Below are 53,095 nucleotides of genomic sequence, written 5' to 3'. Positions count from 1 at the left end.
GGAATCGGGGGCGCAATAGGGTGCGGGTGTGACGACGAAGTGGGAGTACGCGACCGTCCCGTTGCTGGTGCACGCCACCAAGCAGATCCTCGACCAGTGGGGTGCTGACGGGTGGGAGCTGGTCCAGGTCGTCCCCGCACCGGGTGGCGGCGACCAGCTGGTCGCCTACCTCAAGCGTCCCGTTTCATGAGGCAGCAGCCATGAGCGAGGTCGAGGCACGGCTGGCCGGCGACGGGCTCGCGCTGCCCGAGGTCGCGAAGCCGGTCGCGGCGTACGTCCCTGCCGTGCTGGCCGGCGGTCTCGTCTGGACGTCGGGACAGCTGCCGACCGTCGCCGGCGAGCTCGTTGCCCGGGGAAAGGTCGGCGCCGAGGTCTCGGCCGAGGACGCCGCCGCCCTGGCTCGGGTGTGCGCCCTCAACGCTCTCGCCGCGATCAAGGCTGAGATCGGCGATCTCGACCGCGTCGAGCGGGTGGTGAAGGTCGTCGGCTACGTCGCGAGTGACCCGTCGTTCACCGCCCAGCCGGCGGTCGTCAACGGCGCCAGCGAGCTACTCGGGACCGCGTTCGGCCCGGTCGGCCGTCACGCGCGGAGTGCGGTCGGAGTTGCTGTGCTGCCGTTGGACGCGCCGGTCGAGGTGGAGGTCGTCGTGCAGGTGAAAGCCACGTGACGAACCCGAACGATTTGTTCGCCGGTCTCGTCGACCGGCTGCGTCAGCTCGACGCGGGTGAGATCGAGCCGGTCGAGCCGCGTCACGCGGCGACGGTCGTGATGGTTCGTGACGGCAATGGCGGACCCGAGGTCTATTTGCTGCGCCGCAGCGCCTCGATGGCGTTCGCAGCCGGCGCGTTCGTCTTCCCGGGCGGGTCGATGGATCCGCGTGACATCGACTTCGGCGACGACGCGTGGGTGGGCCGCTCGCCCGCGGAGTGGGCATCGGACCTGTCCAGCGACGAGCAGACCGCCCGCGCGCTCGTGTGTGCCGCGGTACGCGAGACATTCGAGGAGTCCGGCGTGCTCCTCGCCGGGCCCGACTCCGACACGGTGGTCGCCGACACCAGCGGCGACGAGTGGGAGAGCGACCGGCTCGCGCTGATAGACCGTTCGCTGTCGTTCGCGGAGATGATGCAGCGCAGGGGCCTGGTCCTCCGGGCAGACCTGCTGCGGCCGTGGGCGCACTGGCTGACCCCGGAGATCGAGACCCGCCGGTTCGACACCCGGTTCTTCGTGGCGGCGCTCCCGGAAGGGCAACGGACCCGCGACGTCGGCGGCGAGGCGGACCGGGTCGCCTGGATGCGTCCCGCCGATGCGGTCGCGGCGAGTGAGGCCGGCGAGATGATGCTGATGCCGCCGACGATCTCGGCGTTGCGCGACCTCGCCACGCTCGGGTCGGTCGAGCAGATCCTCGACACCGCCGCCGCTCGTACGGTCAGTCGGATCCTGCCGAAGCTGGTCTTCGGCGAGAACGACCAGCTGCGGTTCCTGCTTCCGCACGAGCCGGACTACCCCAAGGCCTGAGCATGTCCACCCTCGAAGCCGTGACGTCGAGCGCCTCGAGACTGCTGGCGCCCAACCCTGGTCCGATGACGCTCGACGGCACCAACACCTGGGTGCTCCGCGCGCCCGACGGCGACGGCGGGGCGGTCGTGATCGACCCCGGCCCCGTCGAAAACGGTCACGTCGAGGAGATCGCGAAGCTCGGTGCCATCGAGGCCATCGTGCTGACCCACGGGCACTTCGACCACGGCGAGTGCGCGCCGCAGCTGCACGAGATCACCGGGGCGCCGGTCATCGCCCGCGACGCGGCGCTGTGCATCGGTGCCGACCCCATCCCCGATCATCCCGGTCGTACCGCACTCGCCGGCCTGGACTGGCTGACCGTGCTGACCCCGGGCCACTCGAGCGACTCGGTGAGCTTCGTGCTCGAGTCCGACCGCGCGCTGCTGACCGGAGACACCGTGCTCGGCCGCGGCACCGCGGTCATCGCCCACCCGGACGGGCACCTCGGTGACTACCTCACCTCGCTGCAACGCCTGCGCGACATCGTCGGCGGCGACATCGAGGTGATCCTGCCGGGGCACGGCCCGGTGCTGCACGAGCCGATCGCCGTCCTCGACTACTACCTGGCGCACCGCATCGAGCGGCTCGACCAGGTGAGAGCCGCGTTGGCGGCCGGGGACGAGACCGAGGACCAGGTCGTACGCCGGGTGTACGCCGACGTGGACGAGTCGCTGTGGCCGTTCGCCACGCTGTCGGTGCGGGCCCAGCTCGACTACCTCCGCGACAGCGGCTGACCGTCTCCACCGATGAACGCGCCCCTCACCTGCCCGGTCTGCGGCACGCCTACGGTGTCCGCGGCCCGCTTCTGCTACTCCTGCGGCGCACTGCTCGACACCTCGGAGCTTGCGGCCGAGACCACGGCAGAACGCCGCATCGTCACCGTCCTGTTCGGCGACCTGTCGGACTTCACGGCGTGGGCGGAAGAGGTCGACCCGGAACGGGTCGGCGTGGTCATCGACCACGTGCTCGGCGTCCTCGGCAAATCCGTCACCGACCACGGCGGCGCGATCGACAAGCTCACCGGTGACGGCATCATGGCCGTCTTCGGCGCGCCGACCGCACACGAGGACGACACCGAGCGCGCGGTGCGCGCGGCCGCGCACATGCAGGCCGCGGTCCGTCGCGTGATGGAGGAGGAGTCCGGTGGCGGCCGCCGGATGGGGCTTCGCGTCGGACTGAACACCGGTGAGGTCCTCGCCGGCATCCAGGCGTCGTTGTCCTACACGGTCGTCGGCGACACGGTGAACACGGCGTCGCGGCTGTCCGACGCGGCGAGCGTAGGGGCCGTGTACGCCGGGCGCTCGACGGCACTCGCGACCATGTCGATCGCGTCGTGGCGGGCCCTGCAACCGCTGCGCCTGAAAGGCAAGCGGGAGCCGGTACCGGCGTACGAGCTGGTCGGGCTCCGTCCGCCGGGCGCCGCGCGGATCGGACTCGGCGAAGAGGCGCCGTTCATCGGCCGCGACGCGGAGTTCGGACGTTTGGTCGGTCGCGCGCTCGACGTCGTGGAGCGGGAGAAGCCGGCGTCGGTGGTGCTGACCGGCGAGGCCGGCGTTGGGAAGACGAGGCTGGCGGCCGAGCTCGCCCAGTTTGCCGGCGAGCTTCCCGCGGTCCGGGTGCTGTGGGGCCGCTGCGCACCATACGGCGAGCGTCGGGAGCTGTCCCCGCTCGCCGATTGGATGCGCACCGCGTTCGGCATCGTCGAAGACGACGACACCGAGACCGCGGTCGGCCGAGTTCGGCGTACCGTCGCCCGCATCGGCGGCCTCGCGGAAGGGCGGCCGATCAGCAGCCAGGCGGTCGACCGCCTCCTGGCGCTGCTCGGGCTGGTGGAGTGGGGTCCGATCGGCCCGCGTGACACCGCGACCCCGGGCAGCGTAGAGGTCTCCCGCGATCCGATGGTCGAAGCGGTCGGCAGCGTGCTTCGCGCACTCGCCGCGGAAGGCCCGCTGGTGCTCGTCATGGACGACGCCCACTGGGCCGTCGGCGATCTGCTGCGGTCGTTGGCGGACCTCGCATCCGAAATCACAGGTGCGGTGATGTTCGTGACCGTCGGGCGGCCCGACCTGTTGAGCAGCCCTTGGTGGGAGCGGCTGCCGGACCCGGAGCTGTTGCCGGTGTCGCCGCTCGACGATGCGGCGAGCGAGCGGCTGCTGCGCGCCTACCTCGACGGCGCCGAGCTCGACCCCGGGTCCCGCGACCTGCTGCTGGGCCGCGCCCAGGGCAACCCGTTCTTCCTGGCCGAGCTGCTTCACCTGCTGGTCGACCGCGGTCTGCTCCGTCGCGAAGGCGACGGCTGGCATTTGGTCGGCGAGCTCCCGCGCCAGGTGTTGCCCGCCGGGGTTCAGGCGGTGCTCGCGGCACGCATCGACGGGCTCTCGCCGGCGGCGCGAACGTTGGTACGCGAGGCGTCCGTGGTCGGCAACCGGTTCACCTACGGGATGCTTCGTGCGCTCAGCCCGGTGGACAGCGAGGAGGCCGATCCGGTCGCGAGCGGGCTCGACGAGTTGGTGTCGCGCGGCATCGTGCGGCCGGTCTCCGACGGTTCGGAAGCCGCGCCGCAGTTCGTCTTCACCCACGCACTCGCCCGCGACGTGGCGTACGCCGGGATCCCCAAAGGCGAACGCGCCCGGCGGCATGCCGCGGTCGCGCGTTGGGCGATCGACGGCCTCCAGTGGTCAGCCGCCGACACCGACACGTTCGTGGCAGCGCAGGCGGAGCAAGCGGTGGCCTTGGCCGCCGAGATGAACCTGCCCGCGGTGGACGCCGCCTGGTCGGCGCGCGAGGTGGGCTTCGGCGCGCTGGATCGACTCGGTGAGTCGGCACTGGCGCGCGACGACAACATGCGCGCGGAGTCCCTGCTCACTCGCGCGGTCGACCTGGCCGGGGACGGCGTGCCGCAGCCCGCGATCGCACGGGCACTGGTGCGTCGCGCCGCAGCGAAAGCTGCACTACACCGGCTCGACGACGCCGAGCGCGACCTCGACCTCGCGCTCGCCTCGACCGACCAGCGGCTGCGAGCCACCGCGCTCGTCGTGCACGGCGACATCCTGCGACGCCGCGGCGAGGACGACCGCGCCACCCGTGCCCTGGTGACCGCACTGGCCGCCGCGAGTGAGTCCGGCCACGACCGAGTGACCGGCGAGGCGCTGCGCCAACTCGGCATGATGGACTTCCTGGCTGCTCGACTGACCTCCGCCGAGGAGCGGTTCGGACAGGCGCTCGCGCTCGCCGAGCGGGTGGGCGACCGCCGCGGCGCCGGCTGGGCTCTGCAACACCTCGCCTGGAGCGCCACGACTCGCGGCGACTACGGACTCGCCGAGCAGCAGCTGCGCGCCGCGGGAGCGGTGTTCGCCAGTCTCGACGACGACGGTGGTCTGTCGTGGTGTGCCGGGACCGAGGCCTTCATCCGGTTGCTGCAAGGGCGGCTGGCCGAGGCGCGCGAGCTCGCGCAGAGCCTGCTCCCGCTGGGTGAGGCGATCGGCGACACGTGGGGAGTTGCGGCCTGCCTCACGATCGACGGCCTGGCGGCCGCCGAGCTCGGGCTGATCACCACGGCGCTCGACGAGGCGGCCGCGGCGTACGACATCTTCGCCGAGCTGGGCGACACATGGGGCCAGTGCATGGCCTCCATCGCCTCAGCGGCGGCGTTGCGCGGGGCGGGACGCCAGCGCAAGGCGATCCGGCGGCTCGAGCAGGCGGTCGAGCTCGCGAGCCGGGCGCGCAACCCGCTGCCCGCGACGCTCGCGACGGTGAGCATCGGCTACTGCCGCCTCGACCTCGGTGACGCCAACGCGGCCGAGAGCGCCGCCCGGTCTGCCCTGGAGCGCGCCGAAGGCCTCGACCTCCAGCCGGGCGCGCTGGTCAGTCTTCGGGTGCTGCTGGCGCAGGCCCTCCGGGCACGAGGCCAGACCCAGGAGGCGGTGGGCTTGCTCCGCGAGGCGCAGGTCGTCGTCGATGCCTCGCTCGCCTTCCCGCGGCGACAGGCGCTGGCTCACCTCGCCGGTTGTCTGCTGGAGCTCGGTGAGACCGCTGAGGCGCTCGACGTGGCTCAGCAGGCGATGGCGCAGCCCGCGCAGGACGTGCGATCGAGGATCGTCGCGTTGCGGGTGCTCGGCGCGTGCCTTTCTGCGGCGGGCGACGTGCCGGCGGCGAGGTACGCCGTGCGGCAGGCGGCTGCGCTGTCAGGCGCGACCGAGATGCGTGGCGAGCTTGCCGCCTCGCAGCGTGCGCTGTCCGCCCTGCCTCGCTGAGTGACCCGACGTCGTTGCGACCGCGGCCGGGTCGACCCCGAGCTCGCGCAACCGCCGGAAGTGCCCCACGACCAGCGCGCCGAGCGAAGGGAACTCCACGAGCGAAAGCTGATGCTGCTCGGCGGTCGACACGACCAGCTCGCGGTGGAGCGAGTCGAACGCTGACCGAGGCGCGTGCGCGCGCAGGTGATGAACGTGGTGGTGGGTCAGGCCGCCGGTGAGCCGGCGCATCCAGGGCGAGGTCGTGGAGAACGCCGCGGTCGTTGCGAAGATCCGCTCGACGAACGCAGCGTCCGGCGTGTCAGCCAGGCCGACGTTGACGTGCCCGCCGATCAAGACGAGCGCGGCGAACAGCGACGCCAGGCCCAGCACCGCGGCCCCGATCGTCAGCGACCGTGCCGCGCCGGCGAGTGCGACGTACGGCAGCAACAGCGCGACGGTGAGCGCCTTCTCCGCGACGTAGGACGACGCTCGTGACCGCAGCGTGCCGGTCACGGTGTCCCCGGCTCGCCCGCTGAGCAGGTACCGGACCTGGCTGCGCAGATCACCCACCCAGGCAAGTGCGTACAGCGCGGGCGCGTACAGGTGCTGGAGGCGGTGCCACGGCCGCAGCGCGGACAGCGGGTGCACCCGCAACAGCGGGTGCGGCGTGGTCGACTCGTCGACGGGGTACACGTTGGCCTGGCTGTGGTGGACCCGGTGCTTGACCCGGTACTGACCGATCCACAGGCCCATCGGCACCGCGGTCTGCGCCGCGACGACGTTCACCCACGGGCGGCGGGAGAACTCGCTGTGGCCCGCATCGTGCACGACCGACAGCAGTGCGGAGGCGAGGGTCGCGGCGAGTACGACGACCTGGGCGACCACGAGGCCTGGACCGAGTCGCAGCACGGCCAGGCCCAGCAGCTGCAGGTGGACGGCGGCGGCGTACCCGGCCCATCCGCGCCAGGCCTCCCGCCGGGCGGTGGGCTTGCGAGCAGGCTGGCGACGGCTGGCACGGCGGCGAATCGAGACGGTGAGCTCCATGCCGTCGACTATTCGCGGCAGCCGACCGGTCAGCCTGAGTACGACTACTCAATCGTCGGGAGTCATCGGCGCCGCGGCCCCGATGGGACGCTGAGCGCTACCTGGCGCGACGGGCGAGGCGCTCGGGTTCCAGCAGCAACACGCTGCGGCCTTCGATGCGCAGCCAGCCGCGATGGGCGAACTCCGACAACGCCTTGTTCACCGTCTCGCGGCTCGCGCCGACGAGCTGCGCGAGCTCTTCTTGGGTGAGGTCGTGGCGCACCCGAGTGCCGTCGGCTTCCACCACGCCGAACTTGTCCGCCAAGTCGAGCAGGGCCTTCGCGACGCGACCGGGGACATCGGTGAAGACCAGATCGGCCATCGCCTCGTTCGTGCGTCGCAGCCGTTGCGCGAGCGCCTGCAACAGCTCGACGGCGACGCCGGGACGTTCGAGCAGCAGCGGTCTGAGGTCGTCGTGGTCGAGTGAGGCCAGCGTCGCGTCGGTGACGGCGGAGACACTCGCGGTGCGTGGGCCCGGATCGAACAGCGACAGCTCGCCGAACATCTCGGCGGTGCCGAGCACGGCGATCAGGTTCTCCCGACCGTCCATGGACGCCCGGGTGATCTTGACCTTCCCGTCGAGCACGATGAACAGCCGATCGCCGTCATCGCCCTCGCTGAAGACGATGTGTCCTTTGCCCACGCTGCGGGTGGTGAGCATCTTCTCCAGCGCGGCCGCGGAGTCGGCATCGAGCGCCGCGAACAGCGGCACCGAGCCGAGTACGCCTTCCACCGGACCTCCTCCGCGCCTGCGCCGTCGTGCCTGCGCAGGAGTCTGCCTCACATCTGCGACCGCGTGCCACACCGTTGCGCCCTGGGCGCAAGCCGGCTGATCGCTGTCTCAGATGGAGATGCGGTTCGCGCCCGGAGCGACCGGCAGGGCCGACAGGCACAGGTCGGGCTGTTCCCGGTAGCGGGCGATCAGCTCGCTCGTGGCCGCCGCCAGCTGACGGTGCAGGGCGGCGCGGTAGGCGGAGAGCTGCTGCTCGGCGCTGGTCAGGTCTTCGATCAGCGTCACGTTGCGGGCGTCGTTGATCGGGTCGGGCTCGCGCGACCACAGCTCGGCGAGGTCGGGCAACGGCGGCATGTCGTCGACCGGCATGACCGAGACCAGGGCGGTGCGGCGGGTGCTGGGAGCGCGCTCGGCGAACACGCCGCGGAGGTCGTCGACGGTGGCGGAGCCGCTGTCTCGAGCGGTCGTGACGATGTCGAGCCGAGCCTGGATGATGCGACGCCAGTACGACACCCGACTCTCCTCATGGGTCAGGGTCGCGCGGTACTCGCGCAGCCCGCCCAGGTCGAGATGGGCGAACTGCGGGTCCCGTTCGGGCGGCGTTTTTCGGTCCGCCGTGGGCCGATTCGGCATTTCCTCACTCTCCGCAGCTTCCTTTGGCGCATCGGCGTGATCTTGCTGGCCCTTAATAGGAGTGCGACCCACGTCACTCCTCTGGCCTATGAAAAGCGAGGTCAGGCCCGCGCCGTAGAGTCGCGGGGTGCCGACAGAGGAGTCCCGTACCGCATTGGTACGCCGGGCCCGCCGCATGGACAAAGTACTCAAAGCGACCTATCCGGACGCCCACTGCGAGCTCGATTTCGCCTCGCCGCTCCAGCTTCTCGTCGCGACGGTGCTCTCGGCGCAGTGCACCGACAAGATGGTCAACTCCGTCACTCCGGCGGTGTTCCGGCGCTACCCGACGGCGAAGGACTACGCCGCCGCAGAGCGCGCCGAGCTGGAGACGATGATCAAGTCCACCGGCTTCTTCCGGGCCAAGACCGACAGTCTGATCAAGCTGGGGCAAGCGCTCGACGAGCAGTACGCCGGAGAGGTGCCGGCCAAGCTGGACGAGCTGGTCAAGCTGCCCGGGGTGGGCCGCAAAACCGCCAACGTGGTCCTCGGCAACGCCTTCGGGATCCCGGGGATCACGGTCGACACCCACTTCGGCCGGCTGTCCCGCCGGTTCGGCTGGACGACCGAGGAGGACCCGGTCAAGGTCGAGCACGAGGTGGGGGCGTTGTTCGTCAAGGCGGACTGGACCGGGCTGTCGCACCGCATGATCTGGCACGGTCGGCGGGCCTGCCACGCCCGGAAGCCGGCGTGCGGCGCCTGCCCGCTGGCGAAGCTGTGCCCGTCGTACGGTCTCGGGCCCACCGACCCGGTGCTGGCCGAGCGCTTGCTCAAGTCACCGTCGCAGACGAACCCGACTGCGTGAGGGTTCGCGGCAGTCTGCTGCTGGTCGCCGCACTGGTCGCGGCGACCGGGTGCGCGTCGGCGTCGGGGGGTGGCGACGGCACCGGTCACTCATCCCCGCCGAGCCCGAAGCTGGCAAGTCTTGTCAGAGCCGCAAGGCTTGCGCCCTGCCCGGCGTCGTCCTCGGCCGACCTGCCCGACGGCTTGCCGAACCTCACGCTGGACTGTCTCGGGAACGGACCGTCGGTGCATCTTGCCGGGCTGCGCGGCCCGGCCGTCGTCAACGTGTGGGGCTCCTGGTGCGGTCCCTGCGGCAAGGAGGCCGGGTACCTCTCGACGGTGTACGACGAGGACCGCGGCCGGGTGACCTTCCTCGGCATCGACACCGAGGACAGCGTCAGCGACGGGCTGGCGTTCGGCACGGCGGTCCGCCCACCCGTCCGCTACCCGTCGGTCAGCGATCCGGACCGGAAGTTCCTCATCGATCTCGCCAAGGCGCCCGGCCCGCCGGAGACGGCTTTTGTCGGGACGTCCGGCAGAGTCGTGCACGTGCACCTGGGGGCTTACGACAGCGCGGCCGAGCTCCGTGCGGACATCTCGACCTACCTCGGCGTCACGTGAGCGCGCCCGACTGGCTGGTGCGGCTGGCCGATGCAGCCACCGCGGCCGACGCCGACGCGTTCACGCCGGTGCCGTTGCGCGCCGACACCGGTCCGGGTGTCCGGCGCTCGGCGGTCCTGGTGCTCTTCGGCGAGGGGGACCACGGGCCTGACGTTTTGCTCCAGCAGCGCAGCGAGGATCTGCGCCACCACGCCGGCCAACCGGCGTTTCCCGGCGGCGGGATCGATCCGGACGACGCCGGCCCGGCCGCCGCCGCGCTGCGCGAGGCCGTCGAGGAGGTCGGGCTGGACCCGTCCGGAGTCGACGTGCTGACGCTGCTCCCGCAGTTGTGGATCCCACCCAGCCGCAACCTCGTCACGCCCGTCCTCGCCTGGTGGCGCGAGCCGTCCCGCGTCGAGCCGGTCGACCCGCTCGAGGTCGCCGCAGTCTCGCGGGTCGCCATCGCCGACCTCGCCGACCCGGCCAACCGGGTCACGGTCAAACACCCGCTGGGCTATGAGTCGCCCGCGTTCCGGGTCGCCGGAATGCTCGTGTGGGGGTTCACCGGCGGGGTGCTCGACCAGCTGATTCGGCTGGGCGGGTGGGAGCGGCCCTGGGATCGCAGCGTCTCGGTCCCGATCCCGCTGTCGGTCCGGGTCCCCTGATGGACACCCTCGACTGGGTACTGCTGGTCATCTGCGTCGGTTTCGCCTTCAGCGGCTACCGGCAGGGGTTCATCGTCGGGTTCTTGTCCTTCGTCGGGTTCCTCGGCGGGGGCGCGCTCGGCGCGAAGTACGCCAGTTCACTGCACAGCAACATCAGGGTCGGGTTGGGTCCGGCGATGTTCGGTCTGCTCGCCGTCGTGGTGTGCGCGATGCTCGGGCAGCTCGTCGCGACGCTGATCGGTGTCGCGATCCGCAAGGAGTTCACTTGGCGCCCGCTGCGCACCCTCGACTCGGTGGCCGGCGGCGCAGTCAGTGTCATCTCCGTCCTGCTCGTGGCCTGGCTGGTCGGCGCGTCGCTCGCGCAGAGCGCGGCGGGCGGGGTGGCCAAGGAGATCAGGCACTCGAGCATCCTGCGCGGCGTGGACCGGGTGATGCCCGACGGCGCCACCACCTGGTTCTCGTCCTTCCGGCGGCTGCTCGACCGCGACGGGCTGCCGGAGGTGTTCGGCGGGATCTCCACGCCCCACACCGTGAAGGTCAAGCCGCCACCGCCCGGGCTGGCGCGCAGCGCCGCCGTACGCCGTGACGAACCGGACGTCGTCAAGATCACCGGCATCGCCCAGTCGTGCTCGCGTCAGCTCGAGGGCAGCGGCTTCGTCTACGCGCCGGATCGGGTCATGACCAACGCGCACGTCGTCGCGGGAGTCCAGAACCCGTCGGTGCAGACGATCGATGGCCGCACGCTGCCGGCCCGGGTCGTGGTGTACGACCCGCGCACCGACATCGCGGTCCTGCTCGTACCGAACCTCGACCTCACCGCGCTGCCGTTCGCCGGGGCGCTGTCGACCGGCGATCCCGCCGTGGTCGCCGGCTACCCGGAAAACGGCGGCCTCACGCTCGGTCCGGCCCGCGTGCGCGACGTGCAGAACGCCCGCGGCCCGGACATCTACCAAAACCGTCAGGTCACTCGCCAGATCTACGCGCTCTACGCAAAGGTGCGACCGGGCAACTCCGGCGGGCCGCTGATCACCACCTCGGGAGAGGTGGCCGGCGTCGTCTTCGCCGCGGCGATCGACGATCCCACGACGGGTTACGCGCTCACCGCGGCGCAGGTCGAGGCCGACGCCAGTGCCGGTCGAAGCGCTGACGCGGACGTGTCGACGCAAAGCTGCGACTGATTCGCCAGACTCGGCGCGCCGAGTTCGACTACGTTCCGGTCGTGGACGCGAGCAACGAGTACGCCGGCGCGCCGGGGCGCAGGGTGGCCGTCACCCCTTACAACCAGCGCATGGCCGGCCGGGTGGCGCGCCGCGCGCATTTGAGCGAGCAGGCCGTCGCGGTCGCCTTCACGTTCAACAACCTGTCGACGATGCTGACCGTCGGCCTGGTCGAGGACCTCGCCAACCTGGTGCCCAGCCTCGGCGGGGCCGTGGAGGCCGCCCTTTCGTTGCTCAGCTTCTACTTCCACCGGATCGTGCTCGTCACCGACCAGCACGTCTACGTCTATCGCGATCTGCCGTTCCACCGGCCAGGCAAGCTGCTGGCGAGCTACGACCGCGGACCCGGCGTGGTACGGATCGGCAGCGCCAACCAGGGCTGGTTCTCGCGGCTGATCCGCCGTGGCCAGCTCACCTTCAACGACGGAACGGTCGTCTACCACGGGATCTTCTGGATCCGCCGCGCGCAGTACGTCACTCAGGAAGCGAACATCGCGCCGGGTCAGTAGCTCTCAGCCTTCGCCGATGAAGCCGAGCAGCTCTTCGGTCACCAGTTGCGGGTCCTCCTGGTGGGGGAAATGGCCGAGGCCCGGCAGCTCCCGCCAGACGTAACCACCGGTGACCCAGCGCTTCGACCGTTGCGCGGTCGCCGGCAGCACGCACGGGTCGAGCTCGCCGTGCAGCTGAAGCGTCGGTGCGGTGATCGTTCTCGTCATCGCCTGCCGGTAGCGGCGCCCGTCGGTGCGTCCCAGGGAGCGTGCCGACCAGCGGTAATACTCGAGCGCCCGATTCGGCACGTACGGGATCTGCATCGCCTCTCGGCAGCGTCGTTCGGTCTCCTCGTCGGGAAAGCCCGGTCCACCCCAGCTGCGCAGCAGGCTCGCCACGTTGGCCGCGTCGTCGTCGACGAGCCACCGCTCCGGGTGCCACGGCAGCTGGAACCGGGCGATGTAGCCGCTCGCCCGGCGCTGCGCGTTGGTGGCGCGCAGGGCGTCGTACATGCACAGCGGATGCGCAATCGAGCACACGACGAGCTTGCGCACGACCGGCGGGTGCAGCGCAGCGGTGGACCAGGCGAGGTGGCCGCCCCAGTCGTGACCGACGAAGACCGCGCTGCGCTCACCGAGTGCTCGCACCAGACCGGCGAGGTCGGCGGACAGGGTGGGAGCGTCGTACCCGCGTGGCGGCTTGTCGCTCGCGCCGTATCCACGCAGGTCGGGAGCGACGACGCGGTATCCGGCTTCGCTGAGCGCGACGAGTTGGTGGCGCCAGCTCCACCAGAACTCCGGAAAGCCGTGCAGCAGCAACACCAGTGGCCCGGATCCGGCCTCGGCTACGTGCAGCCTGATCCCGTTCGCGTTGATGTTGCGATGGGTCCAGGGACCGGGCAGCAGCACCGCGGACTCTTCGACGAGCCGCCGCTCACGTGCCATCGCGCCAGCGTGTCACCCCCGGCGGTGGCGAAGCGAGGCCAGCCCTTCCTTGACGGTGGAAACCGTCTGCTCGGGACCGTTGATCTTCGTGAATGCGCGTACGCCGACGAACCCGAGTACGCCGCCGACGACCACGAACACGCCGGTCACGCAGAGGAAGCCGGCCCACACCGGGATGTCGGCGGCGGCCGCGATCCCGAAACCGCCCGCGAAGCACACCATCAGCAGGCCGAGCAGCGCGAACGCGGCCGCGCCGGCAGCCAGACCGGCGCCGACGGCGGCCTTCTTCGCCTCCTCGGCGAGCTCGGCCTTGGCGAGATCGATCTCGTGGTGCACGAGCAACGACAGATCTCGGGTCGCGGTCGCCACCAGCTCGCCGAGGGTCTGTGCGCCTACCGGGTCGCCCTGTCCGCCGTACTCACGCGTCGATGCCACGGTGATCTCCTCCCCGAGGACGCTGCGGCGCAACCGTAAGCCCTGGCCGCAGATCTCAGCGGTCTCAGCCTGCGCTGCGCTGGTGGGAGATCGCCCGCCAGCCCGCCGCCGCGGCGACGACCGCACCCGCCGCGATGCCCACTGCGACCGGTCGTGGCGGGGCAGCGAGCTTGCCGAACCGCTCCCGCAGCGGCACCGGGTGACGGAAGTCGAGGATCTCCCAGCCGCGCTCGCTGGCCGCGCGGCGCAGGCTGCGGTCGGGGTTGACCGCGTGCGGGTGGCCGACCGCCTCGAGCATCGGCAGGTCGGTGGCCGAGTCGGTGTAGGCGTGGCAGTCGGCGAGATCCCATCCGTACCGCTCGGCCAGCTCGCGCATGGCCTCGACCTTGTACGGACCGAACGCGTAGACGGCGACCTCGCCGGTGTACCGGCCGTCCTCGACGACCATCCGGCTCGACACGACGTGGTCGGCGCCGAGCAGCTCGCCGATCGGGCCCACCACTTCTTCGCCGCTGCTGGACACGATCACGACCGCCTGACCCGCGGCGTGGTGGGACTCGATCAGCGCCGCCGCCTCGTCGTAGACGAGTGGGTTGATCAGGTTGAGCAGGTCGGCGTCGATGACCTCGCGCACCTTGTCCGCTTCCCAGCCGACCACGGCCCGGGCCAGGTCGTCGCGCATCCGGTCCATCTTCTCGGCGTCGACTTCGCCAAGGTGGTAGATCAGCCGCGCGTAGGCCCCCTTGAGGACCGCGCGACGGCCGATCATGCCCGCGGCGTAGAACGACTTGCCCATCGCGAGCGTGCTGGACGTCGCGATGATCGTCTTGTCCAGGTCGAAGAACGCCGCGGAATCGGACACGAGGTCACGATAGACACTTCCGCCCCAGATTCGAGGGCTATCCACGACCCCGCAGGGAAGTTCACCAAGGCGTCACAGGGAGCTTTGCAAATCCGAGGTTTGCGGTGGCGCCGACGGGGGCAGACCTCGCTCAGCACGCATTGACCTGGCTCGATGACACAGAGCTGGTCCGGCTCGAACCCCCCCGGAGCCGGGCCTTGAGACGGCCCCCGCTACCCCCCCGGCGGGGGCCGTCCTGTGTTCGCCCCCCGGCCGACTTCACCCCCAGATCCACTTCCCCCTGCTGCGTCGTCCACAGGGGCCAAGACGGCCCGACTCCGGGTACGTCAGGTAATCCAGGCTGGCGCCCATGGCGGGAGCGCTGCTGGTGACCGCCCGCGACGGTCTGGCCGCCAATGTCGGCCGGCTCGCCGCGCTTGCCGGTTCCCGATGTGAGCTCCAGCGCGACAGCTCCGCGGTTCGAGGGGCGTGGCGGCAGGCGGCGGTGGTTCTCGCGGGCGCCGACGTGGTCGTCGCGCTCGCGGCGGCCGGACTGCCCCGGCGCGATCGGGTGGTGGTCGTCGCCGACGGCGAACCGGACGGCCGTGCGTGGCAAGCCGCGCTCGCCCTCGGCGCTCATCGCCTCATCCGACTGCCCGCCGACGAAGCCGAGCTCGTGGAAGAGCTGCGCGGCTGCGATCGGCCGCTGGGCACGAGCGGTCGGGTCATCGGCGTGTTCGGCGGCTGCGGCGGAGCCGGCACGTCGACGTTCTCGGCGGCGCTCGCGATGACCGCCGCCGCCAGGTCGAGCGCCGTGCTGATCGACGGCGATCCGCTCGGCGGCGGCCTCGACGTCCTGCTCGGGGCGGAAGCGAGCGCCGGGCTGCGGTGGGGCGACGTGATCACCACGCGCGGGCGCCTCGACCCTGACTCGTTCGCCGGCGCGCTGTGCCGGGTCGGGTCGACTGCGGTGCTCGCCTGGGGCAGATCTGATCTGGCGACCTCGCCGCCCATCGACCCCGCCGCGATCGACGCGGTGACCGAGGCGGCGAAACGCTCGTTCGCCACGGTCGTGGTCGACTTGCCTCGCTGCGGGGGAGTCGTCGCCGAACGCCTGCTGGACGCCGTCGACGAGACCGTTCTGATCGTGCCGGCCGAGGTGAGGCCGGTCGCGGCGGCCTGCTGTCTGCTGGCCGCGCTGGGCGACCGGGCGCTCAGTCCGCGGCTCGTCGTCCGGGACGCCGGCGGTGCAAACCTGCCGGCAGGCGACGTCGGGGCAAGCCTCGGCCTGGAGGTCGTCGCTGCGCTGCGTACGGATCCGGCCGTCCGTCAGGCCGCCGTTCGTGGCGAGCCGCCGCTGCGCGGTGGTCGCGGTTCGCTGGCCAGCGCCTGCGCCGCCGTGCTGTCTGCCGTCGGTGCTGCTGCGGTGGCGGCGTGACGTCCTTCGGCGATCCGGACCTGGCCGGTCGGGTCCGGCGCCGGCTCGCTCACGGATTCGACGGCTACGACCCGGTCGCCCTCGCGGCTGCGGTCCGCGACGAGGCACCGACGGCCGGCCTGTCCACACTGCTCGACGTCTCCGGGGTGCTTGCCGCGGAGCTCGGCGGCGCCGGGCAGCTCGCGCCGCTGCTCGCCGAGCCGGGGGTGACGGACGTCTTGGTGAACGGTGCGGGACCGGTGTGGGTCGATCGCGGCGAGGGGCTGGTCCAGTCAGGGCTGCGGATCGCCGACGAAGCGGCGGTACGCCGCCTCGCGATCCGGTTGGTCGCCGCGGCTGGGCGCCGACTCGACGATGCTGCGCCGTACGCCGACGCGCGACTCGCCGACGGCACGCGGGTCCATGCCGTCGTGCCGCCACTTGCCCCTGAAGGGACGTGCATCTCGCTGCGGGTGCCCCCGCGTCGGGTCTTCACGATGGAAGCGCTGGTTGCTGCCGGCTCGGTGCCGAGCGCCGGCGCGGACCTCCTGCGGCGGGTCGTCGCGTCGAGGTTGGCGTTCCTGGTGACCGGCGGCACCGGATGCGGGAAGACGACGGTGCTGTCGAGCCTGTTGTCGCTGGTCGGAGAACACGAGCGGATCGTGCTCGTCGAAGACGCCGCCGAGCTGCGACCCGACCGGCCGCACGTCGTACGCCTCGAGTCCAGGCCGGCGAACTCCGAAGGCGTCGGGGCGGTCACCCTCGACGTCTTGGTTCGCCAGGCGCTGCGCATGCGTCCGGACCGACTCGTCGTGGGCGAGGTCCGTGGCGGAGAGGTGCTCGACCTGCTCGCCGCGCTCAACACCGGCCACGAAGGGGGTTGCAGCACCGTTCATGCCAACCGTGCCGAGCACCTGCCGGCGCGGATCGAGTCGCTGTGCGGTCAAGCGGGGGTGCCGCGGGCGGCCGCGCACAGCTTGCTTGTTGCCGCCGTCGACGTGGTGCTCCACCTGGCACGCTCCGCGGATGGCCGTCGCCGGATGGCCGGGCTCGGGATGCTGACTCCCGGCGCGGACGGCATGGCGTCCGTGCGGCCGGCATTCGTCTTCGAGTCCGATCGCGTCGTGCGTGGCCCGATGGCTGACGCGTTGGACGAACGCCTGACCGCGCCGTGACCACCTGGGCAGCGGCGGTACTCGTGGTCGCGGCGGTTCTGCTGAGCCGGCCTCGGCGGGCCAGCAGTCGGCTCGCCGTGCTCCAGTCCGCACCCGAGCCGCCCGCTGCGACGCGGCCCCACGGCTCGTCGTTGATCGTCGCAGGGTTGTTCGGCTCCGGGCTCGTGGCCGCCCACGTGCCGATCGGGTTCGCCGCCGCAGCCGGACTAGTCCCCCCGATCGGGTCCGTGGTGCGGTCGAGGCGCTTGGCGAACCGGCGTCGTCTCGCCTGCGAAGCGGCGGTGGTCGAGGTGACGTTCGCTCTCGCCGCGGAGCTTCGCGCCGGCCGCACGGCCAAAGAGGCGCTTGTCGCCGCCGCCGAGAACGCCGGTCCGCTCGCGTCGCTGCTCAATGCCGCCGCCGCATCGGTCGACGTGGGCGCAAGCGCCGCCGCCGAGCTCGAAGCGGGCGCCGCCACACCTGGCGCCGGCCGGCTGCGAATGGTTGCCGCGGCCTGGCGGGTCACCGAGGCGGCAGGAGGTCGCGTCGCGCTCGTGCTCGAAAGGCTCGGTGAAGCGATGGACCGGGAAGATGCGCTTCGGCGGGAGATGCAGGCCGCGATGGCCGCCCCGCAGGCGACGATGATGCTCCTCGCGGGCCTTCCGCTGATCGGACTCGGCCTCGGGCAGGCGATCGGAGCCGATCCGCTTCACCTTCTGCTGTATCGCCCGGTCGGCTGGGGCCTGCTCGCCGGCGCAATCATCCTGGACTGCCTCGGCATCGTGGCGAGCCGCCGGTTGACCAGATGGGCGCTGGGATGACGTCAGCGCAACGGCGGCTGAGAGCCGTGGCGCCGGCGCGTGGGCACCCACCTGATGAGGGTCGCCGGCCCGCAGGGCTGCGCCCGGCCTTCGCGGTCGCGACGGCTGTGGTCTGCTTCGTCGGCTTCCACGGAGTCGTCGGCCTGGCCGTCGGACTGGCGTGCGCCATCGGGGTCGTGACCGTCGCGAAACCGAACCCGCGCCCTCGTCGCGCCTCGCCGGATGTGGTTCCGGCCGTCGTGGAGCTGATCGCCGGCTGCCTTGCCGCGGGCTTGCCCATGCCCGCGGCGCTCGACGCGGCAAGCGTCGCCGGCGACGACGTCACCCGGGAGGCTTGCCTCGCCGCGGCCGCGGCGCTGCGCCGGGGCGCGCCGGCGAGTGAAGCGTGGCAGGCCTGGGCGGTTGACCCCGCGCTCGAGCCGGTGGCTCGGATGACGCGGCGCACGACGCACAGCGGTGCGAGCGTCGCGGACGACCTGCGACGCGTCGCGGCCCGACTTCGCGCCCAACGTCACAGCCGGATCCAGCAGCGGGTGCAGCAGGCGTCGATCTGGATCGTCATCCCACTCGGACTCTGCTTCATGCCCGCGTTCGTGCTCGTCGCGGTGGTTCCCGTGATCGTCGGGCTCGTCACCCACCTTCGCTGAGCCACATCGCTTCCCGCTCACGACGTCGTCCACAACAGTCCCGGGCGACCCGAGCGGGAGCTCGCCACGACCCGACGCTCGACCTGTCGCGGCATCCTGCCGCGACCCGCACCGGCCGGCGGCCGGAGGGGAAGGAGACGGCTATGGCTCGGGTGATTCGGGCACTGCGTGCCCGCGACGACGGGATGACGACCGCTGAGTACTGCATCGGCACGGTGGCGGCGTGCGCTTTCGCTGCGGCTCTCTACGAAGTGCTCAGCGGCAACTGGATCAACAGCTTGATCAAGGGTGTGCTCAGCCACGCACTGCATCTGATCGGGCTGTAGATGAGGCCGTGGCCCGGCCGGGTCCGGCGCTCGGCCGGGCCACGGCGCGACGACCCGGCTCGGAGGGATTCGGGAATGGTCACCGCTGAGCTCGCGATGTCGATTCCGGCGCTCGTCGTCGTGGTCGCGATGGCGGTCGCCGGGGTGCTCACGATGACCGACAGCATGCGCTGTGCCGACGCGGCCGCGACCGCGGCGCGGCTCGCTGCGCGTGGCGAGCCACTCACGGTGGTTCGCTCGACCGCGTTGCGCGCCGCGCCGCCCGGCGCCACGTTGCAGGTGGTCACCGACGGGTCGATCGTCACCGCGACCGTGACCGACCGGGTGGCCGGTCCCGGGATCCTGCGCCGGTTCGGCGCCTTCACCGTCAGCCAGCACTCGGTGGCCGCGGTCGAGTCCGGCGCGATCGCGGCCCCGGCATCGTGAACCGGCCGACCGCCGACGCCACGCGCGGGAGCGCCACCGTCTTGATGCTCGCCGGCATCGGGCTCGTGCTGGTGCTGACCGGCGTCGTGGTCATGGTGGGCGTTGCCGACCAGGTGCGGCATCGCGCGGGAGCGGCCGCGGACGCCGCGGCTCTTGCCGCCGCCGCATCGGCACTGGACGGTGAAAACGCGGCGTGCGACCGGGGCGCCGATCTCGCCGCCCGCAACGGGGCGACGCTGGTCAGCTGCTCGATCACCGACGGGATCTCCGACGTCACGGTCGCCATGACGGCGCCGGGTGTCCTGGCCGGTCTGGGTCCGGTCCGCGCGCGGGCGCGAGCCGGGCCCGCCAGCGTTGCGAACCGCTGACGGCGGCGGCTGTCGGCCTCGCCTCGCCGACCGCGAATCGAGGCGGAAATACGCCGGATTCCGCGCGGATCACCGGAAACTTGAGCGGAACGGATGAGGTGGACCCGACGTAACCTTGAGGACGCTGACTTCGTTGAACGAAACGGGCCCCGTAGTGAGGAACTGCCGGGCACGTACCGGCGTCCAACTCAACAACCGCTGTCCGGAGGCACCCCGTCATGTCGCACCCAGCACCGCAGGAACCGTCGTTCCTGCCGGGCTCGGCCGCGACCCAGGCACGTCCGGTCGGCGGCCTGATCGGCCTGGCGCTGCGCCGGCCCGGGGGGCGCAAGTCGGTCTCTGCGCTGACCGCTCTGCTCTGCGTCGGCGCGGTGTCGATCTTCGCCTTCCCGGCGGTGACCGACCTGATCGGCGCCCAGCGGCAGCGTCACGTGACGCTGGACCTGAACAGCACGAAGTTCAAAGACGAGTACCTGCAGGGCCAGGTGCCGACCGGGTCGGGTCTGACCCGGCTGGTGATCAACAACTCGCGGGTGCAGGTCAACGTGGTCGTCGTCGAAGGCACCTCCGAAGCCGCCCTCGAGGCCGGCGCCGGTCACTACCCGGAGACGCCCTATCCGTGCGCGCAGGGCAACGTCGGGATCGCGGGACACCGCACGACGTACGGGCGACCGTTCAACCGGCTCAACGACATGCATGAGGGCGACACCGTCACCCTCGACACCCCGATCGGCGACTGCGTCTATCAGGTGGTCGCCCCCTTCGACGGGCACGGCAACCCGTTCATCATCGAGCCGAACGACACCGAGGTCGTCAGCCAGGACGGCGACCTCGCGACCGGTCACTGGCTCACGTTGACGAGCTGCAACCCGCCGGGCTCGGCGGCTCAGCGCATCGTGCTGCGGCTGAAGATGATCAGCTCGACCGTCCAGGTCGCGCCGACGAATCCCAACGTCGGCCGGGGTGGCGGCCCGACCAGCGTGCAAGGGGGAACCTGATGAGCCGTTCCCGGAAGCTCGGCCGCGCACTCGCTTGCGCCGGCGTCGCGACGCTGGCGGTCATGGCGTTCGCGCCGGTGGCAGGCGCCGCCGCCGCCGACTCGATCACGGTCGCGGGCGGCAGCTCCTATACCTATACCGAGAACCAGTCGCCGTCGATCCAGGCGACCGCCCAGCCCGCCTGCCAGGTGCTCGGCCGGGCATCGACGGTCACGCTGACCATCGCAGGGCCGGGGGTGACGAACTCCACCCTGGTCAGCCACGCCGGGAGCTGCACGAAACCGGTGACGCTCAGTCCGTCGTCCTCGTCGGTCAACACCGCCCATCCCGCGTGGGACGGCGGCGCCACGCCTGCGGACAACGGCACCTACACGGTCACGCTCAACAACCAGGGCCGGACCCAGTCCGCGACGTTCGTCCTGCTGATTCCGCCGGCGAAGCCCAGCGGCTTCAGCGCGCAGTCGGCCGGAGGCACCTACGCGACGTTCTCCTGGTCGCCGAACCCCGAAGCCGACATCACCGGCTACGAGGTCATGAACTCGGCGGGTGAGATCCTCACGTCGCCGACCAACCCGTGCTCGGCGGGTACCTGCCTCGCCGGTCCGGTCGACGTCGGAGAGTCCGCGGCGGGCAAGACCGAGAAGTTCTCGCTGGTCGCCATTCGCTCGTGCGGTGACGCCGCGTGCAACGGCGGGCAGCTCACCAGCACGTCGTCGGACACCGCTGAGGTGACCTTCCCCGCCCCGCCGACACCGACGCCGTCGCCGTCGAAGAGCCACAGCGGTGGCGGCAAGTCCAGTGGCGGTGCGGCCGGCGGCGCCGCCGGCGGAAGCTCGAGCAGCGGTTCCGGCGCGGGCGGCACCAGCGGGTCCGGGACGTCAGGCTCGGCGACCAACGGCGGCGGTGCCATCACGCTGCACGGCGACGGCAGCTCGGTCGATCTCGGCCAGACGAACGGCAGCGGCGACGTCAACAACGCGCTGCCGCCGGCCGCCGGTGGCGACGGGTCGCTGACGCTGCACGCGCCGTCGCTGCCCGGCGTGAAGACCACGACGCTCGGGTCCGACGGCAAGGTCGGCAAGATCCACTACCCGGCGCCGGTCCTCGCCAAGAAGGACTCGTCGCAGAGCATCGCGCACGATCTCAAGAGCGGGTTGAGCCTGCCGCCGCTGTGGCGCGGCATCGCGGCTGCGGCCGTGCTGATCCTGATCGCGGTCCACTTGCGGGCGTGGGTCTCGCGCACCGACGGGTTCTACGACGAGCCCGGCGCCCGGCCGCTCGCCCGGTCGGCGGCGCCCGCGAGGACGGCGACGGTCGACCGGCCGTACGTCGAGCGGACCTTCTAGTCCCAGCAGGCGGCGACCACCGCCGACAGCAGGCGCACCGCACCGGCTTTGTCCAGCGGCTCGTTGCCGTTGCCGCACTTCGGCGACTGCACGCACGAGGGGCACCCCGCGGCGCACTCGCAGGAGCTGATCGCGTCCCGGGTCGCGGTCAGCCAGAGCTGCGCCTGCTCGTAGGCGCGCTCGGCGAACCCCGCACCGCCCGCGTGCCCGTCGTAGACGAACACGGTCGGCGCGCCGGTGTCCGGGTGGTGCGCAGTGGACAGCCCTCCGACGTCCCAGCGGTCGCAGGTGGCGACCAGGGGAAGCAACCCGATCGACGCGTGCTCCGCGGCGTGAGCGGCGCCCGGCAGTGTCGCCGCGTCGAGGTCGGCCGCCGCGAGGATCGTGTCGTCGACGGTCCACCACGCGGCCTGCGTCCGCAGGTCTCGTGGCGGCAGGGCGAGCGGCTCCTCGCCGAGCACCTCGCCCGACCCGAGCCGGCGCCGCAGGAAGGACACCACCTGACTGGTCACGTCGACCGTGCCGAGATGCAGCGTCACGCCGCGAAACCGGGTAGCGACGCGGGAGTCGACGATCTGGACGTTCGTGACGTCGCGCGCATGGGTGGTCCAGTCCGGGTTCGACGGCTCGACGAGCGCGATCGACTCGTCGAGATCGAGCTCGCGGACCGTGTACGTCGCCCCCTGGTGCAGATAGACCGCGCCCGGATGAACCATCACGTGAGACGTCGCGGCGTCGACGGTGCCCAGCAGCCGCCCGGTGGCCGCTTCGCAGATCCGGACCGGTGCGCCGCCGGTGCCTCGCAGGTCGGCGAGATCGGTCGCGCGCTCACGCGCGGTCCAGTACCAGCCGGTGGGGCGCCGTCGCAGCAGGCCGTCGGCGACCAGCGCGTCGAGGACCGCCGGCGCGGCGGGGCCGAACGACGGCAGGTCGCCCTCGGAGAGCGGGAGCTCGGCGGCGGCGGCGGCGAGATGCGGAGCCAGCACATGCGGGTTGTCCGGGTCCAGCACCGCGGCCTCGACGGCCCGGCCGAACACGGCCGCCGGATGATGGACCAGATAGGTGTCGAGCGGGTCGTCGCGCGCGATCAGCACGGCGAGCGCGTCGCGCCCGTCGCGGCCGGCCCGCCCCGCCTGCTGCCACAGGGACGCGTGGGTGCCCGGCCAGCCCGCGATCAGCACCGCGTCCAGGCCGCTGATGTCCACCCCGAGCTCGAGGGCGTTGGTGCTGGCCAAGCCGAGCAAGGCACCGTCGTGCAGCGCCCGTTCGAGGTCGCGCCGGTCCTCGGCGAGGTAGCCCGCCCGGTAGGCGGCCACTCGCTCGACCAGCTCCGGGACCGACTCCTCGAGCGCTCGCCGGGCGCCCAGCGACACGGACTCGGCGGCGCGCCGGGACCGGACGAACGCGACGGTTCGCGCGCCGCCTGCCACCAGGTCCGCGAGCAACGTTGCCGCCTCCGTGGTGGCAGGGCGGCGTACCGGCGCGCCGTTCTCCCCTTTTCCTTCGGTGAGTGGGGGTTCCCAGAGCGCGATCTCGATGCGACCGCGCGGTGAGCCGTCGTCGGTCACCTCCACCGCCGAGCAGCCGGCCAGCCGCCTCGCAGTAGTGGCGGGATCACTCACGGTGGCGGAGGCGAGGATGAAGACCGGGTCGGCGCCGTAGTGGTTGGCGAGGCGGCGGAGTCTGCGCAGAACGAGCGCGACGTGCGACCCGAAGACGCCGCGGTAGTGGTGGCACTCGTCGACCACGACGAACCGGAGCCGTCGCAATGTCGACGCCCAACGGGTGTGAGCCGGCAGCAGGCCGTGGTGCAGCATGTCGGGATTGGTGAGTACGACGTCGGCATGGCGACGTACCCAGTCGCGGTCCTCCATCGCCGTGTCACCGTCGTAGGTCGCCGCCCGCACCCGGTCGAGCCCGAGTCCGGCGATGGCGCGCAGCTGGTCTGCCGCGAGCGCCTTGGTCGGGGCGAGGTAGATCGTGGAGCCGGCGTTCGTGGCGGCGGCCGTCAGGGCGGGCAGCAGGTAGCACAGCGACTTGCCTGAGGCGGTGCCGGTGGAGACCACGACCGACTCGCCGGTCCAGGCCAAGTCCGCTGTCGTGGCCTGGTGGGTCCACGGCGAGGTGACGCCGCCTTCCTGCAGGGCGGTGCGAAGGTCTCGGTCGACCCACTCGGGCCACGGGGCGTGGGCTGCCGCCCGGGCGGGCACCTGCTCGATGTGCGTGACGCGGTCGCGCCGGGCGAACGCCGAAGGGGTGGACGCCGGCGGGCTGCCGGGGGGCAGCAGCAAATCCAGCGGTCGCACCACGTTCAGCGAGTCTGCCAGCGGGGTATGACGTCGGCGCGAGCCGCGGGGGACGACCACGGCAGCCCTGACCGCGTAAGGCGCGAGGTGATGGTTGGATGGTGGTGCACTGGAAGTTGCACCGTGATGGGCCGCTGGAGGCTGACGTGGATCCCGACCTTTCGGTATCGGTTCGAACGGAAGGGGAGCGCACCGTCGTCGCCGTCAGTGGCGAGATCGACGTGTACACCGCACCCAAGTTGCGCGAGCATCTGATCGATCTCGTCTCGAGCGGTCAGTACAAGCTGATTGTCGACCTCGAGGCGGTCGACTTTCTCGACTCGACCGGCCTCGGTGTCCTCGTGGGCGGGCTGAAGCGGGTGCGGACTCATGACGGCTCGCTCGACCTCGTGTGCAGTCAGGACCGGATCCTCAAGATCTTCCGAATCACCGGGCTGACCAAGGTGTTCGCGATCCACGCGAGCATCGACGAGGCGCTCGCGACCGCTTCGTAGGCAGCGGGTACGCCGCAATGGCGAGCATCGAGCTGCGGTTCTCGCCGTTGACGGCTCACGTGCGCACCGCGCGGCTCATCGCGCTGGCAGTGGCTCGGCGGGCCCGGCTCGGCGAGGATCTGCTGGACGAAGTCCGTCTGGCGGTGGGTGAGACCTGCTCGCGGGCGGTGAGCGTGCACCTCGCGAAGGGCTACACCGAGCCGGTTCGGCTGCGCTTCACCGACGACCACAGCCACTTCACCATCGAGGTCATCAATCACGGCACGCTCGCCGACGACCCGACCCAGTCGATGGATTTGGTTGCTGCGTCGAGTCGGGCGCTCGCGGACGACGCGGCCGCGCCGCGCGGCCGCGAATGGGACTCGCTGCCACCCGGTTTCGGCCTCGCGGTGGTGAGCGGCCTCGTCGAGGAGTTGCTGGTCACCACCGACGGCAATCAGACCACGGTGCAGATGCGCTGGCCGGTGGTCTCGGCCGGCGCCCACGCGCTCGGCCAGCTCAGCGCGTCGTAGCGACGCGGTCCCGCGCGCTCTGACGCCCTTTCAGGCGCAGGCGGGGCGGTGGACACTTCACGCCAAACTGCCTACTAGAATCTGCGCGCTACACCCGCGCGTCCATGTCCTACGCCGTTGGCGTGCCGGGTCGGATGCCTCACGCCAATGTCGTCGATTCGAAGGACGCTGATGTCGCCCTCCGCCCTCGTACCCCGGGCTGCCCTCCACACCGCGGTCACTGCCAACAGCGCCGCGCTGTCCCACAAGGACCTCGAGCTCGTCGCGATCGTCGGCGCCGTCGCCCTCATCGCCCTCGTCGTGTCGGCGATCTTCGCTCGCGAGGTGCTCGCCTTCGACCAGGGCACGCCGCGAATGCAGGAGATCTCCAAGGCCGTCCAGGAGGGCGCCGGCGCCTACCTGAGCCGTCAGTTCAAGACCCTGGCGCCGTTCGCGGTCATCATCTTCGGCCTGCTGTTCATCCTTCCGGCGGACACCACGGGGGCGAAGGTCGGCCGGTCGGTGTTCTTCCTCGTGGGCGCGGCGTTCTCCGCTTTCGTCGGATTCGCCGGCATGACGCTTGCGACCCGCGCGAACGTGCGTACGGCGGCCGCCGCGCAGCAGTCGGGTGCGAAGCGGGCCACCCGCGTCGCGTTCCGGTCCGGTGGCACGGTGGGCATGCTGACCGTCGGGCTGGGTCTGCTCGGCGCCAGCGTCGTGACTTTGATCTTCAAGGTCCACGCCCCGCAGGTGCTCGAAGGATTCGGCTTCGGCGCCGCTCTGCTGGCCATGTTCATGCGTGTCGGCGGCGGCATCTTCACGAAGGCCGCCGACGTCGGCGCAGACCTCGTCGGCAAGGTCGAGCAGGGCATCCCGGAGGACGACCCGCGCAACGCGGCGACCATCGCGGACAACGTGGGCGACAACGTCGGCGACTGCGCCGGCATGGCGGCCGACCTCTTCGAGTCCTACGCCGTGACCCTCGTCGCGTCGCTCCTGCTCGGTCAGGTCGCGTTTGGTCGCGACGGCCTGGTCTTCCCGCTGCTCATCCCCGCGATCGGTGTCCTCACCGCGATCATCGGTGTCCTGGTGACGGCGCCGCGCGACGGCGACCGCACCGGACTGACCGCGATCAACCGGGGGTTCTTCATCTCGGCGTTCGTCTCGGCCGTGCTCGTCGCGATCGTGACGTTCATCTTCCTGCCGTCGTCGTACGCGAAGTTCGGTGTCCACGGCGGTCAGGCGCAGGTTGCGGCCCTGAGCGGCAACCCGCGGGTGATGGCGTTCCTCGCCGTCCTCGTCGGCCTCGTGCTGGCCAGCGCGATCCAGGTGATGACCGGCTACTTCACCGAGGTCGACCGCAAGCCGGTCCAGGAGATCGGCAAGGCGTCGCTGACCGGTCCGGCGACGGTCATCCTCGGCGGCATCTCGATCGGGCTCGAGTCGGCCGTCTACTCCGCGATCCTCATCGGCGCGGCGGTGTACGTCGCGTTCCTGCTCGGCCACGGCGTGGTGGTGCTCTCGCTGTTCGCGGTTGCACTCGCCGGCACCGGCCTGCTGACCACGGTCGGCGTCATCGTCGCGATGGACACCTTCGGTCCGATCTCGGACAACGCGCAGGGCGTGGCGGAGATGTCCGGAGAGATCAGCGAGGACGGCGCCGTGGTGCTCACCGCACTCGACGCGGTCGGCAACACGACCAAGGCGATCACCAAGGGCATCGCGATCGCGACCGCCGTGCTCGCGGCAACTGCGCTGTTCGGCTCGTTCGCGACCGCGGTCGGTGGTGACGGCAGCGTCGGCATCACGCTCAACGTCGCGAAGCCGAACGTGCTGTTCGGTCTGATCATCGGCGCCTCGGTCGTGTTCCTCTTCTCCGGGCTCGCGATCAGCGCCGTGGCACGCGCCGCCGGCCGGGTCGTCATCGAGGTGCGCGACCAGTTCCGCAACAACCCGGGCCTGATGGACGGTTCGGTCCGCCCGGACTATGCCCGCGTGGTCGACATCTGCACGCGCGACTCGCTGCGCGAGCTCGCGACGCCGGGTCTGCTCGCGGTCCTCGCCCCGATCGCCACCGGCTTCTGGCTCGGCTACGAGCCGCTCGGCGCCTACCTCGCCGGCGCGATCGCAGCCGGTGTGCTCATGGCGATCTTCCTGGCCAACTCCGGTGGTGCCTGGGACAACGCCAAGAAGCTGGTCGAGGACGGCAACCACGGTGGCAAGGGATCCGAAGCGCACGCCGCAACGGTCATCGGTGACACCGTCGGGGACCCGTTCAAGGACACCGCCGGTCCGGCGCTCAACCCGCTGATCAAGGTGATGAACCTCGTCGCGCTGCTGATCGCTCCGACTGTCGTGAAGTACGGCGTGCACGGCCCGCACCAGAACACCGCGGTTCGCGTCGTCGTCGGCGTCATCGCGGTCGGCTTCATCGTCGGCGCGGTGTTCATCAGCAAGCGTCGGGTCGTCGACATGGCCGGCGGGTCGGCGTCGTCGGGTGGCTCGGCTCCTGCGGCTGCGGTCGCTGCGGCCGAGCAGGAGATGTCCGCACCCGTCACCGTCGTGAACGCGCCTGCGGCCCCCGCGAAGCGGGCGCCTGCCAAGCGCGCTCCCGCCAAGCGGGCGGCGCCGGCGAAGAAGACAGTCGCCAAGAAGTCAGTCGCGAAGAAGGCAGTCGCCAAGAAGACGGCGCGCTGATCCTGCGTCGAGCCGAAAGGGCGCCCCGTCCGGGGCGCCCTTTCGGCTTTTGCGGGCATCATCGATGAGATGAGCCAGCTCTCGCTGTTCGGCGCCATGGCGCGTGAGCCTGCGCTGGTCGACATCGAGGGTCTGCTCGCCGGCAACGGTCAAGTGGTCCGCCGCGGTGATGCGGCACGCGTTTCCGTCGTTGTCGCGGAGGACTGGCGGGTCGGCGCGCTCGCCGCAGAGATGCATACCTCGCTGCGGCTCGAGGCCGAAGTCGGACCGGCAGAGACCGGCACGACCGTCGGTACGCCGTGGCTTTCCGAGCTGCGCGAGACTGCGGACGCGTGGTGTCGCGGCGCTGTGAAGTGCCCCCCGCCGGGGTGGGTCCTGGACGGGTCGCGGCTGCGCTGGTGGTGTCTTGCTTCAGGCTGGTCGGCGAGCGGCATGTATAGCCTTGCGCTCGGTGCGAACGACGAACATGGCTGGCTCGCAGTCGGGTCTGCCCTGTCCGCCGTCGGAGTTCCCGGCGTACTCGTCGGGCCGCGGGCCGACGGTCCGGCGTACCGGATCGTGGGCCGGCGACGGCTCGCGAGGCTTGTCGAGCTGATCGGTGACCGGCCGGACGGCGTCCCGCCGGACGCTTGGCCGCAGCCTTGACGACGACGGCAGAACCCCATATCCGACCAACGAGGAGACCTGCGCGTGGCGAGCGACACTGACGACCTGGAGGCCGGCGGCGCCGGCTCCGACGGCCGTCGGCGGCTGGTCATCGTCGAGTCCCCCGCGAAGGCGAAGACCATCGCGGGCTACCTCGGAGACGGCTACGTCGTCGAGTCCTCGATCGGTCACATCCGCGACCTGCCCGGTGGCGCATCGGAGATGCCCGCCGAGCGCAAGCACCTGTGGGCGACTTACGGGATCGACGTCGACCACGACTTCGAGCCGGTCTACGTCGTCAACGCCGACAAGAAGCAGCAGGTTGCGAAGCTGAAGGCGGCCCTCAAGACCGTCGACGAGCTCTACCTCGCCACAGATGAGGACCGTGAGGGCGAGGCGATCGCCTGGCATCTGCAGGAGGTCCTCAAGCCGCGGGTGCCGGTACGCCGGATGGTGTTCCACGAGATCACTCGTGACGCGATCCGCGAGGCGGTGGCGAACCCCCGAGAGATCAACCGGTCGCTGGTCGACGCGCAGGAGACCCGCCGCATCGTCGACCGCCTGTACGGCTACGGCGTCTCACCCGTGCTGTGGAAGAAGGTCATGCCGCGGCTGTCGGCCGGGCGGGTGCAGTCCGTCGCGACCCGATTGTTGGTCGAGCGGGAGCGGGCCAGGATCCGGTTCCGGTCCGCCGACTACTGGGATCTCGAAGGGACCTTCGACACCGGCGTGGCGCCGGCCGCGCCCGGCGACCCGACGCAGTTCGACGCGACGCTGGTCTCGATCGACGGGCGGCGGCTCGCGACCGGCGCCAGCTTCGACGAGTCCGGACAGCTGACCAAGTCCGACGTCGTCCACCTCGACGAGGACGCCGCGGTCTCGCTGGCCGGCCGGCTCGCCGACACCGCTTTCACCGTCCGGTCGGTGGAGGAGAAGCCGTATCGGCGGCGTCCGGCCGCCCCGTTCATGACGAGCACGCTGCAGCAGGAGGGCAGCCGCAAGCTGCGGCTCACCGCCCGGCTCGTGATGTCGCTGGCGCAGCGGCTCTACGAGAACGGCTACATCACCTACATGCGCACCGACTCGACGAGCCTGTCGCAGACGGCGCTCAACGCCGCCCGCGCCCAAGCCCGTGAGCTGTACGGCGCGGACTACGTGCCCGAGCAGCCGCGTACCTATGACCGCAAGGTGAAGAACGCGCAAGAGGCGCACGAGGCGATCCGCCCGGCGGGAGAGAGCTTCCGCACTCCCGCGCAGGTGCGCGGTGAGCTCAGCAACGACGAGTTCCGGCTCTACGAGCTGATCTGGCAGCGCACCGTTGCTTCGCAGATGGCGGACGCGGTCGGCCGCTCGGTGACGGTGCGAGTCGGCGGAACTGCCGCCGCGGCCTCCGGCGCGCCCGCCGGCGAAGACGTCGAGTTCTCCGCGAGCGGCACGATCATCACCTTCCCGGGCTTCATGCGCGCCTACGTCGAGGAGGTCGACGACGACGCCGCGGGCGAGGCCGGCGACCGGGAGCGCCGGCTGCCGCAGGTCGCGCAGTCGCAGTCACTGACCGCGACGGCGATCGAGCCCAAGGGCCACGCCACCTCACCCCCCGCGCGCTACACCGAAGCCAGCCTGGTGAAAGCGCTGGAGGACCTCGGCATCGGGCGGCCGTCGACGTACGCGTCGATCCTCGGGACGATCCAGGACCGCGGTTACGTCTTCAAGCGCGGCACCGCGCTCGTCCCCTCCTTCACCGCGTTCGCCGTGATCGGTCTGCTCGAGCAGCACTTCACGCGGCTCGTGGACTACGGCTTCACCGCCTCGATGGAGGACGACCTCGACGGCATTGCCAGCGGCGAGACCCGGTCGGCCGAGTGGCTGACGCGGTTCTACTTCGGTGAGAACGCGAGCGCCACCGGAGAGCTGGACCCGAACGGGCTCAAACAGCTGGTGACGGACCGGCTCGGCGAGATCGACGCGCGGGAGGTCAACTCGCTGCCGATCGGCGTGGCGGAAGACGGTGAGCAGGTGGTTGCCCGCGTCGGCCGCTACGGGCCGTACGTGCAGAAGGGTGACCTGCGAGCGAGCATCCCCGACGACCTGCCGCCCGACGAGCTGACCGTCGAGCGCGCGATCGCACTGCTCAACAAGACCAGCGACGAGCGGTTGCTCGGCCAGCATCCGGACACCCACGAGCCGATCCTGGTCCGCAGCGGCCGCTACGGCCCGTACGTCACGACGCAGCCGCTCGACGGCGGCGAGGTCAAGACCGCGTCGCTGTTCAAGGACATGGACATCGAGTCCGTGACGCTCGCCGACGCGGTGCGCCTGCTCTCGCTCCCACGCGTGCTCGGCAGCGACCCGGCGTCGGGCGAGCCGATCGAGGCACTCAACGGTCGCTACGGGCCGTATGTGAAGAAGGGCTCCGACTCTCGCTCGCTCGAGTCCGAGGCGGCGTTGTTCACCGTCACCCTCGATGACGCGCTGGCGCTGTTCGCCCAGCCGAAGCTGCGCGGCCGTCGGGCCGCCGCGCCGCCGCTCAAAGAGCTCGGCAACGACCCGTCGAGCGGCAAACCGATGGTCGTGCGCGAAGGCCGGTTCGGGATGTACGTCACCGACGGGGAGACCAACGCCTCGCTGCGCAAGGGTGACACGGTCGAGGCGCTCACCCCCGAGCGGGCTGCCGAGCTGCTCGCCGAGCGGCGCGCCGCTGCGCCGGCGAAGAAGACCGCCAAGCGTGCCCCCGCAAAGCGGACGGCCGCCAAGAAGACGGCCGCCAAGCGAACCACGGCCAAGAAGGCACCCGCGAAGAAGACGGCGAAGAAAACGGCGCAGTAACGACCGGCATCAAGATTGCGTTCGGGTGCTTTTCGACTCGCGCTGACGGGCCCGCTCGCTCGATAGCGTGTAGGGGCCATGCCTCGCCCACGTCGGTTGTTCCGCAACGGGGCGCACATGCACGACCTCAACGAGGTCGTCGCCGCTCCGCCGCGAGAGAACGAGCTGCGCGCGGTCCTCGGCATCAAGTCGTTTCGCCGGTTGTGGATCTCGCTGTCGCTGTCGAGCCTCGGTGACTGGCTGGGGTTCCTTGCCACCACGTCGCTGGCCTACCACCTGTCGACGTCGTACTCGGCCCGGCTCTACTCGATCGCTGGTGTGCTGTTCGTGCGGCTGCTGCCGGCGTTGCTCATCGGCCCGATCGCCGGTGCGTGGGCGGACCGGTTCAACCGGCGTACGACGATGGTCGTCACGGACCTGGTCCGGTTCGGGCTGTTCCTGTCGATCCCGCTCTACCTGTCGCTGTGGTGGCTGCTCGTCGCGACGTTCCTGATCGAGTGCAACAGCCTGTTCTGGATCCCGGCCAAGGAAGCCTCGATTCCGAACCTGGTGCCGCGGGAGCGGCTCGAGACCGCCAACCAGCTCAGCCTCGTGACGACGTACGGGTTCGGGGCCATCGCTGCGGCGCTGTTCGCGGCGCTCTCCTTCGTCAACCGGGTGCTCGCCGACAAGTTCCACTGGTTCCGCACCAACCCCACCAACCTCTCGCTCTACATCGACGCGCTGACCTTCCTGGTGTCGGCGATCACGATCCTGAACCTCTCCGAGATCGCCGGCTCGCGAGCCGGCACCGTCATCAACCGTGAGCACGGCGAGCAGGTCGGGCTGTGGCGCTCGATCACCGAAGGCATCGAGTTCCTCGGCGCCCAACGCTGGCTCAAAGGGCTGATCCTCGGCATCTGCGGGGCGACCGGCGCCGGCGCGGCGGTCATCGGGCTCTCGCAGGCGTTCGCGGTCGACCTCAAGGGCGGTGAGGCGGCGTACGGCACGTTGTTCGGCACCGTCTTCGTCGGTCTGGCCGGCGGGATGTTCCTCGGCCCGAAGGTCGCCGGCGGCCTGTCGCGACGGCGCCTGGTGGGGCTCGCGATCGTGTGCAGCGGTGTGACGTTGTCGATCCTGGCGATCGTCCCGAACCTCGCGCTGGCGATCCTCGCGACCGCCGTTCTCGGGTTCTGGGCCGGCATGGTCTGGGTCGTCTCGCTGACCCTGGTCGGTCAGGAGGTCAGCGACGAGCTGCGGGGACGCACCTTCGCCTACATCTACAACCTGATGCGGCTCGTGCTGCTCGCGATGGTTGCGGCGGCGCCGGCCATCGCGGGGCGCATCGGCCCGCACTCGGTGCACGTGTCCGACGCGCGCATCCGCCTCGACGGAGTGACGGTCACGCTGTTCGCGGCCGGGCTGCTCGCGATCCTGCTCGGCACGGTCTGCTACCGGCTGATGGACGATCGGCCGGAGATCCCGTTGCGCGCCGACCTGATCGCCGTCCTGCGCCGGCACAACCCACAGCTCGGTCGCGGGACGAACGGCGGACTGTTCATCGCGTTCGAAGGCGGCGAAGGCGCCGGGAAATCCACACAGGTGCAGCTGCTCGCCGCCGAGCTGCGCGAGGCGGGGTACGAAGTCGTCGTGACCTTCGAACCGGGCGCGACGCCGATCGGTGCGAAGCTGCGCCAAGTCCTGCTCGCCCGGGAGTCTGCCGAGCTCAGCGCGGTCGCCGAGGTCTTGCTCTATGCCGCGGATCGCGCCCAGCACGTCAGCGAGGTGGTGCGACCGGCACTCGAACGCGGCGCGGTCGTGATCAGCGACCGTTACGTCGACTCGACGCTTGCCTACCAGGGCGCCGGCCGTTCGCTGCCGGACAGCGAGGTGCGCCGGTTGTCGGCGTGGGCAACCGACGGGTTGCTTCCGGATCTCACGGTCGTCCTGGACATCGCGCCCGAGGTCGGGCTTCGGCGCCGAGGCGGGCCGGGGGACCGGCTCGAGGACGAAAGCGTCGAGTTCCACCGCCGGGTGAGGGCGATGTTTTTGCAGCTGGCCGCTCATGGCCGCGCGCGCTACCTGGTCCTCGACGCGGGGGGCGCCCCCGATCGCATCCACGCCGCCGTCAGCAAGCGGGTCGCCGTCCTGCGGCCGAAGCTCGCCGCGACGTCGCGGCTGAAGGCCCCGCGGAGCAGCGCGTCGGCGGTGGGCAAGTGAGCGTCTTCGACCGGCTCGTCGGCCAGAGCCGGGTCGTCGAACAGCTGCAGGCCGCAACGGCGGCAGCCCGCGCGGTGCTCGCCGGCGAGGACGGCGCGGGCATGACGCACGCCTGGCTGTTCACCGGGCCGCCCGGGTCGGGACGCTCCGTCGCAGCGCGCGCCTTCGGCGCCGCCTTGCAGTGCCCCGACGGCGGGTGCGGCGAGTGTCACCAGTGCCGCACGACGATGGCCGGCAGCCACGCCGACGTGCGGATCGTGACCCCGGCCGGTCTGTCGTACGGCGTTGCGGAGACCCGTGAGCTCGTGACCCGTTCGGCGATGGCGCCGAGCCGGGGACGTTGGCAGGTCACCGTCGTCGAGGATGCAGACCGGTTCACCGAGCAAGCTCTCAACGCGTTGCTCAAGGCCCTCGAGGAGCCGCCCCCGCGCGGAGTGTGGTTGCTGTGCGCGCCCTCGGCCGACGACCTGCTGCCGACGATCCGGTCACGATGCCGGATCGTCACGTTGCGTGTCCCGCCCTACGCCGCGGTTGCGGAGCATCTGCGGTCGGAGGGCATCGCTGCCGAGGACGCCGAACACGCTGCCCGTGCCGCGCAAGGGCACATCGGCCGGGCGCGTCGCCTCGCCACCGACCGGGAGGCGGCCAGCCATCGGCGTGAGGTGCTCACCGTGCCTACCCGGGTCGCGACGGTCGGGGGCTGCTTCGCCGCCGCAGCCGCGCTCGTCGATGCGGCGAAGGCCGAGGCCGCCGCGGTGAGCGCACGGCTCGACGAGGACGAGAAGGCCGCGCTGCGCGAGTCCTACGGTGACACCGGCGAACGCGGCATGCCGAAACCGCGCGGCGTCGCCGGCGCGCTGTCGGATCTGGAGAAACGGCAGAAGTCACGCGCGACGCGTACCCAACGTGACGTGCTCGATCGAGCGCTCGTGGACCTGGCGGCGTTCTATCGCGACGTTCTCGCCCACCAGCTCGGCGCGCCGGTGGAGCTGATCAACACCGACCTGAGCGCGACGGTCCGCGAGCTTGCCGAGGCGTCCAGGCCGGAGGCGACGCTGCGCCGGATCGAGGCGGTCCTCGCCGCGCGCGAAGCGATCGACGCGAACGTCGCCCCGATGCTCGCCGTCGAGGCAATGTGCGTGTCCTTGCGGACCGGCTGACCGAGGAGACCGCCATCCCCAGACTCGCCTGCGTTCTTCTCGCCACCCTCACCGCGGTCACCGCGGTCGCCGGGTGCACGTCGACGAGCTCCGCGCCGCTGGTGCAACCGGCGCGATCGTCGAGCAGCGGGGCAAGCACCCCGGCGGCACTCGCGCCGTTCTACGACCAGAAGCTGATCTGGCACGGCTGTGCCGACGGGCTGCGCTGCACCAAGCTGACGGTCCCGCTGGACTACCGCAGACCAGCCGGGCGCACGCTGCGGATCGCGGTGATCGAGGAGAAGTCCAGCGGCACGCCGCAGGGATCGCTGATCGTCAACCCTGGCGGCCCGGGTGCGTCCGGCGTGCAGTTCGTCGAGGAGGCCGGCGACCTGTTCAAGCCACTCATGAGCCATCTCGATCTGGTGTCGTTCGATCCGCGCGGCGTCGGCGCCTCCGATCCGGTCCGCTGCCTGACCGGACCTCAGCTCGACGCCTACGTCAACCTCGACCCGGACCCCACGACCGCGGCGCAGCGGGCGGCGACGATCCGGCAGAGTCGTGAGTTCGCGGACGCCTGCTACGCGAAGAACGGGGACTACCTCGAGCACGTCGGCACCATCGACGAGGCACGGGACATGGACGTCCTGCGCGCTGCGCTCGGCGACGCGAAGCTGACCTACTACGGCGCGTCGTACGGAACGTATCTGGGCGCGAAATACGCACAGCTGTTCCCGACCCACATCCGGGCGATGGTCCTCGACGGCGCACTCGACCCGGCCGAGTCCGCCACCGCCTCGAACCTGGTGCAGGCGAAGGGGTTCGAAACCGACCTGGACGACTTCTTGGCGTACTGCGTCGGCCAGGGCAAGTGTCCGTTCGGGTCGAGCGAATCGGCAGCGATGGGCTGGATCGACGACCTGATCGCCCGGCTCACCGCTCACCCGCTGACCTCGGACGGCCGCCTCGTCGGCGCGGGCGAACTGTTCGAGGGGCTGGCGGCAGGGCTGTATTCCACCTCGGACTGGCCGCAGCTCATCGACATGCTCACCGCCGCGAACAGCGGTAACGGGGCCGGCGTCCTGCTGTTTGCCGATTCGCTGACCGGGCGCAACAGCAACGGCACCTACAGCAACCTGATCGAGTCGAACCTCGCCATCAACTGCATCGACCGTCCCTCGCCGACGTCGGTCTCGGCGTACGAACGGGCCGCCGCGAAGTTCGAGAAGGTCGCACCGCACTTCGGAGCGGCGATCGAGTACGGCTCGCTGCCGTGCGCGTTCTGGAAGGTGCCGCCGGTCGAGAAGCCGCACCCCGTCCACGCTGTCGGTGCACCGCCGATCCTGGTCATCGGCACGACCCGCGACCCGGCCACGCCGCTCGTGTGGGCGAAGGCCTTGGCTGCGCAACTGTCTTCCGGCGTGCTGCTCACCCACGACGGTGACGGTCACACCGCCTACGTCGACAAGGACTCCTGTGTCGACTCAGTAGTGGCGAAGTACGTCCTGGATCTGGTGCCACCCAAGCCGGGCACGGTCTGCAAGTAGGCCTCGCTCGATCCTCTAGACTCTTGCGGGTCGCGCCGCGTGCGGCGCGCGCCGCCTTAGCTCAGTCGGTAGAGCGATTCACTCGTAATGAATAGGTCTGGAGTTCGATTCTCCAAGGCGGCTCCACACCTCGATCGTCACCCTCTAAGGTCGCGATCATGAGCGAACCGCACTACCAGAAGCCCGGGTGGTTCACCCGTCACGTGTTCAACGCGACCGTCGAGCTGTTCACCCGGCTCGGGCTGTCGGTGTGGGGCTCACGGGTGCTCGAAGTGCGTGGCCGCACCACGGGCGAGCCGCGGCGTACACCGGTGAACCTGCTGACCGTCGACGGGGTGAGCTATCTGGTGGCACCCCGCGGCGAGACCCAGTGGGTGCGCAACCTGCGTGCCGCCGGCGACGGTGTCCTGCTGATCGGGCGGCGCCGCCAGGGATTCTCCGCGGTCGAGCTAGGTGAGGCGGAACGCGCGCCGATCCTGCGCGCCTATCTGAAGCGCTGGAAGGCCGAGGTCGGCGTCTTCTTCGACGGCGTCAGCGCAACGTCCAGCGACGCGGAGCTCGCCGCGATCGCGCCGAAGCACCCGGTGTTCCGGATCAGCATGGGTCAGTGATGACCGAGTGCTAGCGGCAGCAAGCACTGCTCATTACGCTTGATTCAGTGAGAGGTACGTCGCAGCTCGGGCCGCAGGCTCGCGAGGACGCCTGGAAGGCTCTCGACGGCGGCGCGGTCGACGTACTGGTCATCGGTGGCGGCGTCACCGGTGCCGGGGTGGCGCTGGACGCGGCCACCCGTGGCCTGTCCACCGCGCTGGTCGAGGCGCGCGACATCGCCAGTGGCACCTCGTCGCGGTCGAGCAAGCTGTTCCACGGCGGCCTGCGCTATCTGGAGCAGATGGACTTCTCGCTGGTCCGTGAGGCGCTCAAGGAACGCGATCTCGTCCTCACCCGGCTCGCGCCGCATCTGGTGCGACCCGTCTCGTTCCTCTACCCGTTGACCCGCCATGGCTGGGAGCGCGGGTACGTGGGCGCCGGGCTCGTGCTCTACGACGCGATGGGCGGGTCGCGCGCCCTGCCACGGCACCGGCATCTCACTCGCCGAGGCGCTCGGGCGCTGGCGCCGGCCCTGCGCGGGGACGCCCTCGTCGGGGGCATCCGCTACTACGACGCGCAGTGCGACGACGCGCGTTACACCCTGACGCTGGCGCGGACCGCTGCGGCGTACGGCGCGATCGTGCGCGCGTCGACCGAAGTGGTCGGCTTCGTCCGTGAAGGCGGCCGCATCGTGGGCGCCGAGCTGCGCGACACCGAGACCGGCGAGTCGGCGACCGTGCGTACCGGCGTGGTGGTCAACGCGACCGGCGTGTGGACCGATGACGTGCAGCGGCTCGCGGACTCGCGCGGCGAGTTCAAGGTGCGTGCCTCAAAGGGGGTGCACATCGTCGTACCTCGGGACCGGATCTCCTCGGAGACCGGGCTGATCCTGCGCACCGAGACGTCGGTGCTGTTCGTCATCCCGTGGGGCGACTACTGGATCATCGGTACGACGGATGACGACTGGAACTATCACAAGGCGCACCCCGCGGCGAGCCGGGTCGACATCGGCTACCTGCTGCGCCACGTCAACGAGGTCCTCGCCGTCCCCCTCACCCGTGAAGACATCTCGGGGGTGTACGCCGGGCTGCGACCGCTGTTGTCCGGTGAGCAGGAGGAGACCTCGCAGCTCTCGCGTGAGCACGCCATCAGCCGCTCGCCTCGCGGGATGGTCTCGATCGCCGGCGGGAAGTACACGACGTACCGCGTCATGGCGCGTGACGCGGTCGATGCCGCCGTCGAGGATCTCGGCCGTCATGCGCCGCCGTGCGTCACCGAGCACATCCCGCTGGTCGGCGCCGACGGCTATCACGCGCTGGCCAACCAGGCCGAGTCGCTCGCCGCAGACCTCGGGCTGCCACGCTGGCGCTACGAGCACTTGCTGCACCGCTACGGCGCCATGCTCGAAGACGTGCTCGCGCCGGCCGCGGAGCACCCCGAGCTCCTCGAGCCCATCCCCGGCGCCGGCCTCTATCTGCTGGCCGAGGTGCACTACGCGGCCACCCACGAGGCCGCCTTGCACCTCGACGACGTGCTGACCCGTCGTACCCGGATCTCGATCGAGACCCGCCATCGCGGGGTGGACTCCGCGGCCGCGGCTGCCCGGGTGCTCAGCGGCGTGCTCGGCTGGACCGACGAGACCCGCGAGGCGGAGGTCGCGGCGTACATCGCGCGGGTGGAGGCCGAACGGCTGTCCCAGGAGCAGACCGACGACGTCAACGCCGACGCCCGCCGGCTGGTTGCTCCGGACAGCCGCCGCACCGTCGTCTAGAGCGGATCGCACATCGGTGTTGCTGTAGGGCTACCTACGTGCCGTCCGCTCGTCGGCGGTGCAAGGCCGAGGCGGCGCGCCAGATGCCGTAGCCGATTCCCGTCGACGCGACCGCACCGACCGTCAGGAAGGCAACCGACAGCCCAGGTCGCGCACCGCTGAGTGCGCCGCGCGCAGGCACCGCGGCACGCTCACGCACCCCGCGCTGGTCGGCGCGGGCGAGCAGGTCGCCGAGCAGTCCCGGCGGCGGCTCGACCGGCGTCTCGCGCAGCGACGACAACGCCGCGGTCAGCTCCTGCTGTCGAGCCAGCTCGTTCGTGCACTCGGCGCAGCGTCGCAGATGTGCGCGTACGACGTGCAGCGGCCAGCCGGTCAGCTCCCCTGATGCGAGCGCCGGTAGCTGGGAGCGGGTCTCCCGGCAGAACCGAGGCAGCTTGTCGTCGTCCATCAAGCAGCACCTCCTGCGGCCGCTGGATCGTCCCCGAGGACCAACGTGCGCAGCCGGGCGTGCGCCCGATGCAGCCGCACCTTCACCACGTTCTCGGTGACGCCGAGCAGGTCTGCCACCTCCTTGGTGGACAACCCCTCGATGTCGCGCAACACGACGACGGTCCGCGCCTCTTCGGGCAACGTCGCGAGCGCTTGCTCACTGCGTCGCGCCAGGTCGGCCGTAGCGGCACGCTCGTCGGGCAGCGCCTCGGCCCCGGCGATGGGAGCGGCGTCGTCGGGCATCGCAAACGGCGTACGTCCCGCGACCACCCCGGTCTCGCGCGACTTGGAGCGCTTGCGCAGCGTGGTGAGACACACGTTGACGGTCACCCGGTGCAGCCAGGTGCCGAATGCGGCGTCACCGCGAAACCCGACGACCGATCGCATCACCCGGATGAACACCTCCTGCGTCGCATCGGCGGCCTCGTCAGGATCAGCGAGCATTCGCCGGGCCAGTCGGTAGACGTCGGCGTACGTCGCTCGGATCAGCTCGTCCAGCGCACCGCGCTCGCCGCGCTGGCACGCCCGAACCAGAGCCGGGTCGACGTCCATCTGCTCCGTTCGACTCCTTTCAGTCGCGTCGGTTACCGCCGCGTAGCAAGTCGCTGGAAATCCTTGGTAACCGAGCGTTGCGGCCGGAGTCCAACCATGTGACGCGACGCGCCGATGTGTCGCGAGAGATGGAGTGATCCGATGTACGCATTCGTCGTGTTCGCAGGCCTCGCACTTGCGCTGGCCGTGGTCGGCGAGGTGCTCGGCGAGATCCTGCCCGTGAAGACCCCGAAGGCCCTCACGACGACCGTCAGCGTCGGCGTCGCGATCCTGGTGTCGTGGGCGCTGAACTACTCGGTGTTCCGCGCGTTCGGTCAGCCGCTTCGCGCCGACTGGATGAACCCGGTCGCCACCGGCGTCGTGCTGGTCGGCATGGGCGAGTTCATCCGCCAGGTGATCAGCAACCTCGGCCTGAACATCTCGGTGGGCGGTCGTTCCAAGACCGCGTAACACCTGGCTGCGACCCCGCCCGCCGTACGGCTTTCCCCGGTACGGCGGGCGGTCGCACGTCCCCGCCCTTCTCCCGAAGTAGCACACAAGGTGCTCGTCGAACCGGACAGCGTGGGACGAAACGGGGGGCTCGAGCGGACTTCGTGTGCTACTTCGAACAAGGCGGCGGTGGCCTAGGGGGCCGGGGTCGGCGGGCCTAGGGGTGGCCGCCGTGGGCGATCAGCCGCTGCCGTGAAGCGGCGATCTCGGCCTCGGCCTCGGCGCGGCCCACCCACGTCGCGCCCTCGACACTCTTGCCGGGTTCGAGATCCTTGTAGACCTCGAAGAAGTGCTGGATCTCCAGCCGGTCGAACTCGGGCATGTGGTGGATGTCGCGGAGGTGCTCCTGCCGCGGGTCGTTGGCCGGTACGCAGAGCACCTTGTCGTCCCCGCCCTTCTCGTCGGTCATCCGGAACATCCCGATCGCGCGGCACATGATCAGACAACCGGGGAAGGTGGGCTCGGGGAGCAGCACCATCGCGTCGAGGGGGTCCCCGTCCTCGCCGAGGGTGTCCTCGATGAAGCCGTAGTCGGCCGGGTACTGCGTCGAGGTGAACAGCGTCCGGTCGAGCCGGATCCGGCCCGACTTGTGGTCGACCTCGTACTTGTTGCGGTGACCCTTGGGGATCTCGATGAGGACGTCGAACTCCACGCGAGGCTCCCTCGATAGACGGTCGATGTTGCCGATTAGTGTGCCAAGACGTGCGTTGGAGCCGTGTCGCGCCCCTCGCGGCGGCGTCCGTGGTGACTGTCGCCGTAGGCGCGGTGGTCGCGGTGCGGTACGAATCGAAACACCCGTCAGCTGCGCCCACGGCCGCCGCGAGCGCCGCTCCCACCCGTGCGCCGGTGCTGTCCGCCGTGGCGAGCTCAGCCGCTCCGGCCCGTTCCACGGTGACCGCTGCCGTGCGCCCCGCGCTGGCGCGCTTCCCGACCGGGGAACAGCTGGCCGGGGAGGTGGTCGATGTCTCGAGCGGAGCCACGTTGTGGTCGATGAGTCCGCGGGCCGAGATGGCGCCGGCCTCGACCACCAAGCTGCTGACCGCTGCCGCGGCGCTGCAGACCCTCGGTGCGGACTTCCGGTTCACGACGTCGACGCGGCGGGCCGGTGACACCGTCTATCTCGTCGGCGGTGGCGACCCGACCTTGGTGCGGACCGACACCTCGACTGCGATCCCGGCGTACCCGCGACCGGCCTCGCTGGCCGATCTCGCGGAGCAGACCGCGGCAGGCCTGACCCCCGGTACGCCGGTGCGGCTGCGGGTCGACACCTCGGCCTGGAGCGGACCGCCCGCAGCGCGAGGCTGGCAGCCGAACTATGTGACCGAGGGCGATGTCACCCCGCCGAGCGCGCTCGAGCTGGACGGGGGGCGGTTGCACACAGCCGACTTCGACTCCGAGCGCACGCCGACGCCGGCAGCGCAAGCAACGCAGGCGTTCGCCGACCTGTTGCGGGCGGACGGCGTCGAGGTCAACGGTCCCATCGAGGCCGCCACCGCCCCGCCGACCGCGCGTCCGCTGGCCAGCGTCTCCTCGCCACCGCTGGCGGAGCTCGTCCAGCGGATGCTGACCGACAGCGACAACGACCTGGCCGAGGCGCTCGGCCGTGCCGTTGCGGCCGCGCAGGGACTACCGGCTGACTTCAGCGGGGCCGCCCAGGCCGTGACGGGGGACGTTGCTCGGTACGGCGTGTCCGCTGCGGACGTCACGCTCTACGACACCAGCGGGTTGTCGCATGACGACAGGCTCGACCCGGTCGCCCTCGTCGACGTACTGCGGGCGGCGGCCTCGCCCACCGAGCCGGCGCTGCGTCCGATCGTCGAGGGACTGCCGGTCGCCGGCTTCACCGGCACGCTGGCCGACCGTTACCGCGGAAAGACGACGGCTGCCGGAGCGGGTGTGGTCCGCGCGAAGACCGGAACCTTGACCGGCGTCGACACCCTCGCCGGGCTGGTCACCGACGCCTCCGGCAACCTGCTGGCGTTCGCACTGATGGCCTCCGGCCCGGACGCTGAGACCGACGTCGAAGCCGGCCTCGACCGGATCGCGAGCACACTGGAGACATGAGCATGCGCGTCGTCGACTGGCAGCTTGCAGCGGCGACCGGCACGAGGCTGGTGCCTCCTGGCCCCAAGATCCCGCTCGCCGATGCCGTCGGTGTCGTCGAGGACCTGCGCGCGAAGGCCGAGCGGGCAGACGAGCACGTCGCGAAGGTCACCGGACTGGACGCCGCGGCCGGCAGCGCCACCACCGTCGTCGTCGACCGCCCCGCCTGGATCCGGGCGAACGTCGACAGCTTCCAGCTGCTCGCCGACCCGCTGATCGACGCGCTGTTGGAAAAACGCGGGATGAAGGCGCCGAGCCCGGCGGTCGCCGCCGTCGGATCGAAGCTGACCGGCGTCGAGGTCGGGGTGCTGCTGAGCTATCTCGGCACCCGGGTGCTCGGCCAGTTCGAGCTCCTTGGTCCGCCTCGCAGCTCGCCGGACGAGCGGGTGCCGGGCCGGCTGATGCTCGTCGCCCCGAACATCGTCGCCGTCGAGCGGGCGCTGCAGGTAGACCCCGCCGACTTCCGGCTGTGGGTATGCCTGCACGAGGTCACCCATCGCACCCAGTTCGCCGCGGCGCCGTGGCTGCACGGCCATGTCCAGGGGCTGATGCGCGACTTCCTGCTCGCCTCCGAGCTCGACACCGCCGCGATCCTCGCCCGGCTACAGAAGCTGCTGTCCGGTCTCGTCGACGTCGCCCGCGGCAAGGAGGACGTCAGTCTGGTCGAGATCGTGCAGACCCCTGAGCAACGCAAGATCCTCGATCGCCTCACCGGCCTGATGAGCCTGCTCGAAGGGCACGCCGACGTGGTGATGGACCTCGCCGGCCCATCGGTGATCCCGACGGTCGAGACGATCAGAGCGCGGTTCGACGCACGCCGCCGTGAGGCCGGTCCGCTGGCGAAGGTGCTGCGTCGCGTCATGGGCCTGGAGATGAAGCTGAAGCAGTACGCCGAGGGCGCCGCGTTCGTGCGTGCGGTGCTCGACCAGGCGGGCATGGCAGGTCTCAACGTCGTGTGGTCCGCGCCTGACCTGCTGCCGACCGGCGCCGAGATCCGCGAGCCGAAGCTCTGGCTCGACCGGACCGGTGCACATCGCGCCGCCACGGCGTAACCGGGCTGCCGTTCGGACATGAAGATGGACCCGGCCGTCGCCGAGGTACGCAAGGCGGTACGTCGCTGCCTCGACGAGCTGCCCGCCGAGGCGGTCGTGCTGGCCGCGTGCAGCGGCGGACCGGACTCGCTGGCCCTCGCCGCGGCGCTCGCCGCCGAAGCGCCGCGTAGCGGTCGGCGCGCCGGGGCGGTGGTCGTCGACCACGCACTCCAGGTCGGCTCAGCCGAGCAGGCGAGCCGCGCGGCGAAGGCCTGTGCGCAGCTCGGCCTCGACCCCGTCGAGGTGGTCACGGTGTCGGTGCACGCCCGGGGTCTCGGCCCCGAGGGTGCAGCGAGGCAGGCTCGCCATGCCGCGCTCGAGGAGGTCGCGGCGCGGGTGGGCGCATCGGCGATCGCCCTTGGCCACACGCTCGACGACCAGGCGGAGACGGTGCTGCTCGGGCTCGGTCGCGGGTCGGGCGCACGCTCGCTGGCCGGCATGCCGCGACGTCGCGGTCTGCTGATCCGCCCACTGCTCGGCGTACGCCGCAGTACGACGGTGGCGGCTTGTGCCGCGTGGGGACTCGAGCCCTGGCAGGACCCGCACAACAGCGACCCTCGCTTCACCCGGTCCCGGGTTCGCTCGGACGTCCTGCCGCTCCTCGAGGACGTGCTCGGGCCCGGCGTGGCCGAGGCGCTGGCCCGCACCGCCACCTTGCTGCGGGCCGATGCCGATGCCCTCGACGCATGGGCGGCGACGGTCCGCGATCCCAGCGACGTGAACGTGCTGGGCGAGCTCCCGGCCGCGATCCGGCGGCGAGTGATCCGCCGGGCTGCGATTGCCGCGGGCGCATCGGCGAGTGCGCTGACGGCCTCTCATGTCAAGGCGATCGAGGCGCTGGTCGTCGACTGGAAAGGTCAGGGCCCGGTGACCCTACCCGGGGGCTTGGAGGCCTCGCGCGCGTGTGACAGGCTCTCGTTTCGATGACCGCGCCGCTGCTCCCCGTCGAGGTGTTGCACCCCATGGACGAGGCTGCCGTGCCTCCCGTCGCGCTGCATCCCGACATCGAGTCGGTCCTGGTCTCGGCCGAGCAGATCGCCGCGAAGGTCGCCGAGCTGGCGGCGCGGATCGACGCCGACTACGCCGGTCGGGAGGTCGTCCTCGTCGCGGTCCTCAAGGGGGCCGTCATGGTGATGGCGGACCTCGCCCGGGCGTTGACCATCCCTGTCTCGATGGAGTTCATGGCGGTCTCGTCGTACGGCGCGGCCACCTCGTCGTCCGGCGTCGTACGGATCCTCAAGGACCTCGACCGGGACATCACCGACTGCGACGTGATCGTGGTCGAGGACATCATCGACTCCGGCCTGACGCTGTCCTGGCTGCTGCGCAACCTCAAGTCGCGGCATCCGCGGTCGGTCGAGGTGGTCGCGATGCTGCGCAAGCCGGAGGCGGCCCAGGTCGAGGTGCCCGTCGCCTACATGGGCTTCGACATCCCGAGCGTGTTCGTCGTCGGCTACGGGCTCGACTACGCCCAGCGATACCGCGACCTGCCCTACGTCGGCACCCTGCGTCCCGAGGTTTATTCCCACTAGTAACAGGCGAATCGAGCGCGCGACGGGGCCGCAGGCACCGGTGTACCTTCGTATGAGCGGGGGAAGCGCCTGATTCTGGGCGTGGCCCGTCCAAAATCACGCGTCGAGCAGGAGCCATGAACCTTCGACGGACCTTCCGGGGCCCCATCTTCTGGGTTGTCCTGTTGATCCTCGTCGTCTTCGGGCTGCTCGAGGTGGCGACCGCGGGCGGCAGCTACAAGACCGAGCCGCTGCCGAAGGTCGAGGCGGCGATCGCCGCCCACGAGGTCTCCTCGGCGAACCTGCTCGACAAGGAGCAGGAGATCCAGGTCACGCTGAGCGGCGACCACCAGGTCGACGGCGCCAGCAAGATCCAGTCGTCGTACTCGCTGCACTACGACGACACCCTCTACGACGAGCTCAAGACCGCGGGTGTCACCGACACCAACGTCAAGGTCGACCACGGCAACCTGTTCATCACGCTGCTGGAGAACCTGCTCCCGATCGTGATCATCGTCGGGGTCATGCTGTTCTTCCTCAACCAGATGCAGGGCGGCGGCGGCCGTGTCATGCAGTTCGGCAAGGCCCGCGCCAAGCTGGTGAGCAAGGACACCCCGAAGACCACGTTCGCCGATGTCGCGGGCGCGGACGAGGCGATCGAGGAGCTCCAGGAGATCAAGGAGTTCCTCGAGAACCCGGCCAAGTTCCAGGCCATCGGCGCGAAGATCCCCAAGGGCGTGCTGCTCTACGGCCCGCCCGGCACCGGCAAGACGCTGCTCGCACGCGCGGTTGCCGGCGAGGCGGGCGTGCCGTTCTACTCGATCTCGGGTTCGGACTTCGTCGAGATGTTCGTCGGCGTCGGTGCCTCCCGCGTGCGGGACCTGTTCGAGCAGGCGAAGGCCAACGCGCCGGCCATCATCTTCGTCGACGAGATCGACGCCGTCGGCCGTCACCGCGGCGCCGGCCTCGGTGGTGGGCACGACGAGCGCGAGCAGACGCTGAACCAGATGCTCGTCGAGATGGACGGCTTCGACGTGAACCGCGGGGTGATCCTCATCGCCGCGACGAACCGGCCGGACATCCTCGATCCGGCGCTGCTGCGCCCAGGTCGCTTCGACCGCCAGATCGTCGTGGACCGCCCCGACCTCGAAGGCCGCAAGGCGATCCTCGGGGTCCACGCCAAGGGCAAGCCGTTCGCGCCGGACGTCGACCTCGCGGTCATCGCCCGCCGTACGCCGGGCTTCACCGGCGCCGACCTCGCCAACGTCATCAACGAGGCTGCGCTACTCACCGCGCGTACCGACGCCAAGCAGATCACGACGGGGCTGCTCGAGGAGTCGATCGACCGCGCGATCGCCGGCCCGATGCGCAAGACGCGGGTCATGAGCGAGGCCGAGAAGAAGGTCACCGCCTACCACGAGGGCGGCCATGCGCTCGTGGCGTGGGCACTGCCCAACACCGACCCGGTGCACAAGATCAGCATCATCGCCCGTGGCCGCTCGCTCGGACACACGCTCGTCCTCCCGGAAGAGGACAAGTACAACCAGACCCGCTCCGAAATGATGGACATGCTCGCCTACGCCCTTGGCGGGCGAGCCGCCGAGGAGCTGGTCTTCCACGAGCCGACGACGGGTGCGTCGAACGACATCGAAAAGGCCACCGCCACCGCGCGCGCGATGGTCATGACCTACGGCATGAGCGAGAAGCTCGGCCCGCTGAAGTTCGGGCAGACCGAGGGTGACGTGTTCCTCGGCCGTGACCTCGGTCATCAGCGGGACTTCTCCGAAGAGGTTGCGTCCCTGATCGACGACGAGGTGCGCGAGCTGATCGAGCGAGCGCACGACGAGGCGTGGGAGATCCTGGTCCAGTACCGCGACGTGCTCGACGACATGGTGCTGAAGCTGCTCGACAAGGAGACCTTGTCGAAGGCGGATCTTCAGGAGATCTTCGCCGCGGTCGACAAGCGACCGGCCCGCCAGATCGTGACTGCGCGAAAGGCGCCGAACAACCGCAAGCCCGTCCTCACCCCTGCCGAGCTGGCACTGATGGGTCCGAAGGACGTCGCCGGTCTCACCAACGGCAACGGCTCTCGTGCAAAGTCGGCGAACGGCCGCAACGGCTCGCGGTCGGCGGCCGGCTCCCGCAGCCGCGCCAACCGCACCGCGAAGGACCCCGACAAGCCGACGCCGACCAAGCGCACGACCCGTCGTCAGGCTCCCGGCACCACCGCTTGAGTGGCCGGCAAGCGCTAGGCACGATGGGGGGCCTGCCCGACCTCGGTCGCACCGCGGTCATGGGCGTGGTCAACGTCACGCCGGACTCCTTCAGCGACTCCGGTCTTCACTTCGACGTCGACGCCGCGATCGCCCACGGGTTGGCGCTCGCCGCGGACGGCGCGGACCTCGTCGACGTGGGCGGTGAGTCGACGCGGCCCGGCGCGGCGCGCATCGAGTGCGCGGAGGAGCTGCGCCGCGTCCTGCCGGTCGTCAGCGCATTGAGCGAGGCCGGTCTGTTCGTCAGCATCGACACGATGCGCGCCGAGGTCGCTGCTGCCGCGATGCGGGCAGGGGCACGTCTGGTCAACGACGTCTCCGGCGGTCTGGCCGATCCGGCGTTGCCGCGGTTGATGGCAGACGTCGGCATGCCCTACGTCGTCATGCACTGGCGTGGGCACAGCGCCGACATGTACGCCCATGCGACGTACGACGATGTCGTGCGCGAGGTCTGCGGCGAGCTGCGGACCCGGGTGGACGCCGTGATGGCGGCCGGCGTGGCACCTGACGCGATCGTCATTGATCCCGGCATCGGTTTTGCGAAGAAGGCCGAGCACAACTGGCAGCTGCTGGCGCACCTCGACGCCCTCGTCGGGCTCGGGTTCCCGGTGCTCGTCGGGGCCAGTCGCAAGTCCTTCCTCGGCACGCTGCTCGCCACCGACGCCGGCCCGCGTGACGCCGTGGCGCGCGACGATGCGACGACGGCTGTGACCACGCTGGCCGCGGCGGCGGGAGTGTGGGGCGTGCGGGTGCATCGCGCCCGGCCGAGTGCCGACGCGGTCCGCGTCGTCGCGGAGACGGCACGGCACGGGTGGGAATCCGGACGATGAGCGACCAGATCGCGCTGCGCGGGCTCAGGGCATACGGCTATCACGGCGTACTGGCGCAGGAGCGGCGCGACGGCCAGCACTTCGTCGTCGACGCGGTGCTGTCGGTGGACTCCAGCGCGGCCGCGGCAAGCGACGACCTCGGCGACACGGTCGACTACGCCGGGCTGGCTCAGCGGTTGCTCGCCGCGATCGAGAACGACCCGGTCAATCTCATCGAGACCCTCGCCCAGCGACTGGCGAACGTCTGTCTGTCGGTGGATGGCGTGAGCGCGGTCGAGATCACGGTGCACAAGCCCGAGGCGCCCACCGGCGTCAACGTCGACGACGTGACGATCACGATCACCCGGGCGCGCGGCTGATGGCTGCCCGGTCATGACGGCCGTGGTGTCGTTGGGCTCCAATCTCGGAGATCGGCTCGGGCAGCTGCGCCGCGGCCTGTCGGTGTTGTCGATGCACCTGCCGATCGTCGAGGTGTCGGGGGTCTACGAGACGGCAGCGGTGGGGGTTACCGACCAGCCGGACTTCCTCAACCTGGTCGCGACGTTGGGCACCTCGGACGCCGAGTCGGCGTTCGTCGCGGCACAAGCGGCGGAGACGGCTGCCGGCCGGCTGCGGTCTCGACGGTGGGGGCCGCGCAGTCTCGACGTGGACGTGATCGACGTCGACGGCCAGGTCAGTGAGGATCCGCGGCTGACGCTGCCCCACCCGCGAGCCCGGGAACGGGCGTTCGTGCTCGTGCCGTGGCTGGAGATCGACCCGGTCGCCGAGCTGCCGAGGGTCGGATCGGTGCGGGCGTTGGTGGAGCACATCGCAGCGGCCGACGTACGTCGAGTCGGTGACGCTCCGCGATGAGACCGACGAGGTGGTACGTGCTCGTCGGCCTCGGGGTGGTCGCGGGTCTCGTGGCGTACCTGATCACCCGCTCCTACTACACCGACCTGCCGTCGCCGACGATCTACGCGCAGGCGTCGCTGTTCGTGCTGGCGATCGCGGAGGGCTACACGGCTTCGCTGACCAAAGCACGGCTCGACCGCAGGCCGGGGACAAGGGCGATCGATCCGCTGGTCGTCGCGCGGCTGGTGGCACTTGCCAAGGCGTCATCGGTTGGCGGCGCCGTCGCGGCCGGGGCGTACGCCGGGTTCCTCGGCTGGGTGGTACAGGTCCACTCGACGGCGGCTCACCAGGACGTCAGGACGTCGGCGGTGGGAGTGGCGGCCGGTCTCGCGGTCATCGCCGCGGCGCTGTATCTCGAGTGGACCGGCCGGGTGCCGCCGGTCGAAGACGACGAAAAGTAGGCTCCCCAGCATGTCTGCCGACTTCGACGCTCTTGACGCGCTTTCGACGAGCGAGCTGCGTGAGCGGGCGTTCAGCAAGGCTGAGCACGCCCACGACATCGGGTTCTTCTGGGACCTCGTGAAGCACCTCGGGGCCAGCGAAGCGATCGGCGCGGACGACGGCTCGGCCGGTGGCCTCGGAGAGAGCATCCGCGGTGCGATCGACGCCGTGAGCGAGCTGCTCGGGCGGCGACCGAACGAGGACGAGTCGATGTTGCGGGCTCGCTACATCGACTACCTGCTCGCCTAGCCCTCAGCCGCGCGCCCGGGCCGCGGTGACGATGTCGGTGGCGAGCAGCACGCCGGCGTACTGACCGTCGGCCGTGACGATGGCGCCCGGCGCGTTGCCTGCCAGAATCGCCGCGAGTGCCTTCTCCAACTGGTCGCCGACCTGCACCGGCGCAGCCGCTTCGGCGTGGTCATACGCGACGCCGTCACCGTGCGCGGCTGCTCGCGACAGCCAGCCCGTCGGTGAGCCGTCGGCGACGACAGCCCACTGCGCGTCGGCGGCGTCCATCACCGCGGCACATTCCGCCAACGTCGCGTTTGGGTGCACCGTCGGCCAGGTCACCAGTCGCGACGGCGAGATCGGCACGACGGAGAGGCGGCGCAGGGTTCGTTCCGCTCCGACGAACTCCGCGACGAACGGTGTTGCCGGGTCGGCCAGCACCTCGGCCGGCGCGGCGTACTGCTCGAGATGGCCGCCTTCGCGCATCACCGCAATCCGGTCGCCCAGCCGGATCGCCTCGTCGACGTCGTGGGTGACGAACACCACCGTCTTCTGGACCTGCTCCTGAAGACGCAGGAACTCCTGTTGCAGCCGATCGCGGGCGACCGGGTCGACGGCGCCGAACGGTTCGTCCATCAGTAGGACCGGTGGGTCCGCGGCAAGTGCCCGCGCCACGCCCACGCGCTGCCGCTGGCCGCCGGAGAGCTGATGCGGGTAGCGCTTGGCGTGCGTGGCCGGGTCGAGGCCGACCAGCTCGAGAAGCTCGTTCACCCGCGCCTTCGTCTTCGTGCGGTCCCAGCCGAGCAGCTTCGGCACCGTCGCGACGTTGGCGGCAACCGTCTGGTGCGGGAACAGCCCCACCTGCTGGATGACGTAGCCGATGTGTCGGCGCAGCTCGACCGGGTCGATCCGCGAGACGTCCTCGCCGGCCACGGTGATCGTCCCGGACGACGGCTCGACGAGCCGGTTGATCATTCGCATCGTCGTGGTCTTGCCGCACCCGGAAAGCCCGACGAGAACCGCGATCTCGCCGGGGGAGACGTCGAAGGACAGCTCGTGCACCGCGACGGTGCCGTCGGGGTAGGTCTTGCCGACGCCGTCGAGGGAGATCATCGCTTGACCCGGATCGGCGCGATGGGGAGCGCTACGTTTCACGGATGCGCCTCCCGGGCGGCTTCACGTTTCACAAGCAGGGTGATCCCTGGCTGAGCTGGCACTACATCACGGCGAACAGTCACGCCATCCTCTCGGCCACGCGCACGCATGTCACGCTGACCGTCGAGGCAGTCGCCCTCGGGCTGTTGATCGCGATTCCGGTCGCTGCGCTCGCTCGTCAGCGCGAATGGCTGCGAACGACAGTGCTCAACCTGTGCACCGCGATCTACGCGATCCCGTCGCTGGCGTTCGTGGTGGCCATGATCAAGTTCTTCGAGCTCAGCAGTCTCACCGTCATCATCCCGCTGGCGTCGTACTCACTCGTGATCCTGGTACGCAACATCCTCACCGGACTCGACGAGGTCGACGGGGAGGCGGTGGACGCGGCGCGCGGGATGGGCATGTCCAGCTTGCGGATCTTCCTGCGGGTCAGGTTGCCGATCGCGCTCCCGACGATCTTCGCGGGGATTCGGTTGGCGGTCGTCTCGACGATCGAGCTGGTCGTGATCGGCGGGTACGTCGGCCAAGGCGGCTACGGCTCGAAGATTTTCGAGGCGTTCTCCAACCGGTCGCACACCGAGATGACGACCTACATCCTGCTGACCGTGCTGCTTGCGCTGCTCGCCGATGCGGTGCTGCTCGTCGTACAACGCCTGATCACGCCGTGGCGTCGGGGCGTGGCGGCATGAACCCGGCAGTCGTGCTGCCCGAGAACGTCGACAACTCGACCTGGCACCAGTTCACGACCTGGTTCACCACGAAGTCGAGCTGGGTGGGCGGCTCGAACGGGACCGCGGGCGTGGTGCACCTGTTCGTCCAGCACCTTTGGATCTCCGCGCTCTCGCTCGGGATCACCTGCGTGATCGGCATCCCGCTCGCGGCCTTGCTGTCGCGATGGCGTCGCGGCGGAGTGGTGGTCACGAGCGTCGCGAACGGCGCGCGCTCGGTGCCGATCGTCGGCGTGATGTTGCTGCTGGCCATCGGACCGATCGGCATCGGGACCGAGCCGGCAGTCATCGCTTTGGTGATCTTCGCGCTGCCGCCGATCCTCACGAACACCTACACGGGCATTCGTGAAGTGGACGCCGAGACGACGAGCGCGGCGATCGGCATGGGGATGACTCGCGTGCAGGTGATGCGTTCGGTGGAGCTGCCGCTGGCGATTCCGCTGATCGCCACCGGGATCCGGCTCGCCGCCGTGCAGATCTGGGCGACCGCGACCATCGCGGCCATCGTCGGCAGCGGCGGGCTCGGTCAGCTGATCACCGTCGGCTACGCGACGCAGTACTACGGCGAGGTCTATGGCGGTGTGGTTGTGATTGCCGTGACAGCCGTGGCGCTCGATGCGCTGTTGAAACGAGTTCAGGTCTCGGTACGGCGTCGATTCGGGTCGAGACAGCCGCTTTTGTCCTAGCTGGTGCTTAAAGTTGTGCTGATGCGGGCCCCGACCCGCCAGACACGCGCGATGGCCGAGCCGTCGCGGGACACAGAAGGCAGGTTCGGATGGCAATCCGTCGTACTCGTTCGTCTTCGATCGCGTTGGCCGCGGCCGGCGTCGCGGTCGCGTTGGGCGCCAGCGCTTGCGGCTCCTCGAGCAGCGGCGGCAACGCCGCCGTCAACTCCGGGTCATCATCCACGCCGTCGGCGTCGTCGCTGCCGGCGTACTGCGGCGGCCAGTCCGGCAGCGGCAAGATCCTCGTCGGCGCCTCGAACTTCGCCGAGAACATCACCCTCGCCGACGTGTACGTCGACGTGCTGAAGGGCTGCGGTTACGACGCGAGCGAGAAGACCTTCGCCAGCCGCGAGGCGTACTACCCGCTCGTGACCAAGGGCAAGATCCAGGTCATCCCGGAGTACGCCGCGACGCTCACCGACTTCATCAACGACGCGAACAACGGTGCCAACGCGCCGAGCAAGGCGTCAGGCGACATCACCACGACGATCAACAACTTGAAGGCCGAGCTGCCGTCATCGCTTGCGGTGTTGAACCCCGCGACGGCGACCGACCGCAACGCCTTCGCCGTCCAGACCAAGTTCGCGACCGCCAACAACATCAGCACGCTCTCGCAGCTCGCGACGTACTCGCAGAGTCACCCGCTCACGCTCGCGGGTCCGCCGGAGTGCCCGACCCGGTCGTTCTGCGAACCCGGGCTCGAGAAGACCTACGGCATGAAGATCGCGCACTTCCAGCAGACCGACGAGGACGGGCCGCTGACTCGCAAGGCGCTCACGAGCGGCAAGGCGCAGGTCGGCCTGGTCTTCTCCTCCGACGGTGACCTGTCGGGTCTCGGCCTGACCGTGCTCACCGACGACAAGGACCTGCAGGCGTCGGACAACATCGTGCCGCTCGTCCAGGCGTCCCTGTCGAGCGGTGCTGCGGCCAACGCCCTCAACGCCGTGTCGGCCAAGCTCGACCAGTCCACCCTCGTCGCCTTGAACAAGGCCGTCGTGGTCGACAAGGGCACTTCGCAGCAGGTGGCGGACCAGTTCGTCCAGCAAGAGCTCAGCTAGCTCTTCCGACGTTCGAAGTAGCACACAACCCGCCTCGGTTTGTGCCGGTTGGTGGTTCGCTGTC

General features: G+C 70.6%; 54 protein-coding genes and 1 tRNA gene. 44 read left to right on the top strand and 11 right to left on the bottom strand.

Going from position 1 to position 53,095, the window contains the following annotated elements; all coding sequences use genetic code 11:
* The first annotated feature begins 28 nt into the window (after positions 1-28).
* Genes VG899_14495 through VG899_14475 form a run of 5 tightly spaced genes read left to right on the top strand, consistent with a single transcriptional unit; the run spans position 29 to position 5,811 of the window.
* Positions 29-190 carry a DUF4177 domain-containing protein gene (locus tag VG899_14495; GenBank protein ID HWA67567.1) on the top strand — a complete coding sequence of 54 codons (162 nt, stop codon included), beginning with the start codon at positions 29-31 and terminating at the stop codon, positions 188-190.
* Positions 191-200: 10 nt separating this feature from the next.
* Positions 201-668, top strand: a complete 468-nt coding sequence (locus tag VG899_14490; protein HWA67566.1) for a RidA family protein — start codon at positions 201-203, stop codon at positions 666-668.
* The gene (locus tag VG899_14485) at positions 665-1,516 is read left to right on the top strand and encodes an NUDIX hydrolase (GenBank protein HWA67565.1); all 852 of its coding nucleotides are present in this window, start codon (positions 665-667) and stop codon (positions 1,514-1,516) included. The genes VG899_14490 and VG899_14485 overlap by 4 nt, the downstream gene beginning before the upstream one ends.
* A gap of 2 nt (positions 1,517-1,518) precedes the next feature.
* The gene (locus tag VG899_14480) at positions 1,519-2,292 is read left to right on the top strand and encodes an MBL fold metallo-hydrolase (GenBank protein ID HWA67564.1); all 774 of its coding nucleotides are present in this window, start codon (positions 1,519-1,521) and stop codon (positions 2,290-2,292) included.
* A 12-nt stretch (positions 2,293-2,304) separates the two neighbouring features.
* The gene (locus VG899_14475; GenBank protein ID HWA67563.1) at positions 2,305-5,811 is read left to right on the top strand and encodes an adenylate/guanylate cyclase domain-containing protein; all 3,507 of its coding nucleotides are present in this window, start codon (positions 2,305-2,307) and stop codon (positions 5,809-5,811) included.
* Here VG899_14475 and VG899_14470 read toward each other — a convergent pair.
* The 3 genes from VG899_14470 to VG899_14460 all read right to left on the bottom strand — a co-directional run bounded on the left by VG899_14470 (position 5,743) and on the right by VG899_14460 (position 8,242).
* Positions 5,743-6,837, bottom strand: a complete 1,095-nt coding sequence (locus VG899_14470) for a fatty acid desaturase (protein HWA67562.1) — start codon at positions 6,835-6,837, stop codon at positions 5,743-5,745. The genes VG899_14475 and VG899_14470 overlap by 69 nt on opposite strands.
* Before the next feature lie 97 nt (positions 6,838-6,934).
* On the bottom strand, positions 6,935-7,609 hold the full coding sequence (locus VG899_14465) for a Crp/Fnr family transcriptional regulator (protein ID HWA67561.1): 675 nt from the start codon (positions 7,607-7,609) through the stop codon (positions 6,935-6,937).
* Positions 7,610-7,717: 108 nt separating this feature from the next.
* Positions 7,718-8,242, bottom strand: a complete 525-nt coding sequence (locus VG899_14460; GenBank protein HWA67560.1) for a hypothetical protein — start codon at positions 8,240-8,242, stop codon at positions 7,718-7,720.
* Between the two features lie 175 nt (positions 8,243-8,417).
* On the opposite strand from VG899_14460, the gene nth reads away from it, so the two are divergent.
* Genes nth through VG899_14435 form a run of 5 tightly spaced genes read left to right on the top strand, consistent with a single transcriptional unit; the run spans position 8,418 to position 12,055 of the window.
* Positions 8,418-9,086, top strand: a complete 669-nt coding sequence (gene nth, locus VG899_14455) for an endonuclease III (GenBank protein HWA67559.1) — start codon at positions 8,418-8,420, stop codon at positions 9,084-9,086.
* Positions 9,083-9,685: a TlpA disulfide reductase family protein gene (locus tag VG899_14450; GenBank protein ID HWA67558.1), complete on the top strand. Its 603-nt coding sequence runs from the start codon at positions 9,083-9,085 to the stop codon at positions 9,683-9,685. Before nth ends, VG899_14450 begins: the two co-directional genes overlap by 4 nt.
* A complete protein-coding gene (locus tag VG899_14445) occupies positions 9,682-10,329 on the top strand; it encodes a CoA pyrophosphatase (protein HWA67557.1) in 648 nt (215 codons plus the stop codon). The genes VG899_14450 and VG899_14445 overlap by 4 nt, the downstream gene beginning before the upstream one ends.
* Entirely contained in the window at positions 10,329-11,507 is a 1,179-nt protein-coding gene (locus tag VG899_14440) for a MarP family serine protease (protein ID HWA67556.1), read from the top strand. The genes VG899_14445 and VG899_14440 overlap by 1 nt, the downstream gene beginning before the upstream one ends.
* Before the next feature lie 41 nt (positions 11,508-11,548).
* Positions 11,549-12,055 carry a hypothetical protein gene (locus VG899_14435; GenBank protein HWA67555.1) on the top strand — a complete coding sequence of 169 codons (507 nt, stop codon included), beginning with the start codon at positions 11,549-11,551 and terminating at the stop codon, positions 12,053-12,055.
* A 3-nt stretch (positions 12,056-12,058) separates the two neighbouring features.
* Here the strand turns inward: VG899_14435 and VG899_14430 are convergent, their stop codons facing one another.
* From VG899_14430 to VG899_14420, 3 genes are all read right to left on the bottom strand, one after another.
* Positions 12,059-12,979 (bottom strand): alpha/beta hydrolase, encoded by a 921-nt coding sequence (locus VG899_14430; protein ID HWA67554.1) that lies wholly within the window; start codon positions 12,977-12,979, stop codon positions 12,059-12,061.
* A 12-nt stretch (positions 12,980-12,991) separates the two neighbouring features.
* Positions 12,992-13,414, bottom strand: coding sequence for a phage holin family protein (locus VG899_14425; GenBank protein HWA67553.1), 423 nt, complete (start codon positions 13,412-13,414; stop codon positions 12,992-12,994).
* A 64-nt stretch (positions 13,415-13,478) separates the two neighbouring features.
* Positions 13,479-14,276: an HAD family hydrolase gene (locus VG899_14420; GenBank protein HWA67552.1), complete on the bottom strand. Its 798-nt coding sequence runs from the start codon at positions 14,274-14,276 to the stop codon at positions 13,479-13,481.
* Between the two features lie 349 nt (positions 14,277-14,625).
* Between VG899_14420 and ssd the strand changes: the two genes are divergently transcribed.
* The 9 genes from ssd to VG899_14375 all read left to right on the top strand — a co-directional run bounded on the left by ssd (position 14,626) and on the right by VG899_14375 (position 21,758).
* Positions 14,626-15,693, top strand: coding sequence for a septum site-determining protein Ssd (gene ssd / locus VG899_14415; protein ID HWA67551.1), 1,068 nt, complete (start codon positions 14,626-14,628; stop codon positions 15,691-15,693).
* A complete protein-coding gene (locus VG899_14410; GenBank protein HWA67550.1) occupies positions 15,690-16,847 on the top strand; it encodes a TadA family conjugal transfer-associated ATPase in 1,158 nt (385 codons plus the stop codon). Before ssd ends, VG899_14410 begins: the two co-directional genes overlap by 4 nt.
* Positions 16,844-17,647 carry a type II secretion system F family protein gene (locus VG899_14405; protein HWA67549.1) on the top strand — a complete coding sequence of 268 codons (804 nt, stop codon included), beginning with the start codon at positions 16,844-16,846 and terminating at the stop codon, positions 17,645-17,647. Before VG899_14410 ends, VG899_14405 begins: the two co-directional genes overlap by 4 nt.
* 26 nt (positions 17,648-17,673) lie before the next feature.
* The gene (locus tag VG899_14400; GenBank protein HWA67548.1) at positions 17,674-18,294 is read left to right on the top strand and encodes a type II secretion system F family protein; all 621 of its coding nucleotides are present in this window, start codon (positions 17,674-17,676) and stop codon (positions 18,292-18,294) included.
* A gap of 143 nt (positions 18,295-18,437) precedes the next feature.
* Entirely contained in the window at positions 18,438-18,620 is a 183-nt protein-coding gene (locus tag VG899_14395) for a DUF4244 domain-containing protein (protein ID HWA67547.1), read from the top strand.
* Positions 18,621-18,695: 75 nt separating this feature from the next.
* A complete protein-coding gene (locus tag VG899_14390) occupies positions 18,696-19,046 on the top strand; it encodes a TadE family type IV pilus minor pilin (GenBank protein ID HWA67546.1) in 351 nt (116 codons plus the stop codon).
* Complete coding sequence (locus tag VG899_14385) at positions 19,043-19,414, top strand: Rv3654c family TadE-like protein (GenBank protein HWA67545.1); 372 nt, start codon at positions 19,043-19,045, stop codon at positions 19,412-19,414. Before VG899_14390 ends, VG899_14385 begins: the two co-directional genes overlap by 4 nt.
* Before the next feature lie 218 nt (positions 19,415-19,632).
* Positions 19,633-20,412: a class E sortase gene (locus VG899_14380; protein ID HWA67544.1), complete on the top strand. Its 780-nt coding sequence runs from the start codon at positions 19,633-19,635 to the stop codon at positions 20,410-20,412.
* Positions 20,412-21,758, top strand: a complete 1,347-nt coding sequence (locus VG899_14375) for a hypothetical protein (protein HWA67543.1) — start codon at positions 20,412-20,414, stop codon at positions 21,756-21,758. Before VG899_14380 ends, VG899_14375 begins: the two co-directional genes overlap by 1 nt.
* Here VG899_14375 and VG899_14370 read toward each other — a convergent pair.
* On the bottom strand, positions 21,755-24,046 hold the full coding sequence (locus VG899_14370; GenBank protein HWA67542.1) for a DEAD/DEAH box helicase: 2,292 nt from the start codon (positions 24,044-24,046) through the stop codon (positions 21,755-21,757). The two genes, VG899_14375 and VG899_14370, sit on opposite strands and share 4 nt — an antisense overlap.
* Positions 24,047-24,210: 164 nt before the next feature.
* Here VG899_14370 and VG899_14365 point away from each other — a divergent pair, with 164 nt between their 5' ends.
* The 11 genes from VG899_14365 (at position 24,211) to VG899_14315 (ending at position 38,464) form a co-directional block, all read left to right on the top strand.
* On the top strand, positions 24,211-24,558 hold the full coding sequence (locus VG899_14365; GenBank protein HWA67541.1) for an STAS domain-containing protein: 348 nt from the start codon (positions 24,211-24,213) through the stop codon (positions 24,556-24,558).
* Between the two features lie 17 nt (positions 24,559-24,575).
* Positions 24,576-25,070, top strand: coding sequence for an ATP-binding protein (locus VG899_14360; GenBank protein ID HWA67540.1), 495 nt, complete (start codon positions 24,576-24,578; stop codon positions 25,068-25,070).
* A 171-nt stretch (positions 25,071-25,241) separates the two neighbouring features.
* Positions 25,242-27,746 (top strand): sodium-translocating pyrophosphatase, encoded by a 2,505-nt coding sequence (locus tag VG899_14355; GenBank protein ID HWA67539.1) that lies wholly within the window; start codon positions 25,242-25,244, stop codon positions 27,744-27,746.
* Between the two features lie 69 nt (positions 27,747-27,815).
* Positions 27,816-28,391, top strand: a complete 576-nt coding sequence (locus VG899_14350; GenBank protein ID HWA67538.1) for a hypothetical protein — start codon at positions 27,816-27,818, stop codon at positions 28,389-28,391.
* A gap of 45 nt (positions 28,392-28,436) precedes the next feature.
* Complete coding sequence (gene topA, locus VG899_14345) at positions 28,437-31,217, top strand: type I DNA topoisomerase (GenBank protein HWA67537.1); 2,781 nt, start codon at positions 28,437-28,439, stop codon at positions 31,215-31,217.
* Between the two features lie 78 nt (positions 31,218-31,295).
* Positions 31,296-33,416 carry a dTMP kinase gene (tmk, locus tag VG899_14340; protein HWA67536.1) on the top strand — a complete coding sequence of 707 codons (2,121 nt, stop codon included), beginning with the start codon at positions 31,296-31,298 and terminating at the stop codon, positions 33,414-33,416.
* Entirely contained in the window at positions 33,413-34,576 is a 1,164-nt protein-coding gene (locus VG899_14335) for a DNA polymerase III subunit delta' (GenBank protein ID HWA67535.1), read from the top strand. The genes tmk and VG899_14335 overlap by 4 nt, the downstream gene beginning before the upstream one ends.
* A complete protein-coding gene (locus VG899_14330; GenBank protein ID HWA67534.1) occupies positions 34,552-36,102 on the top strand; it encodes an alpha/beta hydrolase in 1,551 nt (516 codons plus the stop codon). The genes VG899_14335 and VG899_14330 overlap by 25 nt, the downstream gene beginning before the upstream one ends.
* A 50-nt stretch (positions 36,103-36,152) precedes the next feature.
* Positions 36,153-36,228, top strand: a tRNA-Thr gene (locus tag VG899_14325).
* Positions 36,229-36,260: 32 nt separating this feature from the next.
* A complete protein-coding gene (locus VG899_14320; GenBank protein ID HWA67533.1) occupies positions 36,261-36,713 on the top strand; it encodes a nitroreductase family deazaflavin-dependent oxidoreductase in 453 nt (150 codons plus the stop codon).
* Positions 36,714-36,760: 47 nt separating this feature from the next.
* The gene (locus VG899_14315) at positions 36,761-38,464 is read left to right on the top strand and encodes a glycerol-3-phosphate dehydrogenase/oxidase (GenBank protein HWA67532.1); all 1,704 of its coding nucleotides are present in this window, start codon (positions 36,761-36,763) and stop codon (positions 38,462-38,464) included.
* A 34-nt stretch (positions 38,465-38,498) separates the two neighbouring features.
* Here VG899_14315 and VG899_14310 read toward each other — a convergent pair whose 3' ends face one another.
* Together VG899_14310 and VG899_14305 are read right to left on the bottom strand one after the other, a co-directional pair.
* Positions 38,499-38,912: a zf-HC2 domain-containing protein gene (locus VG899_14310; GenBank protein ID HWA67531.1), complete on the bottom strand. Its 414-nt coding sequence runs from the start codon at positions 38,910-38,912 to the stop codon at positions 38,499-38,501.
* Positions 38,912-39,505 carry a sigma-70 family RNA polymerase sigma factor gene (locus VG899_14305; protein HWA67530.1) on the bottom strand — a complete coding sequence of 198 codons (594 nt, stop codon included), beginning with the start codon at positions 39,503-39,505 and terminating at the stop codon, positions 38,912-38,914. Before VG899_14305 ends, VG899_14310 begins: the two co-directional genes overlap by 1 nt.
* A gap of 141 nt (positions 39,506-39,646) precedes the next feature.
* On the opposite strand from VG899_14305, the gene VG899_14300 reads away from it, so the two are divergent.
* Positions 39,647-39,955: a hypothetical protein gene (locus VG899_14300; GenBank protein HWA67529.1), complete on the top strand. Its 309-nt coding sequence runs from the start codon at positions 39,647-39,649 to the stop codon at positions 39,953-39,955.
* Between the two features lie 196 nt (positions 39,956-40,151).
* On the opposite strand, the gene VG899_14295 is transcribed toward VG899_14300, so the two are convergent.
* Positions 40,152-40,646: an inorganic diphosphatase gene (locus VG899_14295; protein ID HWA67528.1), complete on the bottom strand. Its 495-nt coding sequence runs from the start codon at positions 40,644-40,646 to the stop codon at positions 40,152-40,154.
* A gap of 50 nt (positions 40,647-40,696) precedes the next feature.
* Between VG899_14295 and dacB the strand changes: the two genes are divergently transcribed.
* The 10 genes from dacB (at position 40,697) to VG899_14245 (ending at position 49,386) form a co-directional block, all read left to right on the top strand.
* On the top strand, positions 40,697-42,058 hold the full coding sequence (gene dacB / locus VG899_14290; GenBank protein HWA67527.1) for a D-alanyl-D-alanine carboxypeptidase/D-alanyl-D-alanine-endopeptidase: 1,362 nt from the start codon (positions 40,697-40,699) through the stop codon (positions 42,056-42,058).
* Positions 42,055-43,149, top strand: coding sequence for a zinc-dependent metalloprotease (locus VG899_14285; GenBank protein ID HWA67526.1), 1,095 nt, complete (start codon positions 42,055-42,057; stop codon positions 43,147-43,149). The genes dacB and VG899_14285 overlap by 4 nt, the downstream gene beginning before the upstream one ends.
* A gap of 18 nt (positions 43,150-43,167) precedes the next feature.
* Positions 43,168-44,115, top strand: coding sequence for a tRNA lysidine(34) synthetase TilS (tilS, locus tag VG899_14280; protein HWA67525.1), 948 nt, complete (start codon positions 43,168-43,170; stop codon positions 44,113-44,115).
* A gap of 35 nt (positions 44,116-44,150) precedes the next feature.
* Entirely contained in the window at positions 44,151-44,720 is a 570-nt protein-coding gene (hpt, locus tag VG899_14275) for a hypoxanthine phosphoribosyltransferase (protein HWA67524.1), read from the top strand.
* Between the two features lie 116 nt (positions 44,721-44,836).
* On the top strand, positions 44,837-46,933 hold the full coding sequence (ftsH, locus tag VG899_14270; GenBank protein HWA67523.1) for an ATP-dependent zinc metalloprotease FtsH: 2,097 nt from the start codon (positions 44,837-44,839) through the stop codon (positions 46,931-46,933).
* A 23-nt stretch (positions 46,934-46,956) separates the two neighbouring features.
* Positions 46,957-47,802, top strand: coding sequence for a dihydropteroate synthase (gene folP / locus VG899_14265; GenBank protein ID HWA67522.1), 846 nt, complete (start codon positions 46,957-46,959; stop codon positions 47,800-47,802).
* A complete protein-coding gene (gene folB / locus VG899_14260; GenBank protein ID HWA67521.1) occupies positions 47,799-48,161 on the top strand; it encodes a dihydroneopterin aldolase in 363 nt (120 codons plus the stop codon). Before folP ends, folB begins: the two co-directional genes overlap by 4 nt.
* 13 nt (positions 48,162-48,174) lie before the next feature.
* Positions 48,175-48,654, top strand: a complete 480-nt coding sequence (gene folK / locus VG899_14255) for a 2-amino-4-hydroxy-6-hydroxymethyldihydropteridine diphosphokinase (GenBank protein ID HWA67520.1) — start codon at positions 48,175-48,177, stop codon at positions 48,652-48,654.
* A complete protein-coding gene (locus VG899_14250; GenBank protein ID HWA67519.1) occupies positions 48,651-49,097 on the top strand; it encodes a DUF3180 domain-containing protein in 447 nt (148 codons plus the stop codon). The genes folK and VG899_14250 overlap by 4 nt, the downstream gene beginning before the upstream one ends.
* Positions 49,098-49,107: 10 nt before the next feature.
* Positions 49,108-49,386 (top strand): hypothetical protein, encoded by a 279-nt coding sequence (locus tag VG899_14245; GenBank protein ID HWA67518.1) that lies wholly within the window; start codon positions 49,108-49,110, stop codon positions 49,384-49,386.
* 3 nt (positions 49,387-49,389) lie between these two features.
* On the opposite strand, the gene VG899_14240 is transcribed toward VG899_14245, so the two are convergent.
* Positions 49,390-50,478, bottom strand: a complete 1,089-nt coding sequence (locus tag VG899_14240) for a betaine/proline/choline family ABC transporter ATP-binding protein (protein HWA67517.1) — start codon at positions 50,476-50,478, stop codon at positions 49,390-49,392.
* 44 nt (positions 50,479-50,522) lie between these two features.
* On the opposite strand from VG899_14240, the gene VG899_14235 reads away from it, so the two are divergent.
* From VG899_14235 to VG899_14225, 3 genes are all read left to right on the top strand, one after another.
* Positions 50,523-51,209: an ABC transporter permease subunit gene (locus VG899_14235; protein ID HWA67516.1), complete on the top strand. Its 687-nt coding sequence runs from the start codon at positions 50,523-50,525 to the stop codon at positions 51,207-51,209.
* Positions 51,206-51,934, top strand: a complete 729-nt coding sequence (locus VG899_14230; GenBank protein HWA67515.1) for an ABC transporter permease — start codon at positions 51,206-51,208, stop codon at positions 51,932-51,934. The genes VG899_14235 and VG899_14230 overlap by 4 nt, the downstream gene beginning before the upstream one ends.
* A gap of 89 nt (positions 51,935-52,023) precedes the next feature.
* Positions 52,024-53,031 carry an ABC transporter substrate-binding protein gene (locus VG899_14225; GenBank protein ID HWA67514.1) on the top strand — a complete coding sequence of 336 codons (1,008 nt, stop codon included), beginning with the start codon at positions 52,024-52,026 and terminating at the stop codon, positions 53,029-53,031.
* Positions 53,032-53,095 lie beyond the last annotated feature (64 nt).

Source organism: Mycobacteriales bacterium, assembly GCA_035550055.1.
In the GTDB taxonomy this organism is placed as follows: Bacteria; Actinomycetota; Actinomycetes; order JAFAQI01; family JAFAQI01; genus DASZTV01.
The sequence above is the reverse complement of the archived record's forward strand: the minus strand, read 5'-3'. Positions and strand labels throughout refer to the sequence as shown.

What these genes read in the sequence shown, in the direction of transcription:
- VG899_14490 (HWA67566.1), top strand. Translation starts at nt 201, where the DNA reads ATGAGCGAGGTCGAGGCACGGCTGGCCGGCGACGGGCTCGCGCTGCCC.
- VG899_14480 (HWA67564.1), top strand. Translation starts at nt 1,519, where the DNA reads ATGTCCACCCTCGAAGCCGTGACGTCGAGCGCCTCGAGACTGCTGGCG.
- VG899_14475 (HWA67563.1), top strand. Translation starts at nt 2,305, where the DNA reads ATGAACGCGCCCCTCACCTGCCCGGTCTGCGGCACGCCTACGGTGTCC.
- VG899_14470 (HWA67562.1), bottom strand. Translation starts at nt 6,837, where the DNA reads ATGGAGCTCACCGTCTCGATTCGCCGCCGTGCCAGCCGTCGCCAGCCT.
- VG899_14460 (HWA67560.1), bottom strand. Translation starts at nt 8,242, where the DNA reads ATGCCGAATCGGCCCACGGCGGACCGAAAAACGCCGCCCGAACGGGAC.
- nth (HWA67559.1), top strand. Translation starts at nt 8,418, where the DNA reads ATGGACAAAGTACTCAAAGCGACCTATCCGGACGCCCACTGCGAGCTC.
- VG899_14440 (HWA67556.1), top strand. Translation starts at nt 10,329, where the DNA reads ATGGACACCCTCGACTGGGTACTGCTGGTCATCTGCGTCGGTTTCGCC.
- VG899_14430 (HWA67554.1), bottom strand. Translation starts at nt 12,979, where the DNA reads ATGGCACGTGAGCGGCGGCTCGTCGAAGAGTCCGCGGTGCTGCTGCCC.
- ssd (HWA67551.1), top strand. Translation starts at nt 14,626, where the DNA reads ATGGCGGGAGCGCTGCTGGTGACCGCCCGCGACGGTCTGGCCGCCAAT.
- VG899_14395 (HWA67547.1), top strand. Translation starts at nt 18,438, where the DNA reads ATGGCTCGGGTGATTCGGGCACTGCGTGCCCGCGACGACGGGATGACG.
- VG899_14390 (HWA67546.1), top strand. Translation starts at nt 18,696, where the DNA reads ATGGTCACCGCTGAGCTCGCGATGTCGATTCCGGCGCTCGTCGTCGTG.
- VG899_14380 (HWA67544.1), top strand. Translation starts at nt 19,633, where the DNA reads ATGTCGCACCCAGCACCGCAGGAACCGTCGTTCCTGCCGGGCTCGGCC.
- VG899_14375 (HWA67543.1), top strand. Translation starts at nt 20,412, where the DNA reads ATGAGCCGTTCCCGGAAGCTCGGCCGCGCACTCGCTTGCGCCGGCGTC.
- VG899_14360 (HWA67540.1), top strand. Translation starts at nt 24,576, where the DNA reads ATGGCGAGCATCGAGCTGCGGTTCTCGCCGTTGACGGCTCACGTGCGC.
- VG899_14355 (HWA67539.1), top strand. Translation starts at nt 25,242, where the DNA reads ATGTCGCCCTCCGCCCTCGTACCCCGGGCTGCCCTCCACACCGCGGTC.
- VG899_14350 (HWA67538.1), top strand. Translation starts at nt 27,816, where the DNA reads ATGAGCCAGCTCTCGCTGTTCGGCGCCATGGCGCGTGAGCCTGCGCTG.
- tmk (HWA67536.1), top strand. Translation starts at nt 31,296, where the DNA reads ATGCCTCGCCCACGTCGGTTGTTCCGCAACGGGGCGCACATGCACGAC.
- VG899_14320 (HWA67533.1), top strand. Translation starts at nt 36,261, where the DNA reads ATGAGCGAACCGCACTACCAGAAGCCCGGGTGGTTCACCCGTCACGTG.
- VG899_14310 (HWA67531.1), bottom strand. Translation starts at nt 38,912, where the DNA reads ATGGACGACGACAAGCTGCCTCGGTTCTGCCGGGAGACCCGCTCCCAG.
- VG899_14305 (HWA67530.1), bottom strand. Translation starts at nt 39,505, where the DNA reads ATGGACGTCGACCCGGCTCTGGTTCGGGCGTGCCAGCGCGGCGAGCGC.
- VG899_14300 (HWA67529.1), top strand. Translation starts at nt 39,647, where the DNA reads ATGTACGCATTCGTCGTGTTCGCAGGCCTCGCACTTGCGCTGGCCGTG.
- VG899_14285 (HWA67526.1), top strand. Translation starts at nt 42,055, where the DNA reads ATGAGCATGCGCGTCGTCGACTGGCAGCTTGCAGCGGCGACCGGCACG.
- tilS (HWA67525.1), top strand. Translation starts at nt 43,168, where the DNA reads ATGAAGATGGACCCGGCCGTCGCCGAGGTACGCAAGGCGGTACGTCGC.
- hpt (HWA67524.1), top strand. Translation starts at nt 44,151, where the DNA reads ATGGACGAGGCTGCCGTGCCTCCCGTCGCGCTGCATCCCGACATCGAG.
- ftsH (HWA67523.1), top strand. Translation starts at nt 44,837, where the DNA reads ATGAACCTTCGACGGACCTTCCGGGGCCCCATCTTCTGGGTTGTCCTG.
- folP (HWA67522.1), top strand. Translation starts at nt 46,957, where the DNA reads ATGGGGGGCCTGCCCGACCTCGGTCGCACCGCGGTCATGGGCGTGGTC.
- folB (HWA67521.1), top strand. Translation starts at nt 47,799, where the DNA reads ATGAGCGACCAGATCGCGCTGCGCGGGCTCAGGGCATACGGCTATCAC.
- folK (HWA67520.1), top strand. Translation starts at nt 48,175, where the DNA reads ATGACGGCCGTGGTGTCGTTGGGCTCCAATCTCGGAGATCGGCTCGGG.
- VG899_14250 (HWA67519.1), top strand. Translation starts at nt 48,651, where the DNA reads ATGAGACCGACGAGGTGGTACGTGCTCGTCGGCCTCGGGGTGGTCGCG.
- VG899_14245 (HWA67518.1), top strand. Translation starts at nt 49,108, where the DNA reads ATGTCTGCCGACTTCGACGCTCTTGACGCGCTTTCGACGAGCGAGCTG.
- VG899_14240 (HWA67517.1), bottom strand. Translation starts at nt 50,478, where the DNA reads ATGATCTCCCTCGACGGCGTCGGCAAGACCTACCCCGACGGCACCGTC.
- VG899_14235 (HWA67516.1), top strand. Translation starts at nt 50,523, where the DNA reads ATGCGCCTCCCGGGCGGCTTCACGTTTCACAAGCAGGGTGATCCCTGG.
- VG899_14230 (HWA67515.1), top strand. Translation starts at nt 51,206, where the DNA reads ATGAACCCGGCAGTCGTGCTGCCCGAGAACGTCGACAACTCGACCTGG.
- VG899_14225 (HWA67514.1), top strand. Translation starts at nt 52,024, where the DNA reads ATGGCAATCCGTCGTACTCGTTCGTCTTCGATCGCGTTGGCCGCGGCC.